The 56,773-nt window shown below is 67.5% G+C and carries 52 protein-coding genes (1 of these 52 cut by a window edge); 33 read left to right on the top strand and 19 right to left on the bottom strand.

Translation table 11 applies throughout. The features are described 5' to 3' along the window. Positions 1-457 precede the first annotated feature (457 nt). On the bottom strand, positions 458-1,669 hold the full coding sequence (tyrS, locus tag AB839_RS06460; RefSeq protein WP_005420460.1) for a tyrosine--tRNA ligase: 1,212 nt from the start codon (positions 1,667-1,669) through the stop codon (positions 458-460). A 167-nt stretch (positions 1,670-1,836) separates the two neighbouring features. Between tyrS and AB839_RS06465 the strand changes: the two genes are divergently transcribed. Further along, positions 1,837-3,309 (top strand): peptidoglycan DD-metalloendopeptidase family protein, encoded by a 1,473-nt coding sequence (locus AB839_RS06465; RefSeq protein ID WP_061478736.1) that lies wholly within the window; start codon positions 1,837-1,839, stop codon positions 3,307-3,309. A gap of 66 nt (positions 3,310-3,375) precedes the next feature. Then, positions 3,376-4,503: an anhydro-N-acetylmuramic acid kinase gene (locus AB839_RS06470; RefSeq protein ID WP_081280424.1), complete on the top strand. Its 1,128-nt coding sequence runs from the start codon at positions 3,376-3,378 to the stop codon at positions 4,501-4,503. 68 nt (positions 4,504-4,571) lie between these two features. Here the strand turns inward: AB839_RS06470 and AB839_RS06475 are convergent, their stop codons facing one another. The 3 genes from AB839_RS06475 to AB839_RS06485 form a co-directional block, all read right to left on the bottom strand. Further along, positions 4,572-4,802 (bottom strand): hypothetical protein, encoded by a 231-nt coding sequence (locus tag AB839_RS06475; protein ID WP_005420465.1) that lies wholly within the window; start codon positions 4,800-4,802, stop codon positions 4,572-4,574. Between the two features lie 77 nt (positions 4,803-4,879). Continuing rightward, positions 4,880-6,253: a muropeptide MFS transporter gene (locus AB839_RS06480; protein ID WP_049455489.1), complete on the bottom strand. Its 1,374-nt coding sequence runs from the start codon at positions 6,251-6,253 to the stop codon at positions 4,880-4,882. Next, positions 6,250-7,050 carry an exodeoxyribonuclease III gene (locus AB839_RS06485; protein WP_061478738.1) on the bottom strand — a complete coding sequence of 267 codons (801 nt, stop codon included), beginning with the start codon at positions 7,048-7,050 and terminating at the stop codon, positions 6,250-6,252. The genes AB839_RS06480 and AB839_RS06485 overlap by 4 nt, the downstream gene beginning before the upstream one ends. A 161-nt stretch (positions 7,051-7,211) precedes the next feature. Here AB839_RS06485 and pyrE point away from each other — a divergent pair, with 161 nt between their 5' ends. From pyrE to AB839_RS06525, 8 genes are all read left to right on the top strand, one after another. Further along, entirely contained in the window at positions 7,212-7,871 is a 660-nt protein-coding gene (gene pyrE, locus AB839_RS06490) for an orotate phosphoribosyltransferase (protein ID WP_005420471.1), read from the top strand. A gap of 19 nt (positions 7,872-7,890) precedes the next feature. Next, positions 7,891-8,553, top strand: a complete 663-nt coding sequence (locus tag AB839_RS06495; protein ID WP_061478739.1) for a hypothetical protein — start codon at positions 7,891-7,893, stop codon at positions 8,551-8,553. 221 nt (positions 8,554-8,774) lie between these two features. Then, the gene (locus AB839_RS06500; RefSeq protein WP_005407770.1) at positions 8,775-8,867 is read left to right on the top strand and encodes a potassium-transporting ATPase subunit F; all 93 of its coding nucleotides are present in this window, start codon (positions 8,775-8,777) and stop codon (positions 8,865-8,867) included. 12 nt (positions 8,868-8,879) lie between these two features. After that, a complete protein-coding gene (gene kdpA, locus AB839_RS06505) occupies positions 8,880-10,589 on the top strand; it encodes a potassium-transporting ATPase subunit KdpA (RefSeq protein ID WP_061478740.1) in 1,710 nt (569 codons plus the stop codon). A 10-nt stretch (positions 10,590-10,599) separates the two neighbouring features. Beyond that, on the top strand, positions 10,600-12,657 hold the full coding sequence (gene kdpB / locus AB839_RS06510) for a potassium-transporting ATPase subunit KdpB (protein WP_061478741.1): 2,058 nt from the start codon (positions 10,600-10,602) through the stop codon (positions 12,655-12,657). After that, on the top strand, positions 12,654-13,304 hold the full coding sequence (gene kdpC / locus AB839_RS06515) for a potassium-transporting ATPase subunit KdpC (protein ID WP_061478742.1): 651 nt from the start codon (positions 12,654-12,656) through the stop codon (positions 13,302-13,304). The genes kdpB and kdpC overlap by 4 nt, the downstream gene beginning before the upstream one ends. A gap of 51 nt (positions 13,305-13,355) precedes the next feature. Further along, positions 13,356-16,016 carry a sensor histidine kinase KdpD gene (locus AB839_RS06520; RefSeq protein ID WP_061478743.1) on the top strand — a complete coding sequence of 887 codons (2,661 nt, stop codon included), beginning with the start codon at positions 13,356-13,358 and terminating at the stop codon, positions 16,014-16,016. Next, positions 15,997-16,710, top strand: a complete 714-nt coding sequence (locus AB839_RS06525) for a response regulator transcription factor (protein WP_005420506.1) — start codon at positions 15,997-15,999, stop codon at positions 16,708-16,710. The genes AB839_RS06520 and AB839_RS06525 overlap by 20 nt, the downstream gene beginning before the upstream one ends. 78 nt (positions 16,711-16,788) lie before the next feature. Here the strand turns inward: AB839_RS06525 and AB839_RS06530 are convergent, their stop codons facing one another. From AB839_RS06530 to coaBC, 3 genes are read right to left on the bottom strand one after another with little or no spacing between them, the layout of a single operon-like run. Further along, on the bottom strand, positions 16,789-19,137 hold the full coding sequence (locus AB839_RS06530) for a phosphomannomutase/phosphoglucomutase (RefSeq protein WP_061478744.1): 2,349 nt from the start codon (positions 19,135-19,137) through the stop codon (positions 16,789-16,791). Between the two features lie 12 nt (positions 19,138-19,149). Beyond that, positions 19,150-19,623, bottom strand: coding sequence for a dUTP diphosphatase (gene dut, locus AB839_RS06535; RefSeq protein ID WP_061478745.1), 474 nt, complete (start codon positions 19,621-19,623; stop codon positions 19,150-19,152). After that, positions 19,620-20,909 (bottom strand): bifunctional phosphopantothenoylcysteine decarboxylase/phosphopantothenate--cysteine ligase CoaBC, encoded by a 1,290-nt coding sequence (gene coaBC / locus AB839_RS06540; protein ID WP_061478746.1) that lies wholly within the window; start codon positions 20,907-20,909, stop codon positions 19,620-19,622. Before coaBC ends, dut begins: the two co-directional genes overlap by 4 nt. A 199-nt stretch (positions 20,910-21,108) precedes the next feature. On the opposite strand from coaBC, the gene AB839_RS06545 reads away from it, so the two are divergent. The 4 genes from AB839_RS06545 (at position 21,109) to AB839_RS06560 (ending at position 25,236) form a co-directional block, all read left to right on the top strand. Further along, positions 21,109-21,735: a response regulator transcription factor gene (locus AB839_RS06545; RefSeq protein WP_061478747.1), complete on the top strand. Its 627-nt coding sequence runs from the start codon at positions 21,109-21,111 to the stop codon at positions 21,733-21,735. Between the two features lie 70 nt (positions 21,736-21,805). Further along, positions 21,806-22,510 carry a DNA repair protein RadC gene (gene radC, locus AB839_RS06550; RefSeq protein WP_014035697.1) on the top strand — a complete coding sequence of 235 codons (705 nt, stop codon included), beginning with the start codon at positions 21,806-21,808 and terminating at the stop codon, positions 22,508-22,510. 113 nt (positions 22,511-22,623) lie between these two features. Beyond that, positions 22,624-24,312, top strand: a complete 1,689-nt coding sequence (argS, locus tag AB839_RS06555; protein ID WP_061478748.1) for an arginine--tRNA ligase — start codon at positions 22,624-22,626, stop codon at positions 24,310-24,312. 21 nt (positions 24,313-24,333) lie between these two features. Then, positions 24,334-25,236: an SPOR domain-containing protein gene (locus AB839_RS06560; RefSeq protein ID WP_061478749.1), complete on the top strand. Its 903-nt coding sequence runs from the start codon at positions 24,334-24,336 to the stop codon at positions 25,234-25,236. A 127-nt stretch (positions 25,237-25,363) separates the two neighbouring features. Here the strand turns inward: AB839_RS06560 and AB839_RS06565 are convergent, their stop codons facing one another. Both AB839_RS06565 and AB839_RS06570 read right to left on the bottom strand, forming a co-directional pair. Then, entirely contained in the window at positions 25,364-26,116 is a 753-nt protein-coding gene (locus tag AB839_RS06565) for an SDR family NAD(P)-dependent oxidoreductase (RefSeq protein WP_061478750.1), read from the bottom strand. 87 nt (positions 26,117-26,203) lie between these two features. Then, on the bottom strand, positions 26,204-26,692 hold the full coding sequence (locus tag AB839_RS06570; protein WP_061478751.1) for a hypothetical protein: 489 nt from the start codon (positions 26,690-26,692) through the stop codon (positions 26,204-26,206). Positions 26,693-26,775: 83 nt separating this feature from the next. Between AB839_RS06570 and AB839_RS06575 the strand changes: the two genes are divergently transcribed. Then, the gene (locus AB839_RS06575; RefSeq protein WP_061478834.1) at positions 26,776-27,243 is read left to right on the top strand and encodes a DUF1456 family protein; all 468 of its coding nucleotides are present in this window, start codon (positions 26,776-26,778) and stop codon (positions 27,241-27,243) included. Here the strand turns inward: AB839_RS06575 and AB839_RS06580 are convergent. Continuing rightward, the gene (locus tag AB839_RS06580; RefSeq protein ID WP_061478752.1) at positions 27,212-28,099 is read right to left on the bottom strand and encodes a LysR family transcriptional regulator; all 888 of its coding nucleotides are present in this window, start codon (positions 28,097-28,099) and stop codon (positions 27,212-27,214) included. The two genes, AB839_RS06575 and AB839_RS06580, sit on opposite strands and share 32 nt — an antisense overlap. A gap of 50 nt (positions 28,100-28,149) precedes the next feature. On the opposite strand from AB839_RS06580, the gene AB839_RS06585 reads away from it, so the two are divergent. Continuing rightward, a complete protein-coding gene (locus AB839_RS06585; protein ID WP_061478753.1) occupies positions 28,150-29,391 on the top strand; it encodes an MFS transporter in 1,242 nt (413 codons plus the stop codon). On the opposite strand, the gene AB839_RS06590 is transcribed toward AB839_RS06585, so the two are convergent. Beyond that, entirely contained in the window at positions 29,388-30,086 is a 699-nt protein-coding gene (locus AB839_RS06590) for a TorF family putative porin (protein WP_061478754.1), read from the bottom strand. The two genes, AB839_RS06585 and AB839_RS06590, sit on opposite strands and share 4 nt — an antisense overlap. 178 nt (positions 30,087-30,264) lie before the next feature. Between AB839_RS06590 and AB839_RS06595 the strand changes: the two genes are divergently transcribed. Then, positions 30,265-30,654: a DUF6165 family protein gene (locus tag AB839_RS06595; protein ID WP_080398841.1), complete on the top strand. Its 390-nt coding sequence runs from the start codon at positions 30,265-30,267 to the stop codon at positions 30,652-30,654. 6 nt (positions 30,655-30,660) lie between these two features. On the opposite strand, the gene AB839_RS06600 is transcribed toward AB839_RS06595, so the two are convergent. Then, positions 30,661-31,338 (bottom strand): response regulator transcription factor, encoded by a 678-nt coding sequence (locus tag AB839_RS06600; protein ID WP_061478755.1) that lies wholly within the window; start codon positions 31,336-31,338, stop codon positions 30,661-30,663. A gap of 190 nt (positions 31,339-31,528) precedes the next feature. Continuing rightward, positions 31,529-32,101 carry an Ax21 family protein gene (locus AB839_RS06605; protein ID WP_010486919.1) on the bottom strand — a complete coding sequence of 191 codons (573 nt, stop codon included), beginning with the start codon at positions 32,099-32,101 and terminating at the stop codon, positions 31,529-31,531. A 277-nt stretch (positions 32,102-32,378) separates the two neighbouring features. Between AB839_RS06605 and AB839_RS06610 the strand changes: the two genes are divergently transcribed. After that, the gene (locus AB839_RS06610; protein WP_049455507.1) at positions 32,379-32,738 is read left to right on the top strand and encodes a DUF1428 domain-containing protein; all 360 of its coding nucleotides are present in this window, start codon (positions 32,379-32,381) and stop codon (positions 32,736-32,738) included. A 15-nt stretch (positions 32,739-32,753) separates the two neighbouring features. On the opposite strand, the gene AB839_RS06615 is transcribed toward AB839_RS06610, so the two are convergent. Together AB839_RS06615 and AB839_RS06620 are read right to left on the bottom strand one after the other, a co-directional pair. Then, the gene (locus tag AB839_RS06615; RefSeq protein ID WP_061478756.1) at positions 32,754-33,446 is read right to left on the bottom strand and encodes a hypothetical protein; all 693 of its coding nucleotides are present in this window, start codon (positions 33,444-33,446) and stop codon (positions 32,754-32,756) included. A 106-nt stretch (positions 33,447-33,552) separates the two neighbouring features. Continuing rightward, positions 33,553-34,425 (bottom strand): hypothetical protein, encoded by an 873-nt coding sequence (locus tag AB839_RS06620; RefSeq protein ID WP_061478757.1) that lies wholly within the window; start codon positions 34,423-34,425, stop codon positions 33,553-33,555. A gap of 491 nt (positions 34,426-34,916) precedes the next feature. On the opposite strand from AB839_RS06620, the gene AB839_RS06625 reads away from it, so the two are divergent. From AB839_RS06625 to AB839_RS06665, 9 genes are all read left to right on the top strand, one after another. After that, entirely contained in the window at positions 34,917-36,350 is a 1,434-nt protein-coding gene (locus tag AB839_RS06625) for a Do family serine endopeptidase (protein WP_061478758.1), read from the top strand. 101 nt (positions 36,351-36,451) lie between these two features. Beyond that, positions 36,452-36,817, top strand: coding sequence for a hypothetical protein (locus AB839_RS06630; protein ID WP_010486932.1), 366 nt, complete (start codon positions 36,452-36,454; stop codon positions 36,815-36,817). An 8-nt stretch (positions 36,818-36,825) separates the two neighbouring features. After that, complete coding sequence (locus AB839_RS06635) at positions 36,826-37,296, top strand: phage holin family protein (RefSeq protein ID WP_004153834.1); 471 nt, start codon at positions 36,826-36,828, stop codon at positions 37,294-37,296. Continuing rightward, on the top strand, positions 37,293-37,754 hold the full coding sequence (locus AB839_RS06640; protein WP_061478759.1) for a hypothetical protein: 462 nt from the start codon (positions 37,293-37,295) through the stop codon (positions 37,752-37,754). Before AB839_RS06635 ends, AB839_RS06640 begins: the two co-directional genes overlap by 4 nt. 67 nt (positions 37,755-37,821) lie before the next feature. Beyond that, complete coding sequence (locus AB839_RS06645) at positions 37,822-38,931, top strand: AI-2E family transporter (RefSeq protein ID WP_061478760.1); 1,110 nt, start codon at positions 37,822-37,824, stop codon at positions 38,929-38,931. Between the two features lie 31 nt (positions 38,932-38,962). After that, a complete protein-coding gene (locus tag AB839_RS06650) occupies positions 38,963-39,682 on the top strand; it encodes an HAD-IA family hydrolase (protein WP_053499497.1) in 720 nt (239 codons plus the stop codon). 3 nt (positions 39,683-39,685) lie between these two features. Next, positions 39,686-41,053, top strand: a complete 1,368-nt coding sequence (locus AB839_RS06655) for a M17 family metallopeptidase (RefSeq protein WP_061478761.1) — start codon at positions 39,686-39,688, stop codon at positions 41,051-41,053. 135 nt (positions 41,054-41,188) lie between these two features. After that, positions 41,189-42,292 carry a catalase family peroxidase gene (locus AB839_RS06660; protein WP_061478762.1) on the top strand — a complete coding sequence of 368 codons (1,104 nt, stop codon included), beginning with the start codon at positions 41,189-41,191 and terminating at the stop codon, positions 42,290-42,292. Further along, on the top strand, positions 42,289-42,825 hold the full coding sequence (locus tag AB839_RS06665; RefSeq protein ID WP_005420561.1) for a cytochrome b: 537 nt from the start codon (positions 42,289-42,291) through the stop codon (positions 42,823-42,825). Before AB839_RS06660 ends, AB839_RS06665 begins: the two co-directional genes overlap by 4 nt. A gap of 554 nt (positions 42,826-43,379) precedes the next feature. Here the strand turns inward: AB839_RS06665 and AB839_RS06670 are convergent. Both AB839_RS06670 and AB839_RS06675 read right to left on the bottom strand, forming a co-directional pair. Further along, on the bottom strand, positions 43,380-43,982 hold the full coding sequence (locus AB839_RS06670) for a response regulator transcription factor (protein ID WP_005420563.1): 603 nt from the start codon (positions 43,980-43,982) through the stop codon (positions 43,380-43,382). Beyond that, positions 43,979-45,202 (bottom strand): sensor histidine kinase, encoded by a 1,224-nt coding sequence (locus tag AB839_RS06675; protein WP_061478763.1) that lies wholly within the window; start codon positions 45,200-45,202, stop codon positions 43,979-43,981. Before AB839_RS06675 ends, AB839_RS06670 begins: the two co-directional genes overlap by 4 nt. A 327-nt stretch (positions 45,203-45,529) precedes the next feature. Between AB839_RS06675 and AB839_RS06680 the strand changes: the two genes are divergently transcribed. The 5 genes from AB839_RS06680 (at position 45,530) to AB839_RS06700 (ending at position 53,306) form a co-directional block, all read left to right on the top strand. Continuing rightward, complete coding sequence (locus tag AB839_RS06680) at positions 45,530-46,777, top strand: efflux RND transporter periplasmic adaptor subunit (RefSeq protein WP_061478764.1); 1,248 nt, start codon at positions 45,530-45,532, stop codon at positions 46,775-46,777. Between the two features lie 102 nt (positions 46,778-46,879). After that, a complete protein-coding gene (locus AB839_RS06685; protein WP_005420572.1) occupies positions 46,880-47,569 on the top strand; it encodes an ABC transporter ATP-binding protein in 690 nt (229 codons plus the stop codon). Between the two features lie 14 nt (positions 47,570-47,583). Further along, positions 47,584-48,741 (top strand): ABC transporter permease, encoded by a 1,158-nt coding sequence (locus tag AB839_RS06690; RefSeq protein WP_061478765.1) that lies wholly within the window; start codon positions 47,584-47,586, stop codon positions 48,739-48,741. A 12-nt stretch (positions 48,742-48,753) separates the two neighbouring features. Then, a complete protein-coding gene (locus tag AB839_RS06695; RefSeq protein ID WP_061478766.1) occupies positions 48,754-50,070 on the top strand; it encodes an ABC transporter permease in 1,317 nt (438 codons plus the stop codon). Between the two features lie 410 nt (positions 50,071-50,480). Next, entirely contained in the window at positions 50,481-53,306 is a 2,826-nt protein-coding gene (locus AB839_RS06700) for a TonB-dependent receptor (RefSeq protein ID WP_061478767.1), read from the top strand. A 118-nt stretch (positions 53,307-53,424) separates the two neighbouring features. Here AB839_RS06700 and rarD read toward each other — a convergent pair whose 3' ends face one another. Further along, positions 53,425-54,321, bottom strand: coding sequence for an EamA family transporter RarD (rarD, locus tag AB839_RS06705; protein WP_061478768.1), 897 nt, complete (start codon positions 54,319-54,321; stop codon positions 53,425-53,427). Further along, entirely contained in the window at positions 54,318-55,223 is a 906-nt protein-coding gene (yedA, locus tag AB839_RS06710) for a drug/metabolite exporter YedA (RefSeq protein ID WP_061478769.1), read from the bottom strand. The genes rarD and yedA overlap by 4 nt, the downstream gene beginning before the upstream one ends. A gap of 223 nt (positions 55,224-55,446) precedes the next feature. On the opposite strand from yedA, the gene AB839_RS06715 reads away from it, so the two are divergent. Then, on the top strand, positions 55,447-56,773 hold the 5' portion of the coding sequence (locus AB839_RS06715) for an MFS transporter (RefSeq protein ID WP_061478770.1). The gene runs 8 nt beyond the window's last position; the window shows 1,327 of its 1,335 coding nt (coding positions 1-1,327); the start codon lies at positions 55,447-55,449; the stop codon falls past the right edge of the window.

Here is a 56,773-nt window from a genome sequence, read left to right on the forward strand (position 1 = left end):
TTGCTTTAAAACAATTAATAGTTGCTTGATCAAACGTCTGCAAGATGGACAATCATCCTTCCTGCAGGCGCCTTCACAAGATACCTGCGCATACTTTCAAAGATCCGGGGAAGTGGCCTCAGCGCCGCTCCCGTGTGCTGCGAAGTTTCCTTCGTAGCGAGCCGCCCATTATGCCAGACTTTTTCAGTCCGTCAACACCTTCGTTCGATCATCTCGTTCGGCGGTGGTGGGTGCCCTGTTGTCGCTGAAGCCCCTTGGTGGCGACCCCTGCGACGGGGGAGGAGAAGTATGTCCCCATTCCCATCATTTGTGAAGGGGGTGTGGCGATTTTTTTCACCGGATGTTGCATCTGTTCATGCGCCGCGCTGCGGCAGGAACCCGTGAAGAGCAGCCGAGCGTGGGCTTGGCCCTACAAGAGCAGAAGGAAGGGCCGGCTGGCGCCGGCCCTTCCTTCTTCTCAGCCAGCAACCAGGCGCACGCGGGCGAAGGTGCGCTTGCCGACCTGCAGCAGGCCTTCGAAGCCGGGCTGCAGCACCTGCTGGCCGTCTTCGACCACTTCACCGTCCACCTTGACCGCGCGCTCCTTGAGCTTGCGGTTGGCTTCGGAGTTGCTCGGGGTCAGGCCGGCCGCCGTCAGCAACGCGGCAATACGCAGGCCTTCGGCCGGGATCGCCACATCCTGCAGCGGCAGCTGGGTGATATCGCCCTGCCCGGTCACCGCCGCTTCCCAGCCGGCAATCGCCTGCTCTGCCGCCACGGCGTCGTGGAAACGGGTCGCCAGCTCACGCGCCAGGCGCAGCTTGACCACGCGCGGGTTCAGGCCGCCATTGGCCACCTGCTCGCGCAGCTGCACGGCCTCGGCCTGGCTGATGTCGAAGGACAGCAGCTCGATCCAGCGCCACATCAGGGTGTCGTCCACCTTCATGGTCTTGGTGACGATGTCGATGGCCGGCTCGCTGATACCAATGTAGTTGCCCAGCGACTTGGACATCTTGTTGACGCCGTCCAGGCCCTCCAGCAGCGGCATGGTCAGCACCACCTGCGGCTTCTGGCCATGGTGTTCCTGCAGGCCACGGCCCATCAGCAGGTTGAACTTCTGGTCGGTACCGCCCAGCTCGACGTCGGCCTCCAGAGCCACCGAGTCGTAGCCCTGCACCAGCGGGTACAGGAACTCATGGATGGCGATGGACTGCTGGGCGGCATAACGCTTGGCGAAGTCGTCGCGCTCGAGCATGCGCGCCACGGTGTGCTGGCCGGCCAGACGGATCATGTCGGCCGCGCCCATCTTGCCGAACCACTCCGAGTTGAAGCGGACTTCGGTACGGCTGCGGTCCAGCACCTTGAACACCTGTTCCTCATAGGTACGGGCGTTGGCCAGCACGTCATCGCGGCTCAGCGGCTTGCGGGTCAGGCTCTTGCCCGAGGGATCGCCGATCATGCCGGTGAAGTCGCCGATCAGGAAAATGACCTGGTGGCCAAGGTCCTGGAACTGGCGCATCTTGTTCAGCAGCACCGTGTGGCCCAGATGCAGGTCGGGCGCGGTGGGGTCGAAGCCGGCCTTGATCCGCAGCGGGCGGCCCTCCTGCAGGCGCGCACGCAGATCCTCGAGCTTGAGGATCTCGTCGGCACCGCGGCCGATCAGGGCAAGGGCTTCTTCAATCGAGGACACGTGACTACTCCCGGCAACGCCGATTCTTGTGTGGGGTGTTAAAGCAAAGTTAACCCGATTGGCTTCACAAAAGCCAATGGGCACAAGGGTTTGACGCGGTTTTCTCAGGTGTCTATGGTAACCGCCGATCAGGCCCGCGCTCCCGGGCCGCCAGGAAAAGACCGCCGATGCACAATTCCGAACAAGGGCGCGCACGCAAGCAGCGCTTCCAGGAACGCCTTCACGTCCTGCACGACAACGCCCTGCATCGGAAGCTCAGGCAACACCTTCCCGCCGCCTTCAATGAGCGCTGGACCCGCCGCCATTGGATGCACGCCAGCCTGTTTGCGACCATCGGCGCCCTGGTGGCGACGATCGTCCCCGGTTTCTCGCACACCATTGATGCGCCTTACGCGGACAGCCACACCAGTCTGGCGCTGCCGCTGCCGCCGTTGACCATGGCCCGCCAGCAGCAGGTGCCGGGCGACAGCTGGCAGGTGCTGCGCATCCAGCGCGGCCAGACGCTGAGCGATCTGTTCGACAAGGCCGGCATTCCGGCCAGCACCCTGCACCGGGTGCTGGAGCACCCCGGTGCGCGCGAGGCGCTGACCAAGCTGCGCCCGGGCGCCGAGATCGCCTTCGACATGCCGCTGTCCGGCGATCTGCGCAGCATCCGCTTCGATCGCGACGCCGACAACCGGGTGGAACTGAGCCTGACCGGCGATGACATCAAGGAGAAGGTGACGCGGCGCGAGACTTCCACGCGTACCGTGGTCACCAGCGGCGAGATCACCAGTTCGCTGTATGCCGCGGCCCGCCGGGCCGGGCTGTCGCCGTCGGCGATCGCGACGATGACCGACGACATCTTCAAGTACGACATCGACTTCTCCAAGGACCTGCAGCCGGGCGACCGCTTCAGCGTGGTGATGGACGAGACCTGGCGCGAAGGCGAGAAGGTGGACACCAGCAAGATCCTGGCGGCGACCTTCACCACCGGGGGCAAGACCTATTCCGGCTTCCGCTTCGACCGCAACGGCAAGTCCGAGTACTACGACATCAACGGCCGTTCGTTGAAGAAGAGCTTCATCCGCATGCCGATCCCGTTCGCGCGGCTGAGCTCGACCTTCGGCGCACGCAAGCACCCGGTGCTGGGCAAGATGCGCATGCACAAGGGCGTGGACTACGCCGCGCGTACCGGCACGCCGATCATGGCCGCCGGCGATGCCCGCGTGCAGTTCGCCGGCGTGCAGCGCGGCTATGGCAACGTGGTGATCCTCGATCACGGCCGCGGCCACACCACCCTGTACGGGCACATGTCGCGCTTTGCGAACATCAAGACCGGCCAGCGCGTGGCCCAGGGCACGGTGATCGGCTACGTCGGCTCGACCGGCCTGGCCACAGGCCCGCACCTGCACTACGAATTCCGCGTCAACGGCGAGCACCGCAACCCGCTGACCGTGACCATGCCGCCGCCGGAGCCGCTGAAGGGCGCCGAGCTGGTCGCCTTCCGCGCGCAGACCGCGCCGGCGATGGCCCGCATCCAGGGCATGGAGAAGCTGATCTACGCCGATGCCAGCCCGGCACCGACCAGCCGCGACGAGGCCGCCACCGAGGTGGCCAGCGCCAAGGACAAGCAGTCGACCGGCCGCAAGCGCGGCTGAGCGCGCTGCGTTGACGAACGAGGACGCGGCAGCCCAAGCTTGCCGCGTCCTTTTTTTATGCCCGCCATGAACACCACTGCCGACGCTGACGCCCCCCTGTACCTTGGCCTGATGTCGGGCACCAGCGCCGACGGCATCGATGCCGCGCTGGTGCAGTTTCCCGCGGGCGGAGGCTGCCGCTTCGTGCATGGACTGACCGCCCGCTGGGAACCGGTGCTGCGCGCGCGGCTGGTGGCGCTGGGCGAAGGTGGCCCGTTGGATTCGCTGGAGGAGCTGGGCGAACTGGACGCGCGGATTGCGATCAACTTCGCCGAGGCTGCCAACCAGCTGCTGGCCGAAGCCGGCGTGGATCGCAGCCAGGTGCGCGCGATCGGCTCGCACGGCCAGACCGTGCGCCACCGCCCGCTGGCCGATCCGGCGTTCACCGTGCAGCTGGGCGACGGCAACCGCATCGCCGAACTGACCGGAATCACCACGGTGTCCGACTTCCGCCGTCGCGACGTAGCGGCCGGGGGGCATGGCGCGCCGCTGATGCCGGCTTTCCACCTGGGCATGCTGGGTGCCGCCGATGAAGACCGCGCGGTGCTCAACCTGGGCGGCATCGCCAACCTGACCCTGATCCCGCGCGAAGGCGCGGTGCGTGGCTTCGATACCGGCCCGGCCAACGCGCTGATGGATGCCTGGTGCCAGCGCCACACCGGCCGTACCTTCGATGCCGATGGCGCGTATGCCGCCAGTGGCGCGGTGGACGAGGGCCTGCTGGCCGGCTGGCGTTCGGACCCGTGGTTCGCGCTGCCGCCGCCGAAGAGCACCGGGCGCGAGCAGTTCCATCTGGCCTGGGCCGAGGCCCACATGGAGGAAGGCGAATATGCCGCTGCCGATGTGCAGGCCACCCTGCTGGAGCTGACCGTGGCAACCGTGGCCGATGCGCTGCTGGCGCAGCAGCCGCAGACCCGGCGCCTGCTGGTCTGTGGCGGCGGCGTACGCAACCGGCAGCTGATGAAGCGCCTGGCGGCGCGGCTGCCGGAGGTGCAGGTGGAGTCCAGCGCGGTGCACGGGCTGGACCCGGAGTACGTGGAGGCGATGGGCTTTGCCTGGCTGGCGCAGCGGACGATGGACGGGCTGGCCGGCAACCTGCCGAGCGTGACCGGAGCCAAGGGGCCGCGGATCCTGGGGGCAATCCACCTGGCGTGAGGTGGCGCCATCCACGCATGACGTGGATTCACCGGGCAGCCGAGCGTGGGCTCGGCTCTACAAAGCCGCTAATCGAAGCCCTGCCCTGCGGGCAAGGCCTGCAGGGCGGCGATCGCATCGGAGAGGGCGTCCACTTCGGGATCGCCGAAACCGGAGCGGACCTCCAGTTCACTGCTGAACAGGCCCTGCTCCAACAACGCGGCGCAGGTCTGTTCATGGGTCCAGCCGCGGGCGACCGCGACACGTCGGATACGTTCCAGCAGCAGCGGGTCCAGGTCCCGCAGCACAACGTCGGCCATGCTCACTTCCCCGTTCGCAAGGCACCGCCCCCTCGGCGCGTGGGGGCGATGATCCCGCAGACTGGACGGGCAGGCAATCAGGTCGAGCTGGAGGCCTGGCGACGGCGCTGCTGCAGGATCAGCAGGGCGCAGAGGATCACCACCGGGATCGCCACCAGCGCGGTACCGACGAAGAACAGCGCGTAGCCTTCCAGCAGCGTCCGACCCTGTGCGAGCGTCTGTACCGACCACCCCGAGAGCCCCTTGAGCGCCTTGCCGGGCATCGCGTAGAACGAACTCAGCAGCGCGTACTGGGTTGCGGTGTATCCGATGCTGGTCAGGCTGGACATATAGGCGATCAGCGCCGTACCGGCGAAACCGCTGGCGAAGTTGTCGATGGCCATGGCCACAGCAAAATGGGTCGTGTCTGGGCCCGAATAGGCCAGCCAGGCAAATGCCAGGTTGGAGGCAGGCCCCAGCACGGCACCCACCATCAGCGCCGCCAGCACCCCCCAGCGAACCGAGACCAGGCCCGCCGCAGCAATGCCAACGAAGGTCGCGACCAGGCCCACCGAGCCACGCACGGCGCCCACGGTGTCCTCGTCCAGGCCGAGATCGACATAGAAGGGGTTGGCCATCGGCCCCATGACGAAGTCGGCCATGCGATAGACGCTGATGGCCACCAGGATCAGGATCGCGCCGCTGCGATGCTCGCGGACGAAGGCGATGAACGGCCCCGCCACGGCGTCGAACAGGCCGCGCGGCGTCCACAGGGAGGTCGCCTGTGCCTGCACGGCAGCCACTTCCCGCGCGGGTTCACGGGCCATGACCACGGCTACCACGCCAAGCGCCATCAGCACGGCCATGATCTCGTAGGAGACCTGCCAGCCAACACGGGCCGCGATGATCAGGATCAGTGCATCGGTGACCAGCAAGGCAGTGCGGTAGCCCAATGCCGAGGATGAGGTCAGCAGGCCAAGCTGCTCGCTGTTGTCAGCACTTTCAATGCGCCAGGCATCGATGACGATGTCCTGGGTGGCCGAAGCAAACGCCACGATCACGGCCATTACGCCGAACACGACGATGTGCTGCCAGGCGATGCCCAGGAACTGGATCTGGCCGCCCTTGGGCTGGACCAGCGCCATGCCGACAAGGCCCACCACTACGACCAGCTGCGACAGCAGCATCCAGCCGCGGCGGCGGCCAAAACGACCGAACAGAGGCACGTCGGTCTTGTCGACGATCGGCGCCCACAGGAACTTCATGGTGTAGGCCAGCCCGACCCATGACAGGAAACCGATCGTGCTCAGCTCGATGCCTTCCTTGCGCATCCAGAAGCCGAGCGTGTTGCCCACCAGATAGATGGGCAGGCCCGAACTGAAACCGAGCAGCAGCATCGCCAGCACCTTGCGCTGGCTCAGGTTGGACAACACCTGCTGCCACGGTCGGCGCGGCTTGGCGGCCTCAGTCACAGGTCGTAGTCCACGGTGAACGGGGCGTGGTCGGAGAAGCGCTCGTCGCGGTAGATCGAACAGCTACGCAGTTTGTCGCGCAAGCCCGGCGTGATGAACTGGTAGTCGATGCGCCAACCGACGTTGTTGGCGCGGGCGGCGCCGCGGTTGCTCCACCAGGTGTAGTCCTCGCCGGCGGGATTGAGCAGGCGGTAGGCATCGGCCCAACCGCGGCCGGCGGCGACATCGGTGGCCTGGCCGTGGTCGGCGCAGAGGGCGTTGAGCCAGTCGCGCTCCTCCGGCAGGCAGCCGGAATTCTTCTGGTTGGACTTCCAGTTCTTGATGTCCAGCGCCGAACGCACGATGTTCCAGTCGCCGCACAGCACGTAGTCGCGGCCGCTGCGCGCCCACTCCTCCAGGATCGGGCGCAGCCATTCCATCACTTCGAACTTGAAGCCCTGGCGCAGGTCACCCGAGCTGCCGGAGGGAATATAGAAGGAGACCACGCTGAGATTGCCGTAGCGCGCCTCGATGTAGCGGCCTTCGTCGTCGAACGGGGCCCAGCCCAGCGAGGTGATGACCTGGTCCGGCTCGCGCCTGCTGTAGATCGCCACGCCGCTGTAGCCCTTCTTGGTGATGGCGTCGCGGTAGAAGCAGTGATGGCCATCCGGACGGAACATCGGGTCGGTCAGCTGGTCTTCCTGGGCCTTGGTTTCCTGGATGCACAGGACGTCGGCGTCCTGGGCACGGAACCAGTCCAGGAAGCCCTTGGTCGCGGCGGAACGGATGCCATTGGCGTTGAAACTGATGATGCGCATGCGGGGACCTGCGGCGGGAAACCGGGCAAGCATACCGGTTGCCTGTGGGGCTGCGCAGTCCGCCAGGCAGCGCCGCGACACCGTTCACGCGGGGCCGGACGAGCGCGAAACGCCCAGCTGGATTAGGATTTGTGCTCCAAATGAAGATGAATCGAGTTTTGATGAGCGACCACCGCCACCGTTTCCTGCAGCTGGCCCTGACCGCCGACGCCCTGCGCTTCGGCCAGTTCACCCTCAAGTCCGGCCGGCTGAGCCCCTATTTCTTCAACGCCGGCCGTTTCGACTCCGGTTCGCTGCTGTCCCAGCTCGGCGCCTGCTATGCCGATGCCATCGATGCCAGCGGGATCAAGTACGACGTGGTGTTCGGCCCGGCCTACAAGGGCATCCCGCTGGCCACCGCGATGGCCTGCGAGCTCGCCCAGCGCGGCCGCGACCTGCCGCTGTCATTCAACCGCAAGGAAGCCAAGGACCACGGCGAAGGTGGCCAGCTGATCGGCGCCGACATGAATGGCAAGCGCGTGCTGATCGTCGACGACGTGATCACCGCCGGTACCGCGATCCGCGAAGCGCTGGGCATCATCCGCGCTGCCGGCGGCACCCCAGCCGGCATCGTGGTAGCCCTGGACCGCCAGGAGATCGCCTCGGAAACCGACCGCCGCTCGGCGGCGCAGTCGGTGGCCGAAGAGGCCGGGATTCCGGTGATCGCCGTGGCGTCGCTGGCCGATCTGCTTGATTTCGCCTCCGGCAACCCGGAACTTGTGGGTTACCGCCAGCCGCTGGAAGCCTACCGGGCCCAGTACGGCGTCCGTTCGATCCGCTGACCGACCCAGGGGAAAGGTCATGTCCCGAGTTCCTGCCGTTCTCTTTGCCGGCCTGCTGCTGGCCGTGCCGTCCACCGTGCCGGCGCAGTCGCGCGACGGCGGCAAAGTGGAAAAGAAGCTGTATTGCTGGAACGAGGGCAAGGAGCGGATCTGCAGCGATTCGCTGCCAGCCGATGCGGTCAATCACGCCCGCGAGGAGTTCAACGCGAAGAGCGGCCTGCGCAATGCGCAGGTCCAGCGCGCGTTGACCGACGAAGAGCGCGCCGCGGCCAGCACCCAGGCGCAGCAGCAGCAGCTGGACCTGATGGCCGAGCAGACCCGCCAGCGTACCGAGCAGGCGATGCTGTCCACCTATGGCAGCGAGGAGGACCTGCGCCGGGTGTTCGCCGAGCGCCAGGAAGTGCTGGACAACAACCTCAAGACCGCCGAGTACAACGTCACCAGCCTGCGCGAATCACTGGTGGCGCTGCTGTCGGCCGCCGGTGACCGAGAACTGGCCGGTGGCAAGGTCGCCGACAAGCAGGCCGAGGCGATCCGTCAGCGGCACGTGCAGTTGCAGGCGCAGCAGCGCCTGCAGGCCGGGTTCCTGCAGCAGCAGCAGGCGCTGAAGGCGGAAATTGAAAGCACCCTGCAGCGCTATCGCGAGCTGAAGGGCGTGGCACCGACGAGCCAGGCCCCGTGATTCGCTTGTAGAGCCGAGCCCATGCTCGGCTCCGCGTGACCTTGGGAAAGAGCAGCCCAGCATGGGCCCGGCTGTACAGTAGGCGGCGCCTGGTTACGGCTTGGCCCACGGAATTTATGCACTCTTTACGCGTCGGCACGGTCCGGCGCGTAGTGCGTTTATGGGCGGCAGGACGACGATGACGGCCTGAGGTGGAGGGGTTCCACCAGGACGCTATTGCAATGTCCCCCTGGCTGTCGTTGTTGTGTGGCGTGCTGGTGCTGGTCGCCGCCGCCTATCTCCTTTATGTCGTGCTGCGGCCCGAGTCATTCTGAGCGGAGCCTGCCATGACCGAGATGCTTGTGATTATTGCCGCCAGCCTGTTGCTGGCGTGGCCGCTGGGCCTGTACCTGGCGCGCGTGATGCGCGGCACGCCGATGAAGGCCGACGTGCTGTTCAACTGGATCGAAAAGCCGTTGTACAAGGTGTTCGGCGTCGATCCCTCGCGCGCGATGTCCTGGCGCGGCTACGTGCTGGCCTTCGTCCTGAGCAACGTGGTGGTCGCCGTACTGACCCAGGCGGTGTTCATGACCCAGGCCTGGTTGCCGTTGAATCCGGACCAGATCCCGAACATGCGCTGGGACACCGCGCTGCACACGATGATCTCGTTCCTGACCAACACCAACCAGCAGCACTATTCGGGCCAGGCGCAGCTGTCCTACCTCTCGCAGATGACCGGCATCACCGGCCTGCAGGTGGTGACACCGATGATGGGCCTGGCGCTGGCGGTGGCGACGCTGCGCGCGTTGTTCTCGCGTGCGCCGCAGGCTGCGGCGGCCACCAGTACCGGCGATGACCGCCAGGTGGCGGTGGGCAACTACTACGTGGACGTGGTGCGCCTGTGCGTGCGCTTCCTGTTGCCGCTGTGCCTGGTGTGGACCCTGCTGCTGACCAGCCAGGGCGTGCCGTCGACGATGGCCGGTGGCCCGCAGGCCACGCCGATCGATGCCAGCGCCGGCATGGCCGGACAGAAGCTGCCGCTGGGCCCGGTGGCGGCGATGGTCGCGGCCAAGCAGCTGGGCGCCAACGGTGGCGGCTGGTACGGCCCGAACAGCAGCTTCCCGCTGGAGAACCCGACCCCGCTGTCGAACGCGCTGGAGATCGTCGGCATCCTGCTGGTGCCGATGGCGGTGATCTTCATGATCGGTGCGTTCACCGGCCGGCGCCGGTTCGGCGCCCTGGTGTTCAGCTGCATGCTGGGCATGTCGCTGCTGTCCACCGGCGCGATGGTGTGGAGCGAAGGGCACAGTGCCAGCGCCGCCACGCCGCTGCTGATGGAAGGCAAGGAGGTGCGCTTCGGCGCCGACGGCACGGCGCTGTGGGCGGCGGTGACCACCCAGGTCTCCAACGGCTCGGTCAACGGCATGCATGACTCGCTGGCGCCGCTGAGTGGCGGCATCGCGATGGTCAACATGCTGGTCAGCGCGATCTGGGGCGGCATCGGCTGTGGCCTGCAGCAGTTCATCGTGTACCTGCTGCTGGGCGTGTTCCTGGCCGGGTTGATGACCGGACGTACGCCGGAACTGTTCGGCCGCAAGCTGGAGACGCCACAGGTACGCCTGCTGGCCCTGCTGGTGCTGCTGCAGCCGATCACCCTGCTGGTGTTCACCGCGATCACCCTGGCCGTGCCCGGGCTGGCCGCTACCTCCAACCCGGGCTTCCATGGCATCAGCCAGGTGTTCTACGAGTACGTCTCGGCCTACGCCAACAACGGCTCGGGCTTCGAGGGGCTGGGCGACGCCACGCTGTGGTGGAACCTGAGCTGCTCGCTGGTGCTGCTGCTGGGCCGCTTCCCGCTGCTGATCATCCCGCTGGTGGTGGCCGCGCAACTGGCCGCCAAGCGCCAGGCGCCGGAGTCTGCCGGCAGCCTGCAGATCGAAACCCCGACCTTCGCCCTGACCCTGGTCTCGGTGATCGTCATCCTGACCGTGCTGCAGTTCATGCCGGCGCTGGTACTCGGCCCGATCGCCGACCACCTCAGCCTGGGACTGCACTAAGGACACCCCGATGAGTACCCACGCAAGTTCCACCCGTAGTTCCCTTGCCCCGCGCCCTGCGCTGCTTGATGGCGCCGGCCTGCGCCGTGCGCTGGTCGAAGCAGTACGCAAGCTATCGCCGATGCACCTGGTGCGCAGCCCGGTGATGGCGGTGGTGATGGCCGGCACGATCGTCGCCGCCATCGTCACACTGACCGGCAATGCGCCGCTGGGCTTCGGCCTGGCGGTGACCGCGATCCTGCTGGTGACCGTGTTGTTCGGCAATTTCGCCGAAGCAGTGGCCGAGGCGCGTGGCCGTGGCCAGGCCGCATCGCTGCGCCGCGCTCGCCAGGATCTGGTGGCGCGCCGCCTGGCCGCGCCGCAGCCGGGGGCTGCGGAAACCCAGGTACCTGCCGCCGAGCTGCGCCCGGGCGACCATGTGATCGTCAGTGCCGGTGAGCTGGTGCCGGCCGATGGCGAGATCGTGCAGGGCCTGGCCACCATCAACGAGGCGGCGGTGACCGGCGAATCCGCCCCGGTGCTGCGCGAGGCCGGTACCGACCGTTCCGGCGTGATCGGCGGCACCAAGGTGCTGTCCGACCAGATCATCGTGCGGGTGACCGCCGAGCCGGGGCACAGCTTCCTGGACCGGATGATCGCGCTGGTGGAAGGTGCCAACCGTCAGAAGACGCCGAACGAGATCGCGCTGACCCTGTTGCTGGCAGCGATGACGCTGACCTTCCTGGTGGTGGTGGCGACGCTGCCGGCGATCGGCGCGGCGGTAGGCGTGCAGGTCGATCCGCTGCTGCTGATCGCGCTGCTGGTATGCCTGATCCCGACCACCATCGGCGGCCTGCTGCCGGCCATCGGCATCGCCGGCATGAACCGTGCGCTGGCTGCCAACGTGCTGGCCAAGTCGGGCAAGGCGGTGGAAGTGGCCGGCGACGTCGACGTGCTGCTGCTGGACAAGACCGGCACCATCACCTACGGCGACCGCCAGGCCAGCCACTTCCATCCGTTGGCCGGCATCGACGCCAGTCAGCTGCGTGAAGCGGCGCTGCTGTCCTCGCTGGCCGACCCGACCCCGGAAGGCAAGTCGATCGTACGCCTGGCGCGCGAGCAGGGTTGCGCCACCGCCGAGCCGGACCATGCCGAGTACCTGGCGTTCAGTGCACAGACCCGCATGTCCGGCGTCGATCTGGAACATGGCCGGCAGATCCGCAAGGGTGCCGCCGATGCGATCCGCGCCCACGTACAGACGCTGGGCGGCAACGTGCCGGCGGAACTGGCCGGTCGCGTCGAGCAGGTGGCGCGCAATGGCGCCACCCCGCTGGTGGTGGCCGAGGGTCGCCACGTGCTGGGCGTGATCGAGCTGTCGGACGTGGTCAAGCACGGCATGCGCGAGAAGTTCGCGCAGCTGCGCGCGATGGGCATCCGCACGGTGATGATCACCGGCGACAACCCGCTGACCGCCGCTGCCATCGCTGCCGAAGCCGGCGTCGATGACTACATCGCCGAGGCCCGCCCGGAGGACAAGCTGGCGCGCATCCGCCAGGAACAGGCCGGTGGCCGGCTGGTGGCAATGGTCGGTGACGGCACCAACGACGCCCCGGCACTGGCCCAGGCCGACATCGGTCTGGCGATGAACTCCGGCACGCAGGCGGCGAAGGAGGCCGGCAACATGGTCGACCTCGATTCGGACCCGGCCAAGCTGCTGGCGGTGGTGGAAGTGGGCAAGCAGCAGCTGATCACCCGCGGCGCGCTGACCACCTTCTCGCTGGCCAACGACGTCTCCAAGTACTTCGCGATCCTGCCGGCGCTGTTCGCCGCGGCCGTGCCGACCATGGCCGCACTGAACGTGATGCAGCTGTCGAGCCCGCGCAACGCAGTGCTGGCGGCACTGATCTTCAACGCCCTGGTGATTCCCGCCCTGATTCCGCTCGCCCTGCGTGGCGTGCGCTTCCGCCCGGCCACCGCAACGGCGCTGCTGCGCCGGAACATGCTGGTGTACGGCCTCGGCGGCGTGCTGCTGCCGTTCGCGGCGATCAAGGCGATCGACCTCCTTCTTGTCCTGGTATTCGGCGCATGAACCGTACTGTTTCCACTTCGTCTTCCCTTCCCCGCGGACAGAAAGCCGAGGCCCGCGTGGCGAGCCTGCAGGATGGCGCAAGCTGGCGCCCGGCGATCGGCCTGGGCCTGGCCACCCTGCTGCTGGCCGGCGCGGTCTACGCCGGCATCGCCACCGGCTTCGCCGGCCTGGCCTACCCGACCCAGGCCGAGGGCAGCCTGCTGCGCGACGGCAACGGCCAGGTGCGCGGCTCGGCGTGGCTGGCGCAGCCGTTCACCGCTGACGGCTACTTCCAGGCGCGTCCGTCGGCGGCCAACTACGACCCGATGGCCGCGGCCGGTTCCAACCTGGCGCGCAGCAATCCCGCGCTGGCCGAGCGCGTCGCTGCCAGCACCGCTGCGGTGGCTGCACGGGAAGGTGTCGCGCCAGCGCAGGTTCCGGCCGATCTGGTAACCCAGTCCGGCGGCGGTCTCGATCCGCAGTTGTCGCCGGCCGCCGCACAGCTGCAGGTGGCGCGCGTAGCGCGTGCCCGTGGCCTGCCGGTGGAGCGCGTGCAGGCACTGGTGCAGGCGCATACCGAAGGGCGCCAGTGGGGCCTGTTCGGCCAGCCACGGGTGAACGTGGTGACGCTGAACTTCGCGCTGGACCATGCGGCCAAGACGCCGTGATGCCGGTCTGTACCCGCTGCGCGCACAATGGTGGCCATGACAGCGGCCCCCATGACTGATGCACGTACCCGCCAGGCCGATGCCCTGGTTGAAGGCCTGCAACGCGAAGCCGGCGGCAAGCTGACCGTGTTCCTCGGTGCGGCGCCGGGCGTGGGCAAGACCTACACCATGCTGACCCGCGCGCAGGAACAGCTGCGCCGCGGCGTCGACCTGGTGGTGGGCCTGGTGGAAACCCATGGACGCACCGATACCCAGGCCCTGCTGGAGGGCCTGCCGCAGCTGCCGCTGAAGGACGTGGCCTATCACGGCCATGTCCTGCAGGAGATGGACCTGGATGCCGTGCTGGCACGGCATCCGGCGCTGGTGCTGGTGGATGAACTGGCCCACCGCAATGCACCGGGCAGCCGCCATGAGCGGCGCTGGCAGGATGTGATGGAGCTGCTGGACGCCGGCATCGACGTCTGGACCACGGTCAACATCCAGCATCTGGAAAGCCTCAACGACGTGGTGATGCGGATCACCGGCGTGCGCGTCAGCGAGACCGTGCCCGACGGCGTGCTCGACCGCCTGCACGACATCGTGCTGGTCGATCTGCCGCCGCGCGAACTGATCGCTCGCCTGCAGCAGGGCAAGGTCTATGTGCCCGAACAGGCCGCTCAGGCACTGCAGGCGTTCTTCTCACCGGCCAACCTGACCGCGCTGCGCGAACTGGCGATGCAGGAAGCCGCCGACCGCGTCGACAGCAGTCTGCGCGAAACCCGCGCCGCGCGTGGCGAAGGCAATCTGCCCCTGCGTCGCGGCGTTCTCGTGGCCATCGACGGGGGCGGCCAGAGCGAATACCTGGTGCGCGTGGCGCGGCGCATCGCAGAGCGCCGCGACGCACCGTGGACGGTAGTGACCGTGCAGGGCCGGCGCCAGGACGAGGCGACCCGGCGCGAGATCGATGCGGCCTTCGCGCTGGCACGGCGGCTGGGCGGCGACGCCGAACTGCTGCATGGATCGAGCATCGCCGATGCCCTGCTCGATCATGCCGCACACAACGGCGTGTCGACCCTGGTGCTGGGCCGGACCCGCGAACGTCCACTGGCACGGATGTTCAACCGCACCCTGACCCAGCAGCTGATCCAGCGTGGCGCGCATTACGAGATCACCATCATCAGCACGCCGCAGGCACGCGCACGCTCGCGCCGCGAGAGCCTGCTGCCGCCAATGCGCGGTATCAGTCATGAACCGGCACAAGCCCTGATCGCTACCGCGCTGGCCTGTGCGGTGGCGTGGCTTGCCGAACACTGGGTGGGCATGGCCGACCTGTCGATGGTGTTCATCGTCGCGGTGGTGCTGGTGGCTGCACGCACGCGCGCCAGCGTGGCGGTGATGGCCGCGATCCTGTGCTTCCTGGCCTACAACTTCCTGTTCATCGCGCCGCGCTTCACCTTCGCCATCGGTGCACGCCAGGGCGTGATCACCGTGTTCCTGTTCCTGGCCGCCGCACTGGTGGCCGGGCGCCTGGCCTCGCGCCTGCGCATGCAGGTGATTGCGCTGCGTGCGGCCAACCGCCATGCGCGTGCGCGCCAGCAGCTGGGCCGTCAGCTGGCCAGCGCGGCCGGCAACGGCGAGGTGGCACAGGCAGGCCGGCATGCGCTGGAGCAGGCCCTGGACGTGCCGGCGTGGCTGCGGATCGGCACCGATACCGCCGCCGGTGGCCGCAACCAGCCTGGCGATACCGACCTGGCTGCCGCCGACTGGGCACTGCGCCACGGCCAGCCCAGTGGGCGCTTCACCGATACCCTGGCCGGTGCGCAATGGTGGTTCCTGCCGTTGCTGGACGGCGAAGACCGTGCGATCGGCGTGGCCGGCCTGTACCTGCCCGGCGCACAGGCGCGCCTGCTGCCCGAACAGCGGCAGCTGGCCGAAGCGATGGTCGATGACATCGCACAGGCCGCGCTGCGTACCCGGCTGGTGGCGGAACTGGAGCAGGCACACGTCAGCAACGAGACCGAGCGGCTGCGCTCGGCGCTGCTCTCCTCGGTGTCGCACGACCTGCGCTCGCCATTGGCGGCGATGATCGGGTCGGCCGACAGCCTGGCCAGCTACGGTGCGGCCATGGATACAGCCGATCGCCGTGCTTTGCTGGACACCATCCTGGTCGAGGGCGAACGGCTGGACCGCTACATCCAGAATCTGCTGGACATGACCCGGCTGGGTCATGAAGGGCTGAAGATCAACCGCGACTGGATCGGCGTGGACGAGCTGATCGGCTCGGCGGCACGGCGACTGCAGCGCTACCAGCCAAAGGTGCGGCTGGAGCTGGACATCCCAGCCACGCTGGCACCGATCTGGGTGCACCCGGCGCTGGTCGAACAGGCCGTGTTCAACGTGATGGAGAACGCGGCCAAGTTCTCGCCGCCCGACGCCGCCGTGCAGGTACAGGCGCGCGAGCTGGACGGCCAGCTGCGCATCGACGTGATCGATGCCGGCCCCGGCATTCCCGATGACGAGCGCGCGCGCATCTTCGACATGTTCTACAGCGTCGAGCGTGGCGACCGAGGCCGCCACGGCACCGGCCTGGGCCTGACCATCTGCCAGGGCATGATCGGCGCACATGGCGGCAGCGTGCAGGCGCTGCCCGGACGCGACGGTCGCGGTACCCTGATCCGCATCACCCTGCCCCTGCTCAAGCCAGCCTCCCACGATGAGCCCGACCCCGATTGATGCCAGCGTGCCGGCCGCACGCGTGCTGGTGATCGACGATGAAACCCAGATCCGCCGGTTCCTGGACATCAGCCTGCGCGCGCAGGGCTACCAGGTGCGGCAGGCCGCCACCGGCCAGGAAGGCCTGCAGCTGGCCGCCAGCGAAGACATGGACCTGGTGATCCTGGACATTGGCCTGCCGGACATGGAAGGCCATGAGGTCCTGGAACAGCTGCGCCAGTGGAGCCAGGTGCCGGTGATCATGCTGACCGTGCGCGCCGGCGAAGCCGAGAAGGTGCGCGCACTGGATACCGGCGCCAACGACTATGTGACCAAGCCGTTCGGCACGCAGGAACTGATGGCGCGCGTGCGGGCGCTGCTGCGCACGCGCAGCGTGCCGACCGATGGCACGCCGCCGGTGTTCGATGATGGCCACCTGCACGTGGACCTGGTGCGTCGCGAAGTCGCCCTGCAGGGTGAACCGGTGGCGTTGACCCGCAAGGAATACGCGCTGCTGTCGCTGCTGCTGCGCAATGCCGGCCGGGTGGTGACCCAGCCGCAGATCCTGCAGGAGATCTGGGGCCCGACCCACCAGCACGACACCCACTACCTGCGCATCCTGGTCGGCAAGCTGCGACACAAGCTGGGCGATTCGGCGCTGGATTCGCGCTACCTGTTCACCGAGCCGGGCGTGGGGTTGCGGTTCAAGGGGTGAGGGTGTGTCGACCAGGGTCGACACCTACCAAGAGCGGGCAAGGCGTGCCGACCAACGGTCGGCACCCACCAGGATCGTTCAGAACCCCAGCGGGGTGTCGCCCAGCACTGGTTGCAGCTGGCTACGGAACAGGGCCTGGATGCGTTCCAGTGCGGCCTCGTCGTTGCCTTCGAAGCGCAGCACCAGCACCGGCGTGGTATTGGAGGCACGCACCAGGCCCCAGCCATCGGCGAAGTCCACGCGCAGCCCATCGATGGTCGACAGGCGGCCACCCACATACGGGTTGTCCGGCGACTGCGCCGCCGCCACCAGCATCGCCACCAGGGCATGCGGCGTCCCGTCGGCCACCGGTACCTTCAGCTCCGGCGTGGCGACCATTTCCGGCAGTTCGCCCAGCACCTCGTCCGGGGTTTCCTCGCGCTGGGCCAGGATCTCCAGCAATCGCGCAGCGGCGTACAGACCGTCGTCGAAACCGAACCAGCGTTCCTTGAAGAAGAAGTGGCCGCTCATCTCGCCGGCCAGCTCGGCATCGGTCTCTCGCATCTTCGCCTTCATCAGCGAATGCCCGGTCTTCCACATCAGCGGGCTGCCACCGTTGCGCAGCACATGGTCGGACAGCTTGCCGGTGCACTTCACGTCGTAGATCACCATCGCGCCCGGATTGCGCATCAACACATCGGCAGCGAACAGCATCAGCAGGCGATCGGCGTAGATGATCCGGCCTTCGCCGGTCACCACGCCCAGCCGGTCGCCGTCGCCATCGAAGGCCACGCCGAGATCGGCGCCAAAGCGCTTGACCGTCTGCACCAGGTCTTCCAGGTTGGCCGGTTCGCTCGGGTCGGGATGATGGTTGGGGAAGGTGCCGTCGACATCGCAGTACAGCGGAATGACGTCGGCGCCGATCGCTTCCAGCAGCTGCGGCGCCAGTGCGCCGGCCACGCCATTGCCGGCATCGGCCACGACCTTCAGTGGGCGGTCCAGCTGCACGTCATCGGCGATGCGCTGGATGTAGTCGGCACTGACATCGCGCTGCTGGTAGTCACCGGGCTCGGCGGCCTGCACCAGGCGGCCCTCGACGATGCGCTGGTAGAGATCGGTGATGGCATCGCCGGACAGCGTCTCGCCGCCAATGACCACCTTGAAGCCGTTGTACTCGGGCGGATTGTGGCTGCCGGTGACTGCCACGCAGGTGCCGGTACGCAGATGGAAGGCGGCGTAGTACACCAGCGGTGTCGGCGCCAGGCCGATGTCGATCACCGCGCAGCCGGCACGGCGCAGGCCCTCGGCCAGCCCAGCCGTCAGCTCGGGACCGGACAGGCGGCCATCGCGACCGATCACCACCTCGCGCAGGCCCTGCTCCAGTGCCACGGTGCCAATGGCCTGGCCGATCAGCGCCGCGGTCTTCGGTGTCAGTTCACTGCCCACCACGCCGCGGATGTCATAAGCGCGGAAGATGCCGGCGGCCAGCTCCTCGGCCGGCACCGGCGGTGGCGGCGGTGGTGTGACATCGCCACTGCCGGTCACAGCGGCCACGGGTGGCGGCGCCTGCTGCAGGCTCTCGCTCAGGGTCGGGCCATGGTCGGCCTCGGACGCTGCGGCGCGGCGCGGCAAGGGCAGCGACTTCGGCAGTCGGTCACGTCCCACCACCAGCAACACGGCAATGAACGCCAGCAGCAACGCCACAATGGCGCTGGCCAGCGCGCCCAGGCCCAGCGGACCGGCGTCGACATTCGGTACCGACGCGACCAGTCGCAGCGGCGTGCCTGCAACCGGGCGCGCCAGCGCTTCGGCGCTTTCGGACAGGCCCGCGTCGCCCTGGGTGACCAGATCGAAGCCACCCTGGCGCAGGCCAAGGAAGCCTGCGGACGGCGCACGCACCTGGTCCAGCGGCGAGGTCAGCCGCAGCAGCGGCTGGCGGACATAGATCACGGCCGGCCCCAGGTTGCCCAGCTGCACTGGCGCAGCCAGGCCCAGGCGATTGCCGCCACCATCGCGGACGACGCGCAGGCTGGGTTTGCCCTCAGCCACCGCCGCTTCCAGCAGGGCCAGGCGTGCATACCCGAAGGTGGCCGGATCGGCATAGGCGTTGGCCAGATCGGCCGTCAGCACCTCGACCTGCTCAACCCCGGTCCAGCTCTCGCGCACGGCCAGCGCCGCTGCAGCGGCATCGCCGGCCTGCAGCGCCTGCTGCACGCGATCGTTCTTCAACTGCTGCTGCAGCTGCTGCAACTGGCCTGCAGCGGCCTGCTGCAGGCCCTGCACGGCCTGGTCGCGCGCTTCTTCCAGCGCCTGGCCGTTGGCCTCCTGCCGCCATTGCTGCACCGCGCTCCATCCGAACCAGCCGGCCAGCAGGATCAGCAGCACCCCCAGTAGTGGTGCACTGCGACCCAACGACCGTCCCCGCTGTCCTTCCCCGATGCCGCTCATCGATGTCCCCTGTCAACGCACCCCGGTATGGCCGAATCCACCCGTGCCCCGCACGCTGTCGGTGAAAGTATCCACCACCTGCAGGCTGACGCGGGCAATCGGAACCACCACCAGCTGCGCGATGCGATCGCCGGGCTCGATGGTGAAGGCCTCGCGGCCACGGTTCCAGACGCTGATCAGCAGCGGCCCCTGGTAGTCGGCATCGATCAGGCCGGTGCCATTGCCCAGCACGATGCCGTGCCGATGGCCCAGCCCCGAACGCGGCAGGATCACCGCGCACAGGTTCGGGTCGGCAATGTGGATGGCCAGGCCGCTGGGCACCAGCGCGGTGTCGCCCGGCTGCAGGGTCAGTGCGGTATCCAGCGCCGCGCGCAGGTCCATGCCGGCGCTGGCTTCGGTGGCGTAGGCCGGCAGCGGCCAGCTGTCGCCGAAGCGCGGATCGAGCAGCTTGACCTGCAGCGGTCGGGAAAGGGATGCCTGGGTCATGCCTGGAGTCTCCGCGCGATCAGCGCCAGCAGTTGTTCGGCCAGTTCGCGCTTGGAGGTGGCCGGGAATACCTGTTCACCGTCCTGCCAGAAGGCCGTGGCGGCATTGTTGTCGCTCTCGAAACCACCGCCACTGATGCCGACCTGGTTGGCGATCACCAGGTCCAGGCGCTTGTCGATCAGCTTGCCGCGTGCATATTTCTCCACGTCGTGGGTCTCGGCGGCAAAGCCGACCACCAGCTTCAGCGACTGCGTCTGCGCGGCGACTTCGGCCAGGATGTCCGGCGTGCGCACCAGCTCGATCACCAGCGACTGGCTGTCGGCGGTCTTCTTCAGCTTCTGCGCGGCGACCTGGCGCGGGGTGTAGTCGGACACTGCGGCGGCACCGATATAGATGTCGGCGGGCAGCGACTTCAGTACGGCATCGCGCATCTGCGCGGCCGAGCGCACGTCGATGCGCTGCACGCCCGGTGGCGTCGGCAGCTGGACCGGGCCGCTGACCAGCACCACGTGCGCACCCAGCGCGGCGGCGGCAGCGGCCAGGGCAAAGCCCATCTTGCCGCTGCTGCGGTTGCCGACGTAGCGCACCGGATCGATGTCTTCGTAGGTCGGGCCGGCACTGATCAGCAGGCGCAAGCCCTGCAGGGCACGGGTTTCCGGCGCGGCAACCGTCGCAGCGGTACCGCCATTGGCCACCAGCGCGGCCACGATGTCGCCCGGTTCAGCCAGCCGGCCGGGACCGGATTCACCTTCGGCCAGCGGGCCATCGACCGGGCCGATCACCTGCGCACCGCGCTGGCGCAGCAGGGCGATGTTGGCCTGGGTAGCCGGATGCAGCCACATCCGGTGGTTCATTGCCGGGCAGATCGTCAGCGGTGCGGTGCTGGCCAGGCACAGGGTGCTGACCAGGTCATCGGCATGGCCCTGGGCCAGCCGCGCCAGCAGATCGGCGGTACCCGGCGCGACCACGATGCGGTCGGCCCAGCGGGCCAGCTCGATGTGGCCCATGGCCTGCTCGGCGGCGCTGTCCCACAGCGTGGTGCGGGTCGGCTGCCCGGACAGGGCCTGGAAGCTGAGCGGAGTGACGAACTGCTGGGCACCGGCGGTCATCGCCACCTGCACCTGGGCACCGGCATCGCGCAGGCGCCGCACCAGCTCCAGGGCCTTGTAGGCCGCGATCCCGCCTCCGACGCACAACAGCAGTTTCTGGCCTTCCAGCGCGCGGGCCGGCGCGGGGGAAGCGTTGGGGGAGTCAGCCACCTGGAATTCCTGTGCAAACGAGGGCATTAGCTTACCCGATGGTCGGTAATGTCCCGGTACACGGCACACATAGCGGGCGGCTATCAGCAGATGGGACTTGCGCCACAACGCTTCCGGGGTTCAAGACACTGCGATTCGGAACTTTCCTATACCTGTTGGCCGGCCACGTTTGCAGAATCGTCAGTGGCCACCGCAGGTGTGCCGCTTCGCTTTTCGAGGATTCCGCGTGCACCCGCGCATCATCATCGCCGACGACCATCCCGTCGTCCTGCACGGCATCCGCATCGTGCTGCAGACCCATCTGATGGAGGTCGTCGGCAGCGCGCGTGACGGCGCCCAGCTGCTGCAGCTGGTCGAGCACCACGGCTGCGACGCGGTGCTGACCGACCTCTCCATGCCGGGCACCGGCCCGGATGGCCCGGAACTGATCGCTGAGCTGCGCGCACGCCACCCGGGCATGCCCGTGGTGGTGCTTACCGGCGCCCGTCACCCCGGCCTGCTCGATGGCCTGCTGCGTGAAGGTGTCAGTGGCCTGGTCGACAAGTGCGCCGATTTCGGCGAGTTGCCGCAGGCCCTGAACGCGGCCATGGCCGGGCAGGTGTTCGTCTCGCAGCAGCTGCGCGACCACCTGCAGGCGCGCGACCTGATGTTCGCGCGTGAGCCGGCGGCGCTGTCGGCCCGCGAACAGGAAGTGCTGGACCTGTTGGCCGCCGGGCTGAAAGTGAACGCCATCGCCGTCCACTGCGGCCGCAGCCCGAAAACGATCAGCCGGCAGAAGGCCGAAGCCAAGCGCAAGCTGGGGCTGCAGAACAACCAGGAGCTGTTCGCCTATCTGCAGTCGCGACGCGACTGAGGCAACAGCCTACCCGGGCGTGCGCCCTGCCCTGATGGGACGCATCACCCGCGCTGGCGATGATGCAGGCATGCCCATCCATGACTGGCCCGAGCAGGAACGTCCCCGCGAGAAGCTGATCGCCCGCGGCCCCGCCACGTTGTCCGACGCAGAGCTGCTGGCGCTGTTTCTCGGCTCCGGCTTCGGTGGACGCGACGCGGTGCAGACCGCCCGCGACCTGCTGCAGGCGCATGGCCCCCTGCGCGTGCTGCTGGACCGCCCGGCCCGCGAGCTGGCCCGGTTGCCGGGGCTGGGGCCGGCACGAAGCTGTGCACTGGCCGCCGGCCTGGAACTGGCCCATCGCTACCTGGCCGCCGAGCTTCAGCAGGGCGAGGCGGTCGGCAACAACCCGGCCGCGGTCGGCCGCTACCTGCAGCACCGCCTGCGCGGCCAGGCCCGCGAGATCTTCATGGCGCTGTTCCTGGACAACCGCCACCGGCTGATCGCCTGCGAGGAACTGTTCCAGGGCACCATCAATGCCGCCCCGGTCTACCCCCGCGAGGTGGTGCGGCGAGCCCTGCTGCACAACGCGGCAGCGGTGATCCTCAGCCACAACCACCCCTCCGGCGACCCGGAACCCTCCGGCGCCGATACCCGGATCACCGATGAACTGCAGCAGGCGCTGGCACTGGTGGACGTACGCCTGCTGGACCACTTCGTGGTCGGCGAAGGCCGCCCCGTTTCGTTTGCTGAACGAGGCCTGCTGTCCCCGCCCCAGCCACGCCTGTTCGGCTGAGCGGGCCTGACCAGGGCCGGGCAGGAACCCCCGCAGGCATGTTCTGGTCAGCGTGGGCGCGGGCATCTGCGCTAAAATGGGCGATTCCGCCGCTCATTCTCACAGCAGGCCTCGTGAAAAATCTCCTCCGCGCCCTGATCAGCCAAGGCATCGAAGCCTTGCGCGCCAATGGCACCCTGCCCGCCGACTCCCTGCCGCCGGACTTCGTGGTCGAGCGCCCGAAGACCCGTGACCATGGCGACTTCGCCACCAACGCCGCGATGCTGCTGGCCAAGGCCGCGCGCAGCAATCCGCGCGCACTGGCTCAGGCGCTGGTCGAGGCGCTGCCGCGCAGCGAGGACGTCAGCAAGGTCGAGATCGCCGGCCCCGGCTTCATCAACTTCCACCTGGCTCCGGCTGCGTACCAGCGCGAAGCCGCGTCGGTCATCAAGGAAGCCCACGACTACGGCCGCAACCTGTCCGGCAACGGCCGCACGGTGGGCGTGGAGTACGTGTCGGCCAACCCGACCGGCCCGCTGCATGTCGGCCATGGCCGCGCGGCGGCGATCGGCGACTGCGTGGCCCGCGTGCTCGATGCCAACGGCTGGAACGCCAAGCGCGAGTTCTACTACAACGACGCCGGCGTGCAGATCGAGAACCTAGCGCTGTCGGTGCAGGCCCGCGTGAAGGGCATTGCGCCGGACCAGGACGGCTGGCCGGAAGGCGGCTACCGCGGCGAATACATCGCCGATGTTGCCCGCGCCTACATGGCCGGCGCCAGCGTTGACCTGGAAGGCACGCTGGTGGTCGGCGCCAAGGACCCGGACGACATGCAGGCGATCCGTCGCTTCGCCGTGGCCTACCTGCGCAACGAGCAGAACCTGGACCTGGCCGCCTTCGGCGTCGACTTCGACATCTACTTCCTGGAAAGCTCGCTGTACGCCGATGGCAAGGTCGCCGAGGCCGTGGCCAAGCTGCAGGCCTCCGGGCACACCTACGAGGAAGGCGGCGCGCTGTGGCTGCGCAGCACCGATTTCGGTGACGACAAGGACCGCGTGATGCGCAAGTCCGACGGCACCTTCACCTACTTCGTACCGGACGTGGCCTACCACCTGTCCAAGTGGCAGCGCGGCTACGAGCGCGCGATCACCGAACTGGGCGCCGACCACCACGGCTCGCTGGCGCGCGTGCGCGCCGGCCTGCAGGCGCTGGAAGTGGGCATCCCGCAGGGCTGGCCGGAATACGTGCTGCACCAGATGGTCACCGTCATGCGCGGCGGCGAGGAAGTGAAGCTGTCCAAGCGTGCCGGCAGCTATTTCACCCTGCGCGACCTGATCGACGAGGCCGGCCGCGATGCGACCCGCTGGTTCCTGATCGCGCGCAAGCCCGATTCGCAACTGACCTTCGACATCGACCTGGCCCGCCAGCAGAGCAACGACAATCCGGTGTTCTACGTGCAGTACGCGCACGCCCGCGTCTGCAGCCTGCTGCGCCAGGCCCAGGAAAAGGGCCTGGTGTACGAGCAGGGCAATGGCCTGGCCAATCTGGGCCGCCTGGCCGACGATGCCTCGCTGGGGCTGATGAACGAGATCTCGCGGTATCCGGAAGTGGTGGAAGCGGCCGGCGTGGCGCTGGAGCCGCACCTGGTGGCGCAGTACCTGCGTGAATTGGCGCATGCCTTCCACACGTGGTATCACGGGACGCCGGTGCTGGTGGACGACGCCACCGATCGCAACGCCAAGCTGACCCTGGCCTGCGCGGCGCGCCAGGTGCTGGCCAACGGCCTCGAACTCCTGGGCGTGAGTGCCCCGGAAAAAATGTAAGCATCAGGAGACGCAGTACACATGGCAGCACGACGCGGCAAAACCCAGGCACGACGCAACAGCAGCAGCCAGGGCACCCCCGGATGGGTGTGGCTGGTGGCCGGTGTGGCGATCGCCGCCGTGGTGTTCCTGGCGGCGCCGAACCTGTTCAAGGGCGAAGGCGATGGCTTCCTGCGTGCCGGTCCGCAGCCGAACCCGAATGCGCAGCCGGCCCCGGTCGCTGATGCCGACAGCGATGTCGGCAGCCAGCCGGCCGCGCAGCCGGCCACGCCGAAGCCGGCCGAACCGGAGAAGCCCGCCGCGACGCAGTACGACTTCTACACCCTGCTGCCAGGCAAGGAAGTGGAAATGTCCGACGCCGAACTGGCCGCCAGCGCGCGTGCCGAAGACCAGCGCCGGGCCAAGGCCGAAGCGCAGCGCGCGCAGGCGGCTTTGGAAGGCAAGCCGGTTCCGGCCGCCGCCGCTGCACCGGCACCGACAGCAACCGCCAGCGTGGCCAGCACCGCACCGGTAACCGCCACCAGCCGTCCGCTGCCGGCACCGCTGAGCGAACGCCCGGCAGCGGCAACGCCTCCGGCCAGCACGCCGACGGCGTCGACCAGCAGCGCCGCCGCCACTCCGGCAGCGCGCGCGGAAACCCCGCCGACCGCGGCCAGTACCCCGGCCGCTGCTGCACCGGCCGCCGCCGACAACGCCCGCTACATCCTGCAGGCGGGTGCGTTCGGTGCCTCCGGCGATGCCGAAGCGACCAAGGCCAAGCTGGCCATGATGGGCCTGGCGGCACGCGTGGAGTCGGCGCAGATCAACGGCAAGACCGTGTACCGCGTGCGCATGGGCCCGTATGGCAGTGCCGGCGAGTTGTCCGAAGCCAAGCAGAAGCTGGATGGCACCGGCCTGCAGGCGATGGCGATCAAGGCGCAGTAAGCCTGTCGATGTGAATGAAAAAGCCGGGCAGTGCCCGGCTTTTTCGTTTCTGTGGAGTCGAGCCATGCTCGGCTGAATCCAGACGAAGCCGAGCATAGGCTCGGCTCTACAGGACCCGCGAAGCAGGTCAGCCTTCGCGGGCCACCTGGAAGCCGGCAAACGACTGGCTGACCGGCATCAGTTCAAGGCGATTGATGTTCAGGTGCGGCGGCAGGCTGGCTACCCAGAAGATCTGCTCGGCGATGTCTTCGGCGGTCATCGGGTTGGCGCCGCTGTACAGCTTGTCCGAGGCGTTCTGGTCGCCATGGGTGCGTACCACGGTGAATTCGGTTTCGGCCATGCCCGGCTCGATCGTGGTCACGCGCACGCCGGTGCCGTGCAGGTCCGAACGCAGGCCCAGCGAGAACTGGCTGACGAAAGCCTTGGTGCCACCGTAGGCGTTGCCACCCGGGTACGGGTAGACGCCGGCCACCGACGAGATGTTGATGATCGCGCCCTTGCGCTCCACCAGCTGCGGCAGCAGGCGATGGGTCAGGGTCACCAGCGCGGTGATGTTGGTGTCGATCATCGTGGTCCAGTCCGACAGCGTGGCGCTCTGTGCCGGCGCGGTGCCCTGCGCCAGGCCGGCGTTGTTGACCAGCAGGTCGATCTCGCCAAAGGCCGGCGGCAGCGCCAGCAGGGCCGCCTCCATCGCCACCGCATCGCGGATGTCGAAGGCGGCGGCGTGCACCACGTCCTCGCCGTAGCGCTCGACCAGCGGCTGCAGGCGTTCGCTGCGGCGGCCCGTGGCGATCACTTTCCAACCGGCCTGGGCGAAGCGGTGGACGGCGGCGGCGCCGAAGCCGGACGTGGCGCCGGTAATCAGGACAGTGCGGGTCATCAGGCAACTCCAGGGGGAAAAACCGGACGCCCATTCTGGCATTCCCGGCCCGTCCTGAGTTGCCCGCCGTCCAGTCGTCCCCCCGGCTCAACGCACGCGAAACACTCTGGCCTTGGGCAGGTCTTCGTCGACCTGCAGGAACCAGCGCCCGGCAATTCCTGGAACAACGGCGATCTGCGGCGACTGCAACACCGTGCGCAGTTTCATCTGTCCCTTCATCACCTGCCATTGCTGGCCGTTATCAAGGGTGAACAGCGTGCCGGGCTGCCAGCCTGCGACCTCTCCGACCACACGGGCACTGACCGGTTCGTCATCCAGGCCCAGATGCATTGCTGCCGGTGCCGGCACATTGGCAGGCAGCGGCGCAGCGACCGGGGCCACCGCTGCCGTCGACGCGGCGGCCGTGCTCTCCGCCTCGCGCAGTACCCGGTTCAACGCCTGCAACTGCGCTGGACTGAGCCCGACCTCGGCCAGTTGGGATGCACTGAGGCGCCGCTCGACGGGTACGAAGCGGTCCTGGGCGAAGGCAGCGAAGCTGCCGGCGAGCAGTAGTGCGGAAAACAGATACCGGCGCATGCAAGGGTCCCAGCGAACGAGTGCTCACGATGCTGCAGTTCGATGACAGTCCGGTGACACGCCAGGGGCCGGTACAATGGGCCATGATCAACAATGATGTCCTGCGCAGCGTGCGCTATTCCCTGGACCTGGGTGACCAGCACGTGGTCGCCCTGTGCCAGATGGCCGACCCGGCCTTTGCCGTGGATACCGGGCAGGTGAAGGCCTGGCTGCGCCGCGAGGACGAACCCGGTTTCGAGGCGATGAACGACAGCGCGCTGGCGCACTTCCTCGATGGCCTGATCGTGCACCTGCGTGGCCGCGATGAGAGCCAGCCGCAGCGCGCAGTGGAAACCCGCATCGACAACAACCTGGTGCTGAAGAAGCTGCGCGTGGCGTTCCAGCTGCGCGACGTGGACCTGATGGAGATCTTTGCCAGCGCAGGTTTCAATGTCTCCAAGTCGGAAGTGGGCGCGCTGTTCCGTCAACCCGGGCACGCCAATTACCGGCGTTGCCTGGACCAGATGCTGCGCAACTTCCTCAAGGGCCTGAGCCTGCGCCTGCGCGGCTGAGCACGGCGTCGACGAACGCCCGCGCCGCTGGTGTCGGCAGGCGCTGCCAGACCAGGTGCACGCGCCGGGTCGGGGTCGGCTGCAGCGGAATCTGCACCACACCCTGGAACCCATCGGCGATCAATGCCGGCACGATGCCGACCGCCAACCCATGGCGGACGAAGCGCTCGACCAGTTCCATCAGGTTGACCTCGAAACGGACCGTGTGCGGCAGTCCGGCTGCGGCAAAAGCATCATCGGTCTGCCGGCGTGCACCGGTGCCGCGCGGGAAGTCGACCAGTGCTTCATCCTGCAGTGCGGCCAATGGCAGCCGCTTGCGTCCGGCCAGCCGGTGCGATGGCGCCAGTACCGCTACCAGATCCTCCTCCCGCAGCACCTGATGGCAGACACCGTCCAGCGCTGCCGAAGGCGCCAGGCCGACCAGTGCCACATCCAGCGCGCGCGACTGTACCTGCGCGATCAGGTCCTCGCTCTTGTCCACGCGCAACTGGAACTCCACCTGCGGGTGCACGCGCTGGAAGGCCGCCAGCATCGCCACAACGTCGATTCCGGTCAGCGAGGAAATCTGCCCGATGGCCAGCAACCCACGCACTTCGCCACTGACGGCGGCCACGTCGGCGCGCAGGTGGCGCAGGCTGGCCAGCACCTGGCGTGCGTGCACCAGCAACGCCTCGCCGGCGGCGGTGGCCCGCACCTGGCGCGGCAGGCGCTCGAACAGCGTGGCACCCAGTTCCTGTTCCAGGAGGGCGATCTGGTGGCTGAGCGCAGACTGCACCACGTGGCAGCGCTCGGCGGCACGGGTGAAATTGCTTTCTTCGGCCAGCGCCACGGCGAACTCGAGCTGCTTGAGGTTCATACAACTATCTTGTTTCCAGATGGCATGGATGATGATGATTCATTTCCATCATGCTCGCAGCAGGCGGACACTGTGCCCCCCGCTTCCTGGAACATCGCGTGAGCCCGTCCCTTCCCCCTCTGCACCGTTGGCAGGTGCTGCTGATGTCGGTCGCCACCGGCGTGGCCGTGGCCAGCAACTACTATGCGCAACCGCTGCTGCACACCATCGCCGACGCCTTCGGCGTGCCGTTCGGCCAGGTCGGCATGGTGGTTACCGTTGCGCAGCTGAGCTATGCCGCCGGCTTGATCCTGCTGGTGCCGCTGGGTGACCTGTTCGAACGCCGCCGCCTGATCGTGGTGATGAGCCTGCTGTCGGCGGGCGGACTGGTGATCAGTGCCTGCGCACCGTCGCTGACCTGGTTGCTGGTGGGCACTGCGATCACCGGCCTGTTTTCGGTGGTGGCCCAGGTACTGGTGCCGTTCGCCGCCACGCTGGCCGCGCCGGAACACCGCGGCCGCGTGGTCGGAACATTGATGAGTGGCCTGCTGCTGGGCATCCTGCTGGCGCGTACCGTGGCCGGCCTGCTTTCCAGCCTGGGCGACTGGCGCCTGGTGTATGCGATCGCCGCTGCCACCCTAGTGCTGACCGCACTGGCATTGCAGCGCGGCCTGCCGCGATTCCACCACAGCGCCGGCCTTGGCTATTTCGCATTGCTGCGCTCGATCGGCGTGCTGTTCGTGCAGGAACCGGTGCTGCGCCAGCGCACGCTGCTGGGCGCCTGCAGCTTCGCCATGTTCGCGATCTTCTGGACCCCGCTCGCGTTCCTGCTGGCACAGCCGCCGTATGCCTACAGCGACGCCACCATCGGCCTGTTCGGACTGGTCGGCGCCGCCGGCACGCTGGCGGCTGGCCTGGCCGGCCGCATGTCCGACCGCGGGCAGACCGGCCGCGCCACCGCCATCGCGCTGGTGCTGTTGCTGCTCTCGTGGCTGCCGCTGGGGCTGTCGGCACACTCGCTGCTGGCGCTGCTGGTCGGCGTGGTGGTGCTGGACCTGGCCGCGCAGCTGCTGCACGTCAGCAACCAGAACCTGATCTATGCGTTGCAGCCTGCGGCACGCAACCGGCTCAATGCCGGCTACATGACCGGCTACTTCATCGGCGGCTCGCTGGGCTCGCTGCTGTCGGCGCAGGTCTATCCGCGTTTCGGCTGGAGCGGGGTGTGCGTGGTCGGTGCCGCCGTGGCCGTGCTGGCGCTGCTGCTGTGGCTGCCCGGCGCGCTGCGCGCGCGCCAGGCGTCGCTGGCCGACTAGAAGCTGCCCTGCAGCGCCAGCTCCCATCGCCCACCGGCGTTGCCGGGGAACAGGCGCTTGGCTGCGTTGTCCGTGTCATGCACGGTGGCGCGCAGTTCCCATGCCGGGGTAAGCGAGGCGATGGCACTGAGCTGCCCATGCAGGTAGTCCGGGCCCTGCGCGGTGGCCAGCCAGTACTGGCCCACCGCTGCTTCCAGGCGGAGGCGTTCGTGCAACGGCACACGCACACCCAGCTGGGCATAGGTACCGCGATGGCCACCGGCCAATGCATCGCTGGAATACGCGACCTGCAACCAGGCGCGCTGCTTCCAGGTCACGGTGGTATTGAGTTCGGTCCAGTCCAGCACGCGGCCGGTGCCCGGGTACAGGTAGCGGGTCAGGTTGGCATCCAGTGTCCAGTCCGGGGCCAATGCGCCGGACCAGCCTGCCACCAGGTCGAACTCGCTGCGCGCGCCATTGTCCGGTTTGAACGAAACGTTCGAACCCCACACGCTGGCGTACCATCCCGACGGGATCGAGACCTTCGCGCCGGCCTGCACCGCCGGGTCGCCATCGCTCTGCGAGCTGCCACGCCACACGTAGTCGCTGGTCAATGCGGCACTGCCACTGGCCTGCACCTGTGCCTGCGCGCTGCCGATCCCGAGCAGCCCTACCAGGGCGGCCACCAGCGCCGCCATCATCCCCTTGCTGTTCACTGCACTGTGTTCCTCGTCGAAGGCGGTCGCGCCGCCGGGAACGCAGTGTCGAGGCGGTGGCCGTAACGGATCGAGGGTGCTGCTGGGCCCGTGGCGCAAATTCGGCGTAAATCCCGTGGATCGGAGCCACATGCCAGCAGCGCGGTATCATGGCGCCCTGTTTCCAGGAACCAACCGCGTGGACGCCATCCTGACCCCGGTATCGATCGGCGAGCTGATCGACAAGATCACCATCCTCGAGATCAAGGCCGAGCGCATCGACGATGCGGCCAAGCTGAGCAACGTGCGAACCGAGCTGGACGGCCTGCTGCCGTTGCTGCAGCAGCAGCTGCAGGCGCAGCCGGCCCTGGCCGCGCTGAAGCAGCAGCTGAAGGCGATCAACGAGCGCATGTGGGACATCCAGGACCAGCTGCGCGACAAGGAAGCGGCCCAGGTGTTCGACGATGCATTCATCCAGCTGGCACGCGGTGTCTATGGCACCAATGGCGAGCGCGTGCAGGTGAAGAACGAGATCAACCGCGTGGCCGGTTCGGCCCTGGTGGAAGAAAAGCAGTACCAGGGCGAATAAGCCGGCTTATCCGCATTCGAGCAGGTGCCGGATGCGGAACAGCTCACCATCGCTGTGGATGCCCAGCTTCTGGTAGGCCGTCCGCTTCTGCGTGCTGACCGTGCTGGCTGTGCGCCCGAAGTGCCGCGCCACCTCCCCGGTGGTGCAGCCCTGCAGGACCAGCCGGAGCACCTCGCGCTCGCGTCGGCTCAAGGGCGTGAGCACCGGCGCCTGTGTGCGCCGCATGCGCGATCGGCTCAACTGCGTGCGCAACTCCGGGGGCACGAAGCGGCCGCCACGCGCCAGTACGTCAACTGCGCGCCGCAGCATCTCCGGCGTGGTCCCCTTGGACAGAAAGCCGCGCGCGCCGGCCTGCATCGCCATGGTGACCGTGCTGGCATTGCAGTGCGCAGACAGCACCAGCACCGGCAGCAGCGGCCAGCGCCGCGACAACAGCCGCAACAGGGCCAGGCCTTGTTCGGGTCCGCACGGCGCCAGCAGGTCGATCAGCAACAGGTCGATGCCATCCGGCTGGCGCTGCAGCAGATCGAGCAGATCACCTTCGCGGGTGAAGCTGCCACAGACCTGCACGCCACCGTGCTGGCAAAGCACCACCTCCACCCCCAGGCGCAGCACGGGATGCGGCGCCAGCATTGCCAGGCGGCGAGGCCGATCGAGGGGCAGAGCGGGAACGGCAGGCGGCATCACATGGATCCGACGGTACGAAGTGCCCACCGTAGGCCCGCGCGGGGAGCAGCGGAATCCAATTTATTGCAACGCAGCAGCGGCCCCGGAACATGCTCAGCTGCGGTTTCGGGTCGTCACAACGCAACAGGCCCGGCATGCGCCGGGCCTGTCGAGGCATCTTCAGCGCGCAGGCGCGCCGAGGAAGCTATTACCAGCTGAAACGCGGGCCGACGGTGTATTCCTTGTCGCCGTCGCGGTTCATCTTCAGCTCGCCATTGATGCCCCAGTTCTGGTTCAGCTTGACCTGGCCACCCAGGCGACCGTACCACTGGCCTTCCGGATTGATGCCGTGCTTCTTCGAGAAATCTTCGTAGCCGACCATGCCGTAGACTTCGGCGTGGGCACCGAAGGCGGTGCGGATACCCGCTTCAGCGCTGTAGCCGTTGAAGTCCAGGCCGTGCTTCTGGTCGCGCTTCTGGTAAGCAACGCGGGCAACGAAGTCGGTGGTCGGGGCGATTTCAACGTTGTAGCCGGCGCCGATCTTCCACTGGTCCAGCTTGATGTTGGTGTGGTCGATTTCCTGGCGGCTGTACTCACCGAAAGCGTGGAAGTTCGGCAGGAAGCCGTACGAACCCTTCACGCCCCAGCCGTCGGCCTTGAACGCGTCGATGTCGGTCTTGGCGTAGTCGGCTTCGGCGTAGTTGTACGACAGGTTCTCAGCAGCCGAGGCGGTGAACGGCAGGGCAGCGGCCAGGGCCAGAGCAATCAGCGAATTCTTCATGGGGGTACACCTTTTACTTTCTTATGGTGTGCAGCAGCGCCAAGGCGCCATCGCATCGGGAATGTAAATTCTCCGTTATTCGCCACAACGCTCCCTGAAAACAGCGTTCTTCGCATTGCTGAATTTTTTGGCTTGATTCAGGCTGTCTCTGGCATACGCGCGCGGCGCGCGTGCATTTTCAGGTTTCTTCACGATCCACCGCTGTCGATCCCCGATCCCCTGGTTCGTCGGGTACTTGAAGGCCGTGCATGCGGCACGGTCCATCCGGAGGCAGGCTATGAGCTACATCGATGGTTTCGTCCTGGCGGTGCCCACCGCCAACAAGGAGAAGTTCCTCGCCCACGCACGCACAGGAGATCCCGTTTTCATCGAATACGGCGCGCTGCGCGTGGTCGAGTGCTGGGGCGATGACGTGCCGCACGGCAAGACCACCGACTTCTTCGGCGCAGTGAAAGCCACGCCGGACGAGACGGTGGTGTTTTCCTGGATCGAATGGCCGGACAAGCCGACCCGCGACGCCGGCATGAAGAAGATGATGGAAGACCCGCGGTTTGATCCTGCGAAGAATCCGATGCCGTTCGACGGCGCGCGGATGATCTACGGCGGCTTCGTGCCGCTCTACGAGCTGACGCGCTGAACCGGGCGGACGTGCTCAGCGCGCGTCCGTTTCATCGCTGGCAGACGCATGGCCGGCGCCCAGAGCGGCGCCGGCGCCGAGGCCGACACCCCCCATGCCAGCGCCCATTCCGCCACCGCCACCTCCTCCACCCGCACGACCGCCCTTGGCATCGCCCTCGTTGCGGCCCTTGCCGCCGCCACTGGCGGCACCCGGCCGGGTCGGCCCCTGCGGCGGTATCTGCAGGTCGGCCGGAATCGGCGCCAGATCCAGCGCTTCGCGCACGAAGTCGCGCAGCGAGACCACCAGTTCGTGGGTATGTACCGGCCGCCCCTGTGCCAGTTCATTGGCGGCACGCGCGGCCAGCCGCACCTGTTCGTCGGTGCCCAGCAACAGGATGTCCGAGAGCGCGGCCTCGACCGCATCGCGGATGCGGCGCGTTCGATCCGAACGCGGTTCGGCGATGCCTTCGGCCGCTTCGCGCTGGCGCAGATCGCGGCGATGGCTAGGATCCACGCCCAGTTCACCAGTGAATGAACCGCCCAGGGTCTTGTAGGCCGCCATCAGTGTGCGCAGCCGCTCGTTGATCTGCCGGTTCTCGCGCTCGCGACGCTGCTGCAGGGTCTGCATCACCAGCAAGCGGATGCCCACGCCCAGCAGGGTGATCAGGACCAGGCCGGCCAACGTGGACAGCACGCCCTGCCAGGAACTGAAATCGATACCGCGCATGCTGGGGCTCCGGCGGGAAGAATCTGCATCTTGCCCCAGACCGCGCCCCGAAAACGCGAAAGGCCCCACCACCCGGTGGGCGGCAGGGCCTTCGGTCACGGCGCAATTACTTGCGCTTGGCGACCTTGCGCACGGCCTTGGCCGGGGCCTTCTTGGCCGGAGCCTTCTTGGCGGCGACCTTCTTCAGCGGTGCAGCCTTCTTGGCGACGACCTTCTTGGTCGCAGCGACCTTCTTGCCGACAGTCTTCTTGGCAGCAGTGGTCTTCCTGGCAACGGCCTTCTTGGCGACGGCAGCCTTCTTGCCCACAACCTTCTTGGCGGCAGCGGTCTTCCTGGTGGCGACCTTCCTGGTGGCGGCAGCCTTCTTGCCGACAACCTTCTTCGCAGCCACAGCCTTCTTGCCAGCGACCTTCTTGGCGGCGACGGTCTTCTTGGCCACAGCCTTCTTGGTGGTGGCGACCTTCTTGCCAACCACCTTCTTGGCGGCCGCGGTCTTCTTGGCAACGGTCTTCTTCGCGACAGCAGCCTTCTTGGTGGCGGCCTTCTTCACGGTGGCGACCTTCTTGCCGGCAGCCTTGGTGGCGGCCTTGGTGGTCTTCTTGGCAGCGGCGGCCTTCTTGGTCACGGCCTTGCCCGCAGCCGCCTTCTTCTTCGCCACTTCCTTCTTCAGGGCAGCAGCTTCGGCCTTGGCGTTCTTCTTGGCCGCTTCCAGCTTCTTCCTGGCGTTGGCAACCGTCTTGCCGACCGACTTGGCAGCCTTCTCGGCCTTCTTGGCAACGGTCTTCTCGACCTTGGCCACGGCCTTCTTGGCCTTGGCAACGCGGGTACCGGCAGCCTTGGTGGCGCGCTTGACGGTCTTCTTGACCGACTTCACTGCGTCTTCGGCAGCGTGGGCGATGGTCTCGCCAACGTTGGTGGCGGTTTCTTTGACGTTCTCGACAGCGTCGGTCACGACCGACACACCATTACCGTTGCTCATGTTGCCCTCCTGCGGGCCTTAAGTATCAAAACGGGGCGATGCTATACCGACATTGACGATCGTGGAACGGGGCATGTGCCAGCAATCGCATCTGTTGCGACGCCGATGGTGTACGCAGCAGCCCCTGTTGCCACCTTCGGTTCGCAGCAAACCCCTTTTTTTCAGTGCTGCGCTACGCGAACCCAGCATCGTCTGACCGTCGTCGCGCGCACGTGCACGGAGGCAGCGTCCGGCATCCGTCGTGGCGCATTGCGGCACCCGCCTGCGCGGAACTGCGCACGTATCCGCCTGTGCCAGTGCGGCGCGCGTTGGCCTTGAGTGGCGCACCCATCACCTGCCCGGGTGTCGCCACAACCGCGTTCTGGCCCCTGCGCCCCCCCCCTTCGAGGCACCCGTTTTCATGGCGCATTTATCCAGATCGCGACACACTCATTCAGCTTGTTCTACCGTAGGGCCGTACCGCCCCCACCCACGCCAGCGAACCGACTCCCATGCGACCGCTTCCTACCCTGCTCACGCTCGCAATCGCCGCCGCCTTCGGTGGCTTCGTTGCCACCGGCATCAATGCCCACATGGACAACCGTGCCGACGCCGCGCCGCTGCCGGCGGTGTTGCCGACCACGGCGGCCTTGCCGGCTTCGGTGGCCGGTCAGGCGGTACCGTCGCTGGCACCGATGCTGGAAAAGGCAATGCCGGCGGTGGTCAGTGTCAATACCAAGCAAGTGGTGCGCGTGCGCAACCCCTTCTTCAACGACCCGTTCTTCCGCCGCCTGTTCCCGGACATCCCGCAGGAACGCATCAACGAATCGCTGGGCTCGGGCGTGATCATCGACGCCAAGGAAGGCCTGGTACTGACCAATCACCATGTCATCGACAACGCCGATGACGTACAGGTGACACTGGCCGACGGGCGCACGGTCAAGGCCGAATTCCTCGGTTCGGACCGCGATACCGACATCGCGCTGATCCGCATTCCGGCGCAGAACCTGACCGACATCAAGCTCGGCAACAGCGACCAGCTGCGCGTAGGCGACTTCGTGGTGGCCATCGGCAACCCGTTCGGCTTCAGCCAGACGGTCACGTCCGGCATCGTCTCGGCGGTGGGCCGCAGCGGCATCCGCGGGCTGGGCTACCAGAACTTCATCCAGACCGATGCGTCGATCAATCCGGGCAACTCCGGTGGCGCGCTGGTCGACCTGCAGGGCCAGCTGATCGGCATCAATACCGCCAGCTTCAACCCGCAGGGCAGCATGGCCGGCAACATCGGCCTGGGCCTGGCGATTCCTTCCAACCTGGCGCGCAGCGTGGTCGACCAGCTGGTCAAGCACGGCGTGGTGGTGCGCGGCACGCTGGGCGTGGAAAGCCAGAACCTGACCGCGCAGATCGCGCAGGGCCTGGGCCTGGGCGAAACCCGCGGTGCGCTGATCACCCGCGTGCTGGCCGGTTCGGCCGCCGCCGCAGCCGGGCTGAAGCCGGGCGACGTGGTGGTGTCGGCCAACGGCCAGCGCGTGGACAGCGCCGAGGCCCTGCACAACGTGGAAGGCCTGGCGGCCGTCGGCAGCGCGATGACGCTGGACGTACGCCGCGAAGGCAAGCCACTGCAGATCAAGGCGACGCTGAAGGAACAGGCGCGCGCGGTCACCGGTGAGAGCCTGGACCCGCGCCTGACCGGTGCGACCTTCGTCGACCTGCCCGAGTCACTGCGGCAGTCGGGGGTCGGCGGCGTGCTGGTCAGCGAGGTCAAGCGCGGCAGCCGCGCCGCCAGCAACGGCCTGCAGCAGGGCGACATCATCACCGACGCCACCGTGGGCGAATTCGCCGACCTGGCCAGCTGGCGTGCCAATTTCCAGCAGCGCCCGCCGACCCTGGTGGTGCGCGTGCTGCGCAACAATGGCCAGCAGCAGGGCCAGCTCGTGATGCGCTGATCGCCCTGCCGTAACACCCCCTATACCCCGGCAATGCTATTGCTGTCCGTCCAGGTCGGCACCGCCGACACCCGTTCCCCCATCGCAACAGGAGTGATTCGATGAGCCCCACCAATACCGAGAACCTGAAGGAACACCTGGGTGAAGCCGGTTCCCACCTGAAGCAGGCCGCCAGCGCCGCCGGCGGTGCGATCAAGGGCGCCACCGGTGCCGCCACCGACGAACTGCGCATCGGCAAGGCCAACGTCAAGGCTGAACTGTCCGATAGCGCGCTGTCCGGCCTGGCCGCTGCCGAGTTTGGTGGTGCCGCCGCCAAGGAACAGGTCGATGCACTGATGGACAAGGGCAAGGACCTGATCGACAGCGCCGCCGAGTTGATCCGTGAGCGTCCGCTGGCCTCGTTCGGCGTGGCCTTCGCTGCCGGCTGGATCATCGCCAAGCTGGCCCGCGGCAGCAGCGACAAGTAAGCCGCGGCGTGAGCGAAGACAACGCGCAAGCCCCTGATCCGGCGGCTACCCCGCCGCTGGATGAGAGCATCCGCCAGGTTGGCGCGGCCGGTCGTGCCGCTGCCGACTCGGCCAAGCACTCGCTGCGTTCGCTGCGCCGGTTGGCCTCGGCCGACTTCGCGCTGGCTCGCAGCGCATTCGGCCGTGCACTGGCCTGGGCCGGGGTAGCGATCGTATTTGGTGCGTCGGCCTGGCTGCTGATGGCCGCCACCCTCATCGCCCTGCTGCAAAGCTGGGGCCTGAGCTGGCTACAGGCCCTGCTGATCACCTCGCTGCTGAGCCTGGCCGTCACCGGTTATGCGATCTGGCGGGTGTCCTACTTCTTCCACCACACCGGCATGCACGCCACCCGGCGCCAGCTGTCCCGCCTGGGCCTGTTCGACGAGCCCAGCGAAGACGACCCCGATGCCGATGTGCAGCTGCCAGAGGGCAAGCCATGAAGTTCGGTGCGCTGCAGCGGCGGGTGAAGCGCTGCGAACAGGTGGTGACCGTACGCCTGGTCGAGACCCAGGACCACTGGTCCACGCTCAGCCAGGTCTGGCGCCAGGGCTGGTCGCCACTGCGCATCGTGGTGGTGGGCCTTGCCGGTGGCTTCATTGCCGGCAAGCTGGAAATGCCGGGCAAGGTCAACGGTGCGCGCTGGCTGCAGATGGTCGGTTCGGTCTCGAACCTGTTCGCCAGCGCGCAGGCGGCGTTCGCCACGGCGATGGCGGCGCAGGCGGCGGCCACCGCCGACGATGCGGCCGAAGAAGCCGACAACGCCAGTGAACAGGCACAGGCGGCGGCCTCCGCCGCTGAAGCACGGCCCGCACCGGCAGCGCGAGCTGTGCCGGAGCCGGAACCGGACCTGCGCGAACCGCGCCCGGCCGAGGCGGCCACCGAACTGTCCGAACGTTGATCCATGGAATCCGCCGCGCCGATGGCGGCCGGCGGATAATGCGCTCCCCCTTCCGGCTGATGCGTCGATGAGCGAGTCCTCCCTGTCCCTGTCACCAGCCGATCCGCAGGACCCGGAGGCACCGCTGCCGCCTCCGTCTCGCCCACGCGGGCCGATGTCGCTGGTGGTGCTGGCGACCCTGGCGGTGGGCTACACGCTGTGGGCGGCGCAGGACATCATCCTGCCGGTGCTGCTGGCGATGTTCTTCGCGCTGGTCGGCAACCCGATCCTGCGCCTGCTGCAGAAACTGTGGATTCCGCGCGCGCTGGGCGCGCTGCTGGTCCTCGGCGCCGGCCTGGGCGTGACCGGTTCGTTGGCGGTGCAATTGATCGGCCCGGCGATGGAATGGGCGCAGGAAGCCCCGCAGCAGCTGCGCAAGGTCGCCCGCCAGGTGCAGGACCTGACCAAGCCGGTGCAGCAGGCCAACCAGGCGGCGGAGAACTTCGCGCGCGTCGCCGGCGGCGACAGCAACCATAAGGTGCAGGTGATCCGCACCCAGCTCGACGACCCGTACCGCATGCTGACCCGCGCGCCACGGCTTGCCGCCTCGGTGCTGGCCGTGGTGCTGCTGACCCTGTTCTTCATGATCTACGGGCAGAGCCTGCAGCGCGCGGCGATCGCGCTGTTCCCGAACCGCCAGCAGCAGCGCTTCACCGCCGACATCCTGCGGTCGATCGAGCGCGAAGTCTCGCGCTATGTGCTGACCATCAGCGTGATCAACACCCTGGTCGGGCTGGTGTTCGCTGGCGTGCTGATGCTGCTCGGCATCGGCCTGCAGGAGGCGCTGCTGTGGGGCACGGTGGCCGCGCTGCTGAACTTTGCCCCGTACGTCGGTCCGCTGATCGGCGTGGCACTGATGCTGCTGATGGGCTTCGTGGAATTCCGCGACCCGCTGCAGGCGCTGCTGCCGGCGGCCGCGTACCTGGCCCTGCACACTCTGGAAGGGCAGATGGTGACCCCGATCGTGCTGGGCCGGCGCATGAAGCTGTCGCCGCTGGTGCTGATCCTGGCGCTGATGGTGTTCGGCTGGGCCTGGGGCATGATCGGCCTGCTGCTGGCGGTGCCGCTGCTGGTCTGCATCAAGCTGGTACTGGCACGGCTGGACGGCATGCAGGGCTGGGCACGGCTGCTGGAATGAAAGCCCGCGCGGGCAGGCGTAGAATGGAGGGGTGAATTTCCCTGTCCAAGCCATCACTCTCGACCTTGACGACACGCTGTGGCCGTTCGCTCCGATTGGCGCCCGCATCGACCTGGTCCTGCACGAGTGGATGCGTGAACACAGCCCCGCCACCGCCGCGATGTATCCGGTGGCGGCGATGCGCGAACTGCGCGAGCGCCTGTACCACGCCCATCCGCACCTCCACCACGACCTGAGCGCGCTGCGTCGGCTGACCCTGCACGAAGCGCTGCACGCCAGTGGCGCCAGCCTCGATCTGCTGGAGCCAGCGTACGAAGCGTTCTACGCCGCGCGCAACCAGGTCGAGTGCTATCCCGATGCGATCGATGCGCTGGCGAGGATTGCCGCGCGGGTGCCGGTGGCAGCACTGAGCAACGGCAATGCCGATCTGGAGCGGATCGGCCTGGCCCATCATTTCGCCTTCCAGCTGGGCGCGCGCGAACACGGCGCGGCCAAGCCGGAGGCAAGCATCTTCCATGCCGCCTGCACCCGCCTGGGTGTGGCGCCGGCACAGGTACTGCATGTCGGCGACCACGCCGAGATGGACGTGGCCGGGGCGATCGCCGCCGGCCTGCGCGGGTGCTGGATCAACCGCGAAGCAGCCACCTGGACCCATCCGAAACTGCAGCCGGACCTGCAGTTCGACACCCTCACCGGCCTTGCCGACTGGTTGGACGCCAACCTCGACGCCGCCGCATCCCGGAGTACCTGACGCATGAGCGAGATCACTGGTTTCACCGCCGACACCGCCGCAGCGCTGCCGCTGTACGTGCTGGACCGCGAGCAGTTCGCCGCCTGGAAGCAAGGCCAACCGGCCGCCACCCAGGCCTGGCTGGCCTCGCAGGGTTTCACTGCCGGTGCGCACAGCGTGGCCCTGCTGCCCGGCAGTGAGGGCCTGGCCGGCGCGGTGATGGGCGTGGGTGATCGCGCCGATGCCTACAGCTATGCACATGCGCCGCACGCCCTGCCGGAAGGCAGTGTCTGGCAGCTGGCCAATGAACTGCCTGCCGCCGAACAGGCGCTGCTGCAGCTGGGCTGGGGTTTGGGCAGCTACCGCTTCGACCGTTACCGCAAGCGCAACCGCGCCCCGGCGCAGCTGGTGGCCGCACCGTCCGGCGAAGTGGCCGACCTGATCGCCGCCAGCCTGCGCGTGCGCGACTGGGTCAACACCCCGACCGAAGACATGGGGCCGCAGCAGCTGGAAGACGCCGCGCGTGCACTGGCCGATGCACATGGTGCGCAGGTCGAGGCGATCACCGGCGATGAACTGCTGAAGCAGAACTTCCCGGCCATCCACGCCGTGGGCCGCGCGTCGCACCGCGCGCCGCGTCTGGTGGTGCTGCGCTGGGGCAAGGAAACCAACCCGGCACTGGTGCTGGTCGGCAAGGGCGTGTGCTTCGATACCGGCGGCCTGGACATCAAGCCGGCCGACGGCATGCGCAACATGAAGAAGGACATGGGCGGCGCCGCGCATGCGCTGGCCCTGGCCGGCCTGGTGATGGCGCGCGGACTGCCGGTGCGGCTGACCCTGCTGGTGCCGGCGGTGGAAAACGCGATAGGTCCGGATGCGTTCCGCCCGGGCGAAGTGATCGCCACCCGCAAGGGCCTGAGCGTGGAGATCGACAACACCGATGCCGAAGGCCGCGTGATCCTGTGCGACGCGCTGACCTTCGCTGGTGAGCAGAAGCCGGACCTGGTGCTGGATTTCGCCACGCTCACCGGTGCCGCACGCATCGCGCTGGGTCCGGATCTGCCGGCGCTCTTCAGCAACGACGACACGGTGGCGCAGCAGTGGCTGCAGGCCGGCGACGCAACCCGTGACCCGGTCTGGCGCATGCCGCTGTGGCGCCCCTACCTGCGCTATCTGAGCAGCGGCATCGCCGACCTGGCCAATGCCGGTTCGCGCATGGCCGGCTCGGTGACCGCCGCGCTGTACCTGGAGCGCTTCCTGGAAGACAGCCAGCGCTGGGCGCACCTGGACGTGTACGCCTGGAACGACGGCGAACGCCCGGGCCGTCCGGCCGGTGGCGAAGCGCTGGCGCTGCGCTCGGCCTGGGCGATGCTGAAGGCGCGTTACAGCTGATCGGGTGGATGCCGACCTTGGTCGGCACGCCGTCCCCGGCAAATCTGACGAAAAATTGAATTTCGGCCTCGGCCGGGTTCTGCGAGGATGTGTGGGTCGACCACCCACACGCTCCGTGAAGGCAGGACTCCGACCATGTCGCTCTTCGGCTACACCCGTTCCGGCCAGACGCCGGGCGCACCGCGCAAGCATTCCCCCCTGCTCTGGATCGCGCTGATCGCGCTCATCCTGGGAACCGTGGTGCTGGCCTTCGCCTGGCTGGCCGGCTGGATGGGCGACCGCCTCACCGCGCAGCGCTTCACCGACACCATCGAGGCCACCGGCCCGGCCCATCCGGGCTTCCGCCGTGCACACAGCAAGGGCATCTGCGTAAGCGGCTGGTTCGAACCCAGCGCGCAGGCCCCTACCCTGTCCAGTGCCCGGGTGTTCTCGCAGACCCGGGTGCCGGTGATGGGCCGCCTGTCAATCGGTGGCGGCGACCCCTACGGCGCCGACAACACCGCACGCGTGCGCAGCCTGGCGGTGCAGATGGTCAGCGATGATGGCCAGGAATGGCGCATGGCGATGAACAGCTTCCCGTTCTTCGCGGTACCCACGGCCGAGGCGTTCTACGAGCAGACGCGCGCCTCGATTCCCGACCCGGCCACCGGCAAGCCGGACCCGCAGAAGATGGCGGCAGTGCTGGCGAAATACCCCAGTGCGCAGGCGTTCCAGCAGTGGGCGAAGACAGCGCCATGGACCAGCAGCTGGGCCGACACCACTTTCAACAGCGTCAACAGTTTCTGGTTCACCAATGCGCAGGGCCAGAAGCGTGCGGTGCGCTGGCGCTGGCAGCCGCTGGCGCCGGTGGTGGAGATGGATGCGGAAGCGCGCAAGCAGGCCAGCGTCGATTTCCTCAGCCAGGAACTGCAGCAGCGCCTGGCCCGCGGCCCGGTACGCTGGAACCTGGTCGTGACCACTGCCGAGCCCGGCGACGCCATCGATGATCCGTCGGTGCCGTGGCCCGAGTCGCGTGACCAGGTAGTGGCGGGCGTACTCAGCCTGGACCGCATGCAGTCGCAGGAAGAAGGCGCCTGCGGCCAGATCAACTTCGATCCGCTGATCCTGCCCAGTGGGGTGCGCGGCAGTAATGATCCGATCCTGGCGGCCCGCTCGGCGGTGTACTCGCAGTCCTTCAACCGCCGTGAACGCGAGCGCGCCAGCGGCAACGTCGAACAACCGAAGGAGGCCGCACGATGAGCACCGGCAACGGCCACTTCAACCTGCTGGCGCGGGTGCTGCACTGGTCCATGGCACTGATGATCGTCGCCATGCTGTTCATCGGCGTGACCATGGTCGCCTCGCTGCACCTGCGTCCCGCGCTGATCGACCTGCACCGCCCACTGGGCATCGCGATCCTGTTGCTGGCGCTGCTGCGCCTGTACAACCGGCTGCGCCATCGCCCACCGGCGCTGCCTGCCGACCTGCCGGTCTGGCAGGGGGTGGCGGCCAAGGCCTCGCACTGGATGCTGTACGCGCTGATGCTGGCGATGCCGTTGATCGGCTGGGCGATGCTGTCGGCTGGCGGATACCCGATCGTGCTGTGGGGAGGGCTGCACCTGCCGCCGATCGTGCCGCATACCCCGGCGCTGTATGCCGCGCTGCGCAATGCGCACAGCCTGTTGGCCTATGTGTTGTTCGCCACGGTGCTGATGCATGTGGGTGCGGCGTTGTTCCACCTGTGGGTGCGGCGGGACGGGGTGTTCCAGGCGATGGCGCGCGGGAAGGAGTGATGATCGGGTTCGCCGGGAGTTCCCGGCGGATCGTTTCCGCAACCGCGGAGGGGTGTCACTTTCTTTGCGCGTGCAAGGAAAGTAACCAAAGAAACACGCCGCCAGAACGCGAGCCGGCGCTATGCGCCGGTACCCTGCGCTTCTCGGTGAATCAGGGGCCGGCGCCGAACTCGCTGCGCTCAGACATCGGCGCCTCTGCGCCCCTGATTCCCCTGCGATGCTCGGCTCGCTAAAAGGCGGAACCAACGTCAAAGGCGGAAGCTGCACCCAGTAGATCCACGCCATGCGTGGATGCTCTTGCTGTTGATCTTGACCTTCAAGTCCGCCTTGAGCGAGCCGAGCACCGCAGGTCCGGCGAGGGCGAAGAGGCGCGGGTGTCTGAGCGCAGCGAGTTCCCGCGCCGTACCTCGACGGACCGAGGAGCACAGGGAACCGTCGCGTAGCGGCGGCTCGCGGCCGGCGGAGCGTTTCTTTGGTTACTTTCTTTGCGCGCAAAGAAAGTGACACCCCTCCGCGGTCGCGGAAATGACATCACCGGGAAACGCAAGGCGCCGCTACAACCACCCCTTCTGCCGCGCCAGCCGGTACGCCTCAATGCGATTGGCCACGCCCAGCTTGCCGATGCACTCGGACAGATAGTTGCGCACCGTGCCGTGCGACAGCCCCAACTGCTCGGCGATCTCGCTGGCGGTGCGGCCCTCGCCCGCCAGCCGCAGCACGCGACGCTCGCGGTCGGTCAGCGGATCGGCCTGCGACCACGCATCCAGTGCCAGCTGCGGGTCGATCGCGCGGATGCCCTGCTTCACCTTGCGCAGTGCCTCGGCCAGGTTCTCGGCCGGTGCGTCCTTCAGCAGGTAGCCCAGCACGCCGGCTTCCAGCGCGCGGCGCAGGAAACCTGCGCGGGCGAAGGTGGTCACGATCACCACCTTGATCGGCAGCTCGTGACGCGCGATGCGCTGTGCAAGCTCCAACCCGGACAGGCCCGGCATCTCGATGTCGGTCACCAGGATGTCCGGCTGCAGCTGCTGCAGCATGCGCCACGCGGTTTCGCCGTCCGCGGCGCTGCCCAGCACTTCGATATCCGCTTCCAGGCCCAACAGCGCCGACAGTGCGCCGCGTACCATCGCCTGGTCTTCGGCCAGCAGGATGCGGATCATGCGGCACCGTCCTGCACCAGCGACGGCGGCACGCCTGGCGGCAGCGGTGTGGTCGCAGCGGCCAGTGGCACGCGCACGGTCAGCACCGTGCCCTCGCCCTTTGCGGACTGCACCTGCAGGCTTCCACCCAGGGCGGCCACGCGTTCGCGCATGCCGCACAACCCATTGCCCTCCGCCTGCACGCCGCCACGACCATCGTCGCGGATCTGCATCGCCAGCATGCGTCCCTCCAGCATGAACTCCACCCGTGCCTGCGTCGCCTGTGCATGGCGCACGATATTGGTCGCGGCCTCGCGCAGCACCAGCGCCAGCCCGCGTTCGACATCCACCGGCATCGCCGGTGGTGGTGCGTACTGAAGGTGTACCTGCTGGCACTCCAGCAGCAGCCGCGCCGATGCCAGCTCGCCGGCCAGGTCGCTGGCGCGGATACCGGTGACCGCACTTCGGACCTGCGCCAGCGCCTCGCGGGCGATGGCCTCGGCCTCGCCGATCTCCTGCCGCGCGCGTGCATCACCGCGGTCGTGCAGCTTGCGCGCCAGTTCCAGCTTCAACGTGATCAGCGACAGGGTGTGGCCGAGCAGGTCGTGCAGGTCGCGGCCGATGCGTTCGCGCTCGGCGGTGGCTGCGAGCCGCCGCACCTCGTCCTGCGAAAGCTGCAGTGCCGCATCCTTCTGCTGGTTGAGTGCCTCCACGTTCACGACCAGGCCGACGATATAGGACACGGCGGGGATCCAGACCAGGCTCTGCCACGGGTACTGGAACAGCAGTGCGAGGCTGCAGAACAGGAGGTTCAGACCAGTGAGCTGCAGCAGATACTGCCACCAGCCGCCGCGACCGCTCACCCGCAGCAGCACGCAGCCGAACACGAAGTAGGTCAGCCCGGACGGGTACCAGGGCAGCAGCACCAGCGACATCGCGATCAGGCCCAGGGCATAGCGCGGGGCGTGATGGCGCGGCGCCACCATCACCTTGGCGTACAGCAGCAGGAACACCGGATAGCTGGCCAGCGTCAGCAGCAGCCAGCGCATGGTAAAGCCATGGCCGAGCAAGGGCGTCAGGAAGATCCACACCGACCACAGCAGGTGGATCGCCTCGCTCCAGGGTGATTTTCCCCGGCGCAGCGTCTCGGCCACCGCCGAGTCCGGCGCGGGGCGCAGCAGGGAGGCAAGCCAGGTGGACGGCACAGGCGGTTCCAGGCGGGGATGATCGCCGCCGATCATGCCAGTTCGGCCGGCTGCGCGCAGGCGCCGCCGCCGGCCAGTTGGCACCGGCGCAACCGAGCGCAGATCACGGTACGCTTGGTGGTGCCGCTGCGGCGGGCCGGCAATGGGGCGATCGGATCCACGAGCGGTACCGGTAGCGGGAACGTTGCCATCCTGTGCCGCCGTGGTCACATTTCGCAGTTGCCGCCGTCAGTGTCATCGGATGACAGCTGTCACTGCCGTCATCGCTGTACCTGCCTTCATGCTGTGCCGCACGCTCCACCGCCGGAACCGCCGTCGTCCGCGCTTCCGGCCACACCCGCCCGAACGCATGTGATGGAACGAATGAACGCTTCTGCCGAGCTGTTGAAGGAACTCCGTATCGACCGCAAGTCGCCGCCGCCGGCCTCCCGAGGCAATGGCGGTGGTCGCCGCGGGTTGTGGATCGCGATCATCGTGGTCGTGCTGCTGGTCGCCGCGGCCGTGGCCTACCTGTTCGGTCGCGCACCGGCCGTAGAGGTGGAAACCGCTCCCGCCGTGGCCATCCAGCAGGGCAGCGCCAGCAGCTCGGTGCTCGACGCCAGTGGCTACGTGGTCGCCCGGCGCATGGCCACGGTATCGGCCAAGATCACCGGCAAGGTGCGCGAGGTGATGATCGAAGAAGGCATGCGGGTCGAGGCTGGCCAGGTGATGGCCACGCTCGACCCGATCGATGCCGACGCGCAGCGCAGCCTGTACGCCTCGCAGCTGCAGGCCGCACGCAGCCAGGTCGCCGGGCTGGAGGCGCAGCAGAGGCAGGCCGCCGCCGAAGCCAGCCGCCTGCAGGCGCTGGTTGGCCAGCAGCTGGTCTCGCGCTCGCAGTACGACCAGGCCGTGGCCCAGCGCGACAGCCTGCGTGCGCAGCTGGATACCGCGCAGCGCAACGTCAAGGTTGCCAACGACCAGCTGGCCATCGCCGATCTGGGCGTGGACAACAACATCGTGCGCGCGCCGTTCTCCGGCGTGGTCACCGCCAAGGCGGCGCAGCCCGGTGAGATCGTTTCGCCGCTGTCGGCGGGTGGTGGCTTCACCCGTACCGGCATCGGCACCATCGTGGACATGGACTCGCTGGAGATCGAAGTGGAGGTCGGCGAGGCCTTCATCGGCCGCGTGCAGCCGAAGATGCCGGTGGAAGCCACGCTCAACGCCTACCCGGAATGGAAGATTCCCGGCGAGGTGATCGCCATCATCCCCACCGCCGACCGCGGCAAGGCCACGGTGAAGGTGCGCGTGGCGCTGAAGGTGAAGGACCCGCGCATCGTGCCGGAGATGGGCGTGCGGGTCAGCTTCCTGGAACAGGCGCAGCCGCAGGCCGCGGCCAAGCCGCAGGGCGTGCGCGTGCCGGGCGGCGCCGTGGTGCAGCGCGACGGTGCCTCGGTGGCCTTCGTGCTGGGGGACGGGAACCGCGTGCAGCAGCGCACGGTCGAGGCCGGCCAGGCGATGGGCAAGGACCGCCAGATCCTCAAGGGCGTGAGCGCAGGTGAGCCGGTGGTGGTGAACCCACCCGACACCCTGCGCGATGGCGCCAAGGTGCAACAGAAACAAGCGCAGTAACGGCCTGGCGCCCGTGGGCGCGGCCGGCAGCATCGCTCGACGCACGCCTGCGGCCACCGCAGGTTCGCTTCCCCGTTTCCCGCTTCCCGTGGAGAACCACCCATGTCGACCCTGGTTTCACTGCGCAACATCACCAAGACCTACCAGCGTGGCCCCGAGCAAGTGCAGGTGCTGCACGGCATCGACCTGGACATCGCCAGCGGCGACTTCGTTGCGCTGATGGGCCCGTCCGGTTCGGGCAAGACCACCCTGCTCAACCTGATCGGCGGCCTGGACAGCCCCACTGGCGGCGAGATCAGCATCGAGGGCGAGCGCATCGACCAGATGAGTGGCGGCCAGCTGTCGACCTGGCGCAGTCACCATGTCGGCTTCGTGTTCCAGTTCTACAACCTGATGCCGATGCTGACCGCGCAGAAGAACGTGGAACTGCCGCTGCTGCTGACCCACCTCAGCGCGGCGCAGCGCCGCCGCAATGCCGAGATCGCGCTCACCCTGGTCGGCCTGGCCGACCGCCGCAGCCACCGCCCGAATGAACTGTCCGGCGGCCAGCAGCAGCGCGTGGCGATCGCCCGCGCGATCGTCTCCGACCCGACCTTCCTGATCTGCGACGAACCGACCGGCGACCTCGACCGCCAATCGGCCGAGGAGATCCTCGGCCTGCTGCAGCAGCTCAACCGCGAGCACGGCAAGACCATCATCATGGTCACCCATGACCCGAAGGCCGCCGAGTACGCCACGCACACGGTGCACCTGGACAAGGGCGAGCTGGCCGACGCGCCGCTGGCCCACTGACGGAGGCCACGGCGATGAAATACTTCTCGTTGGTGTGGGCACAGCTGTTCCGCAGCCGTACCCGCACCCTGCTGACCCTGCTGTCGGTGGTGGCCGCGTTCCTGCTGTTCGGCATGCTCGATTCGGTGCGGGTGGCGTTCTCGTCGGGTGGCAGCGTGGAAGGTGCCAACCGGCTGATCGTGGCCTCGCGGCTGTCGATCACCCAGTCGCTGCCGATCCGGCTGGAAGCACAGGTGCGCCAGGTAGCCGGTGTCCGTGACGTGGCTTATGGCATGTGGTTTGGTGGCATCTACCAGGACCCGAAGAACTTCTTCCCGAACTTCTCGGTGTCACCCAACTACTTCGATGTCTACCGCGAGCTGCAGATCGATCCGGCACAGCTGGAGGACTGGAAGCAGACCCGCACCGGCGCCATCGTCGGCGAAACCCTGGCCAAGCAGTTCGGCTGGAAGATCGGCGATACCATCCCGCTGCAGGCGACGATCTTCCCGCGTGGCGGCAGCAATGACTGGCCACTGGTGCTCAAGGGCGTCTACCGCTCCAAGGACCGCGCGCTGGCCGCCAATGAAGAACGCCAGCTGATGATGAACTGGAAGTACTTCGACGAATCCAACGACTACATCAAGAACCAGGTGAGCTGGTACACGGTGACGCTGGACAACCCGGACCACTCTTCGCGGGTGGCACAGGCGATCGATGCGATCTCGGCCAACTCCGACCACGAGACCAAGACCCAGACCGAATCGGCGTTCCAGCAGGCCTTCGTCAAGCAGTTCGCGGATATCGGCATGATCGTCACCTCGATCATGGGCGCGGTGTTCTTCACCCTGCTGCTGTTGACCGGCAACACCATGGCGCAGGCCGTGCGTGAGCGCGTGCCGGAGCTGGCCACGCTGAAAACGCTGGGCTTCAAGGACAGCACCGTGCTGACCCTGGTGATGGTGGAATCGGTGCTGCTGATCGGCCTCGGTGGCCTGATCGGCATGGGCCTGGCCGCCCTGATCCTGCCGGCGATCGGCCCGAAGAGCATGGGCATGCTGCCGCCACACGTACCAACGCCGACCTGGCTGATGGGGTTGGGCCTGATCGTAGTGATCGGCATCATCGTCGGGCTGCTGCCCGCGCTGCGTGCCAAGCGCCTGAAGATCGTCGATGCACTGGCCGGCCGCTGAGGAGGATTGCAGATGAACAAGCTCAAGAAATGGCTGGGCAACGGCGTAACCGTGCTGCTGCTTGCGATCGGCCTGGTGTTGTGGATCGGGCTGCCGTGGTTTGGCGTGCTGGCCGTGGCCGTGCTGGTAACGCTGTGGCTGCTGCTGACCCGCGGTGGACGGCTGGCGTTGGCCGCCACCCGCATCGGCGTGGCCAGCCTGCCGCAACGCTGGGGCGCGTCCTCGGTGATCGTGGTCGGCATTGCCGGCGTGGTCGGCGTGCTGGTGGCGATGCTGGCGATGGGCGAAGGCTTCCAGGCCACGCTCAACAACACCGGCGATGACACCACTGCCATCGTGCTGCGCGGTGGCTCGCAGGCCGAGACCAACTCGGTGATCACCCGCGAGCAGGTACCCATGCTGTCCACCCTGCCCGGCATCAGCCGCGATGCGCAGGGCCGGCCGTTGTTGTCACCGGAGCTGTCGCAGGTGGTCAACCTAGTGTCCAAGTCCGATGGCACCGACGTCAACGCCCAGTTCCGCGGCGTCGGCCCGCAGGCGTGGGCGGTGCATGACAAGGTCAAGATCGTTGAGGGCCGCAAGTTCGCCACCGGGCTGCGCGAGATCGTGGTCGGCCAGGGCGCCAAGGGCCAGTTCCGCGACATGGAGGTCGGCAGGACGCTGACGCTGGGCAACCAGACCTGGACCGTGGTCGGTGTGTTCGCCACTGGCGATGCGCATGATTCGGAACTGTGGACCGACGCCGATACGCTGGCCACCACCTACCAGCGCAGTGCCTGGCAGTCGATCAGCGTGCGTACCGATGGCAAGGCCGGCTTCGATCAGTTCAAGGCGGCCGTCGCTGCCGACCCACGCCTGAAGCTGGACGTGGAAACCACCCGCGTCTACTACAGCAAGCAGGGCGGCGGGCTGACCAAGCTGATCGACATCCTGGGCAAGGTGATCGGCACGATCATGGCGGTCGGTGCGGTGTTCGGCGCGCTCAACACCATGTATGCGGCCGTGGCCACGCGCGCCCGCGAAATCGCCACCATGCGTGCGATCGGCTTCCGCGGCCTGCCGGTGGTGACGGCGGTGATGCTGGAAACTATGCTGTTGGCGCTGCTCGGTGGCCTGCTCGGCTGTGCGGTTGCATGGCTGCTGTTCAATGGCTACAGCGTGTCCACCATCGGCAGCAACTTCAGCGCGGTGGTGTTCAAGTTCCACGTATCACCGGAACTGCTGTGGACCGGCCTGAAATGGGCACTGGGCATCGGCCTGGTCGGCGGCCTTTTCCCGGCGCTGCGCGCGGCGCGTTTGCCGATCACCACGGCGCTGCGCGAAACCTGAGCATCATGCAGCGGTGGACTGCGCATCACGCAGGGGACGGAGCGAAGGCTCCGTCCCTTTTTCGTTGGCGGGGTCAGATCCCTTCGCTACGCGAAGGGATCTGACCCCGATCTCGATGCAGTAGATCCACGCCATGCGTGGATGGATGCCTGCGCACATGCACTGCTACAGATTGCAGGAAACCCGCCGCTATCGATGCCTCTGCTCATCGCAAACGCAGCGCGCGTGACGCTGCGCACAGTGCATCTGTGGATTGTTGGTTGCGATTCATCTTCGCGCACTTCCAGCGGCGTCGAGACAAACCGTTACGAATGGAAACATTCTAGAATCGCGCCCCCCACGTTGGTTTGCAGCACCCCACGCGCCCATAGAACGGGCGCATGTTTTTACTGAAACACGAGATTTCACGGATGTCCCTGAAAACCAATCCGCTGCGCAACGCGATCGTCATCGCGCTGGCCGCCAGCTGCACCGCCCCCGCCTTCGCACAGAGCGCCGGCGATACCCCGACCAACCTCGACCGCATCGAAATCACCGGCTCGCGCATCCGCCAGGCCAGTGTCGAAACCGCACAGCCGGTGGTCGCGCTCAACCGCGCCGAGATCGAGAAGAAGGGTTACGTCAACGTCGCCGACATCCTGCAGAACATTCCTGCCGCCGGTGCACCGAGCATGAGCCGCGCCTCGTCGCTGACTTCTTCGCGCGATTTCGGCGGCATGTACGTCAGCCTGCGCAACCTCGGCCCGGAACGCAGCCTGGTGCTGATCGACGGCCGCCGCATGGGCGTCAGCGCCGGCGGCTACTCCGACCTGGCCTCGATCCCGTCGTCCATCGTCGAGCGCGTGGAAGTGCTGACCGACGGCGCCTCCGCGCTGTACGGCTCCGATGCCATCGCCGGTGTGGTCAACATCATCACCCGCAAGAATTTCGATGGTGGCGAAGCCAGCGTCTATGTCGGCCAGTACGGCCAGGGTGACGGCCAGAAGCGCGCCTACAGTGCAACCTTCGGCAAGACCTTCGAACGCGGCTGGTTCAGCGTGGGCGCCGAGCGCACCAAGGAAGACGAGGTGCTGGGCAAGGACCGCGAGTTCAGCCGTTACACCAACGGCCCGCGTCACCCGAACGATGGCCTCAACGGCAACACGCCGTGGGGCTACGTCACCGTCGGTGGCAAGAACCTGACCGTGGGTCCGGGCGGCGACCCGAGCAAGGCCGGCAACTTCCATGCGCCGGACCCGGCCGATGGTGCCAACACCAAGTCGAACATGAGCCTGCTGACCGGCCTGGAGCGCACCTCGGTGTTCGCCAACGGTGGCTTCTCGATCACTGACAACCTGCGCATCGTCGCCGACGCGCTGTACAGCAAGCGCGAGTCGACCAAGCACCTGGCCGGCTACCCGTACTCGGTCAGCGCCGCGCAGGCCCGCAATGGCAGCCGTGCCGCCCTGTCCAAGGACAGCGCGTTCAACCTGTGGGGCCAGGATGCGCTGTTCGCGCACCGCACCGAGGAACTGCCGCGCGGCACCGAGAACAACCTGGAAACCAAGCGCGCCAGCATCGGCCTGGAAGGCAGCTTCGAAACCGGTTCGCGGTACTGGGACTGGAACATCAACTACATGTACAACCGCAACGAAGGCGAGCGCATCGGTACCGGCAGCATGTACCAGCCGCACGTCAACCTGGCCGTCGGCCCGTCCTTCATGGACGACAACGTGGCCCGTTGCGGTGCGCCGGGCGCGGTTATCACCGGCTGCGTGCCGTGGAACCCGGCCGCCCCGATGGGTTACACCGGCCCGGGCTCGCTGAGCAACCAGGACGTGCAGGACTACCTGTTCACCCGCTTCGTCGACAAGATGCAGAGCACCACCAAGGTCGCCAGCGGCAACATCTCCGGTTCGCTGTTCACCCTGCCGGCCGGCGACATCCTGGCCGCGATGGGCTTCGAGCACCGCAGCGAGGAGGCCAGCTACACGCCGGACATGAAGGTGCAGAAGGGCGAGATCGCCGGCACCAGCGGCCAGCCGACCCGCGGCAACTACTCGCTCAACGAGGTCTACCTGGAACTGCAGGTGCCGCTGCTGGCCGACCTGCCGTTCGCCCGCGAACTGTCGCTGGACGTGGCCGGTCGTTACTCGGACTACAACAACTTCGGTTCCACCACCAACAGCAAGTTCGGCCTGAAGTGGAAGCCGATCGACAGCCTGCTGGTGCGCGCCACCTACGGCACCGGCTTCCGTGCGCCGACCGTGGATGACCTGTACGGCGGCACCGTCAGCAGCCGCGACTCGTTCACCGACCCGTGCGATACCTCCTTCGGCACCGCCGCCACCAGCCCGGCCGTCGCTGCCCGTTGCCAGGCGCTGAAGGTGCCGGCCAACTTCCGCCAGCTCAACAGCGATGGCAGCGTGGCCACCAAGCCCGGCCAGCAGGCCACCACCGATTTCAGCTCGGGTTCCAACCCGGACCTGAAGCCGGAAACCGCCAAGACCTGGACCGTGGGCCTGGTCTACAGCCCGGACTTCGTGCAGGGCCTGGACGTCAGCCTGGACTGGTGGAAGATCCGCATCAACAACGCCATCGTCGGTGAGTCGGCCACCAACATCCTGGAACAGTGCTACGTGCAGGGTTCGGATGCTGCCTGTGGCCGCTTCACTCGTGGCAGCAACGGCCAGGTCAACTCGCTGGACCGCTCGCTGGTCAACGCGGGCTACCGCGAAACCGCCGGCTATGACATCAACGTGCGTTACCGCCTGCCGGAAACCGCGTTCGGCAAGTTCGCCGTCAACTGGAACACCACCTATACCGATTACCTGGAGCAGCGCAACGACAGCGCCGCCACCACCCCGGTGGAACAGCGTACCGGTTGGGCCGGCGACTTCCGCGTGCGTTCCACCTTCAACCTGGATTGGCAGTACGGCGACCTCGGCATCGGCTGGACCGCGCGCTACTACTCCAGCATGAAGGAGAAGTGCTCGTACATGGACGAGTGCAACATGCCGGGCTTCAACTCGTCGTACACCAGCGCCTCGCCGACCAACAAGGTGGGCTCCAACACCTTCCACGACCTGCAGGTGCGCTACAGCCTGCCGTGGGATGGCACCGTGTCGCTGGGCGTGAACAACGTGTTCAACCACCAGGGCCCGATCATGTACAGCCAGCCGAACAGCAGCTTCACCTACTACGGTGGCTTCGACATCGGCCGCTTCATGTACATGAAGTACCAGCAGCGCTTCTAAGCCTGCAACCGCGTTCCCGTCACGGCCATCTCTCTCCTGGCCGTGGATGGAAGCAGAACGGCGCCCCTCGGGGCGCCGTTCTTTTTTGCGTGGAAGCGGGGTCGGATCCCCGCCGGCGCTAGCGCTTGGCGCGCATCGTGCGGATGTTGTCGCCGACGAACAGCACCAGGCCAGCCCAGATCGCGGCAAAGCCGATCGCCTTGCCGGTATCGAAGGCCTCATGGAAGAAGAAGACACCCAGCAGCAGCTGCAGGCTTGGCGCGATGTACTGCAGGATGCCGACCAGCGACAGCGGAATGCGCTTCACGCCATAGGCGAAGCCGATCAGCGGTACGGCGGTGACCGCGCCGCCGAAGATCAGCAGCAGGTCGTTGCGCCAGCCCCAACCATGGAAGAACGCACCGCCGTGGCCGTTCTCGGCCCAGATCGCAAACGCCAGCGCCGGCAGGAACAGGTACATGCTCTCCACGCCGAGGCCGGCCACCGGGTCGACCGAGACCAGCTTGCGCAGCAGGCCATACAGGCCGAACGAACAGGCCAGGCCCAGCGCGATCCACGGTGGCGTACCTGCATCGATGGTCAGCCAGGCCACGCCCACCGCCGCCATTGCCACCGCTACCCACTGCAGCCGGCGCAGCCGTTCCTTCAGCACCAGCACGCCCAGCAGCACGTTCACCAGCGGGTTGATGAAGTAGCCCAGGCTGGTCTCGATGACATGACCGGCGTTGACCGCCCAGATGTACAGGCCCCAGTTGAAGGCGATGGTCAGGCTCGACACCAGCAGGATCGGCAGCGCGCGCGGCTGCGCGGCGATCTTCCGCCACCAGCCCAGGCGCGCACTGATCAACAGCCAACCCAGCACCAGCACCGTGCTCCAGATGATGCGGTGGGCGATGATCTGGAACGAGGGCACCTCGTTGAGCAGGTGCCAATAGACCGGCACCAGGCCCCAGATCACGAAGGTGGATGCGGTGACCAGCAGGCCCCGGCGTTGTTCCTTCTCGTCCATGCTCACTTCCTTCTCGTCCTTGCCATTGTCAGCACCACCACACCCAGAAGAATCACCGCCATGGCCAGCAGGTCGCGCCAACCGAAGCGCTCACCGTTGAGCAGCGCGCCCAGCAGCACCGCGATCACCGGATTGACATACGCGTAGCTGCCCGCGAGCGCCGGGCGCACGTTCTGCAGCAGCCACACGTAGGCAGTGAACGCGACGATGGAGCCGAACACGCACAGATAGGCCATCGCCAGCAGGCCACCGGTATCGGGCAGCGTGGTCGGGCGCTCGCCCACCGCCAGGCCGATCAGCACCAGCAGCACGCCGCCGCAGATCATCTGCCCGGCCGCGGTCATGAACGGACCCGGCAGGTCCAGGCCGCGTGCCCACACAGAACCGAACGCCCAGCCGATCGGCGCGATCAGCAGCAGCACCAGCCCGGTCGGCGAGCCGGTCAGGCTGCTGCCGGCGTTGAGCCAGACCACGCCGAGGAAGCCGATGGCGATGCCCAGCCACTCACCACGGCTGGCATGTTGCCCGCGCAGCGCCGAGAACAGCGCCATCCACAGCGGCACCGAGGCCACCGCCGTGGCGGCCAGGCCCGAGGACACTTCGCGCTCGGCCAGCACCACCATGCCGTTGCCCAGCACCAGCATGGTCACGCCCATGATGACCAGGTTGCGCCACTGCCGCAGCGTCGGGTTCGGCAGCTTCCAGAACAGGCGCAAGGCCAGGAACATCAGGCCGCCGGCAATGATGAAGCGGCTGCCGGAGACCATCGTCAGCGGCAGTGCGCCGCCGTGCAGGGCCTTGGCGATGCCCAGATAGGTCGAGCCCCAGACCACGTAGACCAGCAGCAGTGCCAGCGCGACAAGGCCACCCCGGGGGGCAGCCGCAGACGAAGAGGGGGGAGCCGACATGACACACCAGGGAGCCGGGGGAAGGCGGATTCTAGGACGTTTTGAGTATGGTCCGGGACCCCATACGGTGGCACGCTGTCATCCATCCATGCACCCTGCTCTGGTCTGCTACCCCGTGTTGACGGCCGATGCAGTACCAAGAAGGCTGCCCGGCCGCGCCGCCCCAAGACCGGACGCCGTTTTCCCTGCGCACGGACGCGCCGCATCGAGGATTTCCACCCAGATGAGCACCACGTACCAACCTGTTGTCCCCGCGAACGACCGTGCCGCCTTGCGGCGGTCGATTTCCAACACCCTCAAAGGCTCCGCCGGCAACCTGGTGGAGTGGTATGACGTCTACGTGTACTCGGTGTTCGCCGTGTACTTCGAATCGCAGTTCTTCTCGCCGGACGACAAGAACTCCACCCTGTACGTGTGGGCGATCTTCGCGGCGACCTTCCTGATGCGCCCGATCGGCGCCTGGTTCTTCGGCCGCTTCGCCGACCGCCACGGCCGCCGCCTGGCGCTGACCGTTTCGGTCACGTTGATGGCGCTGTGCTCGTTCCTCATCGCCATCACCCCCACCGCCGCCAGCATCGGCATCTGGGCCGCCGTGATCCTGTTGTTCGCGCGCCTGCTGCAGGGCTTCGCCACTGGCGGCGAGTATGGTGCCAGCGCCACTTACATGTCCGAGGCCGCCATTCCGGGCCGTCGCGGCTTCCTGTCCTCGTTCCACTACGTCACCCTGGTCGGCGGCCACGTGCTGGCCCAGCTGACCCTGCTGCTGATGCTGACCTTCTGGGGCAAGCCGGAGATCTCCGAGTGGGGCTGGCGCATCGCCTTCGGTATCGGTGGCATCGCCGCGGTGGTGGTGTTCTGGCTGCGCCGGGGCATGGACGAATCGCTGTCGGAGTCGTCCATCGAAGCCGCGCGCGAGGGCAAGGCAAAGAAGTCCGGTTCGATGTACGAGTTGTTCGTGCACCAGTGGCGGCCGCTGCTGCTGTGCTTCCTGATCACCGCTGGCGGCACCGTGGCCTTCTACACCTACTCGGTGAACGGCCCGAAGATGATCCAGAGCGCCTTCGCCGGCAACGACCCGATGACCGGCACCCTGATCAACCTGGGCGTGCTGGCCTTCCTGATGGTGCTGCAACCGGTCGGCGGCTGGCTGTCGGACATCATCGGCCGCAAGACCCTGCTGGTGTTCTTCGGCGTCGGCGGCGTGCTGTACAGCTGGTACCTGATCACCCAGCTGCCGCACCAGCATGACGCCACCCTGGCCTTCCTGACCCTGGCGCTGGCCTTCGTCATCCTCACCGGCTACACCTCGATCAACGCGGTGGTGAAGGCCGAGCTGTTCCCCACCCACGTGCGTGCACTGGGCGTGGGCCTGGGCTATGCGCTGGCCAACTCGCTGTTCGGCGGCACCGCCCCGCTGCTGTACCAGGGCGCGCTGAAGACCGGCCACGTCGACTGGTTCGCCATCTACGTGACCGCCACGATCGCGGTATCGTTGGTGGTCTATGTGTTCTTCCTTACCAACAAGGGCCCGAACTGGCTCGACGGCACCC

Origin of the sequence: Stenotrophomonas sp. DDT-1 (assembly GCF_001580555.1) — a bacterium.
Classification (GTDB): domain Bacteria; phylum Pseudomonadota; class Gammaproteobacteria; order Xanthomonadales; family Xanthomonadaceae; genus Stenotrophomonas; species Stenotrophomonas sepilia.

Coding starts and splice junctions, on each gene's coding strand:
- AB839_RS06465 (WP_061478736.1), top strand. CDS start 1,837: ATGCACAATTCCGAACAAGGGCGCGCACGCAAGCAGCGCTTCCAGGAA.
- AB839_RS06470 (WP_081280424.1), top strand. CDS start 3,376: ATGAACACCACTGCCGACGCTGACGCCCCCCTGTACCTTGGCCTGATG.
- AB839_RS06475 (WP_005420465.1), bottom strand. CDS start 4,802: ATGGCCGACGTTGTGCTGCGGGACCTGGACCCGCTGCTGCTGGAACGT.
- AB839_RS06485 (WP_061478738.1), bottom strand. CDS start 7,050: ATGCGCATCATCAGTTTCAACGCCAATGGCATCCGTTCCGCCGCGACC.
- pyrE (WP_005420471.1), top strand. CDS start 7,212: ATGAGCGACCACCGCCACCGTTTCCTGCAGCTGGCCCTGACCGCCGAC.
- AB839_RS06495 (WP_061478739.1), top strand. CDS start 7,891: ATGTCCCGAGTTCCTGCCGTTCTCTTTGCCGGCCTGCTGCTGGCCGTG.
- AB839_RS06500 (WP_005407770.1), top strand. CDS start 8,775: ATGTCCCCCTGGCTGTCGTTGTTGTGTGGCGTGCTGGTGCTGGTCGCC.
- kdpA (WP_061478740.1), top strand. CDS start 8,880: ATGACCGAGATGCTTGTGATTATTGCCGCCAGCCTGTTGCTGGCGTGG.
- kdpB (WP_061478741.1), top strand. CDS start 10,600: ATGAGTACCCACGCAAGTTCCACCCGTAGTTCCCTTGCCCCGCGCCCT.
- kdpC (WP_061478742.1), top strand. CDS start 12,654: ATGAACCGTACTGTTTCCACTTCGTCTTCCCTTCCCCGCGGACAGAAA.
- AB839_RS06520 (WP_061478743.1), top strand. CDS start 13,356: ATGACTGATGCACGTACCCGCCAGGCCGATGCCCTGGTTGAAGGCCTG.
- AB839_RS06525 (WP_005420506.1), top strand. CDS start 15,997: ATGAGCCCGACCCCGATTGATGCCAGCGTGCCGGCCGCACGCGTGCTG.
- AB839_RS06530 (WP_061478744.1), bottom strand. CDS start 19,137: ATGAGCGGCATCGGGGAAGGACAGCGGGGACGGTCGTTGGGTCGCAGT.
- dut (WP_061478745.1), bottom strand. CDS start 19,623: ATGACCCAGGCATCCCTTTCCCGACCGCTGCAGGTCAAGCTGCTCGAT.
- coaBC (WP_061478746.1), bottom strand. CDS start 20,909: ATGCCCTCGTTTGCACAGGAATTCCAGGTGGCTGACTCCCCCAACGCT.
- radC (WP_014035697.1), top strand. CDS start 21,806: ATGCCCATCCATGACTGGCCCGAGCAGGAACGTCCCCGCGAGAAGCTG.
- AB839_RS06560 (WP_061478749.1), top strand. CDS start 24,334: ATGGCAGCACGACGCGGCAAAACCCAGGCACGACGCAACAGCAGCAGC.
- AB839_RS06565 (WP_061478750.1), bottom strand. CDS start 26,116: ATGACCCGCACTGTCCTGATTACCGGCGCCACGTCCGGCTTCGGCGCC.
- AB839_RS06570 (WP_061478751.1), bottom strand. CDS start 26,692: ATGCGCCGGTATCTGTTTTCCGCACTACTGCTCGCCGGCAGCTTCGCT.
- AB839_RS06575 (WP_061478834.1), top strand. CDS start 26,776: ATGATCAACAATGATGTCCTGCGCAGCGTGCGCTATTCCCTGGACCTG.
- AB839_RS06580 (WP_061478752.1), bottom strand. CDS start 28,099: ATGAACCTCAAGCAGCTCGAGTTCGCCGTGGCGCTGGCCGAAGAAAGC.
- AB839_RS06585 (WP_061478753.1), top strand. CDS start 28,150: ATGCTCGCAGCAGGCGGACACTGTGCCCCCCGCTTCCTGGAACATCGC.
- AB839_RS06600 (WP_061478755.1), bottom strand. CDS start 31,338: ATGCCGCCTGCCGTTCCCGCTCTGCCCCTCGATCGGCCTCGCCGCCTG.
- AB839_RS06605 (WP_010486919.1), bottom strand. CDS start 32,101: ATGAAGAATTCGCTGATTGCTCTGGCCCTGGCCGCTGCCCTGCCGTTC.
- AB839_RS06610 (WP_049455507.1), top strand. CDS start 32,379: ATGAGCTACATCGATGGTTTCGTCCTGGCGGTGCCCACCGCCAACAAG.
- AB839_RS06615 (WP_061478756.1), bottom strand. CDS start 33,446: ATGCGCGGTATCGATTTCAGTTCCTGGCAGGGCGTGCTGTCCACGTTG.
- AB839_RS06620 (WP_061478757.1), bottom strand. CDS start 34,425: ATGAGCAACGGTAATGGTGTGTCGGTCGTGACCGACGCTGTCGAGAAC.
- AB839_RS06625 (WP_061478758.1), top strand. CDS start 34,917: ATGCGACCGCTTCCTACCCTGCTCACGCTCGCAATCGCCGCCGCCTTC.
- AB839_RS06630 (WP_010486932.1), top strand. CDS start 36,452: ATGAGCCCCACCAATACCGAGAACCTGAAGGAACACCTGGGTGAAGCC.
- AB839_RS06640 (WP_061478759.1), top strand. CDS start 37,293: ATGAAGTTCGGTGCGCTGCAGCGGCGGGTGAAGCGCTGCGAACAGGTG.
- AB839_RS06645 (WP_061478760.1), top strand. CDS start 37,822: ATGAGCGAGTCCTCCCTGTCCCTGTCACCAGCCGATCCGCAGGACCCG.
- AB839_RS06655 (WP_061478761.1), top strand. CDS start 39,686: ATGAGCGAGATCACTGGTTTCACCGCCGACACCGCCGCAGCGCTGCCG.
- AB839_RS06660 (WP_061478762.1), top strand. CDS start 41,189: ATGTCGCTCTTCGGCTACACCCGTTCCGGCCAGACGCCGGGCGCACCG.
- AB839_RS06665 (WP_005420561.1), top strand. CDS start 42,289: ATGAGCACCGGCAACGGCCACTTCAACCTGCTGGCGCGGGTGCTGCAC.
- AB839_RS06670 (WP_005420563.1), bottom strand. CDS start 43,982: ATGATCCGCATCCTGCTGGCCGAAGACCAGGCGATGGTACGCGGCGCA.
- AB839_RS06675 (WP_061478763.1), bottom strand. CDS start 45,202: ATGATCGGCGGCGATCATCCCCGCCTGGAACCGCCTGTGCCGTCCACC.
- AB839_RS06680 (WP_061478764.1), top strand. CDS start 45,530: ATGAACGCTTCTGCCGAGCTGTTGAAGGAACTCCGTATCGACCGCAAG.
- AB839_RS06685 (WP_005420572.1), top strand. CDS start 46,880: ATGTCGACCCTGGTTTCACTGCGCAACATCACCAAGACCTACCAGCGT.
- AB839_RS06690 (WP_061478765.1), top strand. CDS start 47,584: ATGAAATACTTCTCGTTGGTGTGGGCACAGCTGTTCCGCAGCCGTACC.
- AB839_RS06695 (WP_061478766.1), top strand. CDS start 48,754: ATGAACAAGCTCAAGAAATGGCTGGGCAACGGCGTAACCGTGCTGCTG.
- AB839_RS06700 (WP_061478767.1), top strand. CDS start 50,481: ATGTCCCTGAAAACCAATCCGCTGCGCAACGCGATCGTCATCGCGCTG.
- yedA (WP_061478769.1), bottom strand. CDS start 55,223: ATGTCGGCTCCCCCCTCTTCGTCTGCGGCTGCCCCCCGGGGTGGCCTT.